Source organism: Primorskyibacter flagellatus, from assembly GCF_048268605.1.
Lineage (GTDB): Bacteria > Pseudomonadota > Alphaproteobacteria > Rhodobacterales > Rhodobacteraceae > Primorskyibacter > Primorskyibacter flagellatus.
Map to the genome: position 1 here is coordinate 1 of NZ_JBLWVF010000015.1, position 57,044 is coordinate 57,044.

Below are 57,044 nucleotides of genomic sequence, written 5' to 3' on the forward strand. Positions count from 1 at the left end.
GGATCGCCGGCGCGCCTTGGGTGCGCCGGCTTGAACCGCAGGCCGCCGATGCGATGTTGCAGGCGGTGCGCGATGCCGGGATCGAAGTGATGATCTTTGTCGGCAATCGCGGCTGCATCCAGATTCATACCGGTCCGATCCACAAGCTGCACCCGATGGGGCCGTGGCAGAACGTCATGGATCCAGGCTTCAACCTGCATCTCCGTCTGGACAAGGTGGCCGAGGTCTGGGCCGTCGAAAAGCCCACGCAACGCGGGCCTGCGGTTTCCGTCGAAGCCTTCGACGCCGAGGGCGGGCTGATCTTTCAGGCCTTTGGCGTTGGCAAGAAAGGCCGGGATTCGCGCGCCGAGTGGGGCAGGATCGTCGCGGCGCTGCCCGCGCTGGCAGAGGTGCCCGCATGACCCGCAAGCGCAATGGTTTTGCCGCCTTCACAGGCATATGGATCGCGATGTTCGGTGCGGTCGCGGCCTTGACAGTCAGCGCGCAGCAGGCCGAGCAGGGGGGCGATCCACATGCGGATGTCCTGTCGATCGGCGGCTCCGTGACAGAGATTGTCGTGGCGCTGGGGCAGCAACATCGGCTCAAGGCGCGCGACACCACGTCAAGCTACCCGCCTGACGTGACGAACCTGCCCGATGTCGGCTATATGCGCGCACTGTCGCCCGAAGGGGTGCTGTCGGTCGGCCCGTCATTGATCCTGTCAGAGGAAGGGGCCGGGCCGCCGGAAGCGCTCGATGTCATTCGCGCCGCGAATGTGGACTTTGTCGAAGTGCCGGACGCCTTGACCGCCGAGGGCATCATCCGCAAGATCGAGGTTATCGGAGCGGCCCTTGACGTGGAGGCTCGCGCCAAAGGTCTTGCGGCCGAGGTCGAAGGCGCGATGGCGTCGGCATTGGCGGATGCAGAACGCCCTGCGAACAGCAAGAAGCGCGTGCTTTTCGTGCTGTCCACCCAGGGCGGCAAGATCAATGTGTCCGGCACCGGAACGGCGGCGGACGCGATCATCCGCATGGCCGGCGGCGTGAATGCCGTGACCGCTTTCGAAGGCTACAAGCAGATCGGGGACGAAGCCATCGGACTGGCGGCACCGGATGTGATCCTGATGATGGATCGCGGCGGAGATCACGGCGCGCAAAAGGACGAACTGTTCGCAATGCCGGCGATCAAGCTGACACCGGCCGCGCAGACCCGTTCCGCCATCCGCATGGACGGTTTGCTGATGCTGGGCTTCGGCCCCCGTACAGCGCAGGCCATCGCCACGCTGAACGACGCGCTTTACGGCAAGGGAGCGTGAAATTTGGCAGCCCTGAGCGACATCGAAACCATCCCCCACCACCGTGAAACCCGCGCGAACACCCTGCATTGGGCGCTCGCAGGGGCGTTGGTCCTGTCCTGTTTCGCCAGCCTTCAGGTGGGGGCCACCGATGTGACGCTGTCTACAATGCTGGCGAAGCTGATCCATGGCGAAACGCTGAGCCAGATCGAGCGTGTTGTGCTGTTCGACATACGTTTGCCCCGGCTTGCCATGGGTGTGCTGGTCGGGGCCGCGCTGGCGGTTTCGGGGGCCGCGATGCAGGGGCTTTTCCGCAACCCGCTGGCCGATCCGGGGATCGTCGGCGTTGGTGCGGGGGCCGGGTTGGGGGCGATCTTGGCGATTGTGCTGGGAACGTTGCTACCTGCATGGCTCATTGACCTGACGGGCAACCAGTTGACGCCTTTTGCTGCGTTTCTGGGCGGCTGGGGATCGACGATCCTGCTCTATCGCGTCTCGACACGCCATGGGCGCACCTCTGTTGCCACCATGCTTCTTGCAGGGATCGCGCTTGGGGCGCTGGCAGGCGCGCTGTCGGGCATTCTTGTATATATCGCCGATGATACGCAGCTGCGCGACCTGACCTTCTGGGGGCTTGGATCGCTGGCGGGCGCAAGCTGGGCCAAAGTGTTTGCTGCCGGCCCGATGATCCTGCTTGCCATCGGGGTGTCCCTGACGCTGGGCCGGGGGTTGAATGGACTGGCTTTGGGCGAAGCGACCGCCGCCCATATCGGCATTGACGTTCAGCGGATGAAATCCACCGGCATTCTGGCCGTGGCCGGGGCGACCGGTGCCGCGGTCGCCGTTTCGGGGGGGATCGGTTTCATCGGCATTGTCGTGCCGCATCTGCTGCGGCTGGCCTCGGGGCCGGATCACCGGACGTTGCTGCTGAACGCGGCTTTGCTTGGCGCGACCTTGCTGATCCTTGCTGATATGATTGCCCGCGTGGTGATCGCCCCCGCCGAACTGCCCATCGGGATCGTCACGGCCGTTCTGGGGGCACCGGTTTTCCTTTGGATCCTGCTCAAGCGGCGGGGACTGGTCGAATTATGAGCCTGATCGCCGAGAATATACGCGTGTCATACGGCAAGCGAGAGGCGCTGAGGGGTGTCGGCCTGACCGCTTTGCCGGGTGAGGTCACGGCCATCGTTGGTCCGAACGGGTCGGGAAAATCCACCCTGCTGGGCGCGATCACCGCCTCTCTTGCCTATCAGGGCCGCGTCAGCCTGAACGGTCGGTGCGTCGAGCGGATGAAACCCTGGGAACTGGCGGCGATACGGGCTGTTTTGCCTCAGGCGTCGCGGCTGGCCTTTCCCTTCACCGTGATCGAGGTCGTGCGCATCGGTCTTCAATCCGGCACCGCGGGCGACAGGCCCGAAGTGCCAATGCAGGCGCTGGCGCGCGTCGGCCTTGCGCATTACGCCCATCGCACGTTTCAGGAACTGTCGGGTGGCGAAGCACAGCGCGCCATGCTTGCCCGCGTGCTGGCGCAGGTCTGGGCACCGGTTGAAGACGGACAGCCTCGTTGGCTGTTGTTGGATGAACCCGTGTCCAGCCTTGATATTGCGCACCAGTTGCAGGTCATGGAGATCGCCCGCGATTTTGCCCGCGCCGGTGGTGGCGTGCTTGCCGTCATGCACGATCTGAACCTGACTGCGCTTTATGCCGACCGTGTGGCGGTGCTGGCCGACGGCGAACGCCTCGCCTTCGGCACCCCTGCCGAGGTATTGACAGACGAGACCCTGTCGCGAGCCTATGGCTGTGCTCTGCGGGTCTCGGCGACACCGCCCTCGGGTGTGCCATTTATTCTGCCGCATGCGGCATCCGCCTGAAAGGAGCGCATATGCGCCTTGCCATCCTGTTGTTTTGTCTTGCCACGCCCGCGCTGGCGCAACCTGTCGCTGACATCGTCATTCTGGGCGAAGTCCATGACAACTCCGATGCGCATCTGGGACAGGCCGCTGTGCTGGAGGACCTGCGGCCCACGGCAATCGTGTTCGAGATGCTGACCGCCGAAGAGGCCGCCAGAGCCGATGCCGACCGGACCCTGATCGCCGAGGCATGGAACGCAAGCGGCTGGCGCGATTTTCCGATCTACGCACCGATCTTCGACGCTTTGGGCAATGCGCGCATCATCGGAGCCGCTGCACCGCGCGAGACGGTGCGCACCGTCTACAGCGACGGGCCAGAGGGCCTGTTCGGCCCTGATGCGGCGCGTTTCGGACTGAACGAGCCCCTGCCGGGCGACCAGCAGAAAGCCCGTGATGAAATGCAGTTTGTAGCGCATTGCGAGGCGATGCCGTTGGAGGCGATGGCAGGCATGGTTGCGGTTCAACGCTACCGCGATGCGGTTTTTGCGCGCGCGGCACTGGCGGCGCTTGAAACCTACGGGCCGCCAGTGGCGCTGATAGCGGGCAACGGCCATGCGCGAACGGACTGGGGCGTGCCCGCGCTGATCGATCTTGCAGCGCCCGACGTCACCACCCATTCCATCGGCTTTGTCGAAGGCGACACGGACACGCCCTTTGACGAAACCCGGATCGTCCCGCGCGCCGAGCGTGAAGATCCCTGCAATTCCCTGACATCGAACTAAGGAGACACCCCATGTATCTTGCCATGAACCGCTTTACCGTACCGCTTGAAAATGCCGCGGAATTCGAAGAGCTTTGGCTCACCCGCGAAAGCCGCTTGCAGGACATGGAGGGCTTCGTGTCGTTCCAGATGCTGAAAGGCGCTGAGACAGAGGGACGCATTCTGTATGCCTCGCACACGACATGGCAAAGCGAGGCGCATTTCCGCGCGTGGACAACCAGTGAAGAATTCCGCGCCGCCCATGCGAAAGCCGGTCAAAGCCGCAAGCTGCATGAGGGAGCGCCACGTTTTGAGGGGTTCAGCGCCATTCAGAAAATCGACGCAAAACAACCGGCATGATCCCGAAGGTCACACAGATCGCGCCGATTTTCCGCAGTTTCGACGAGTCAAAGGCGCGGGAGTTCTATGTCGGCTGGCTGGGCTTCACATGGGAGGGCGAGCATCGCTTTGATGCGACCGCGCCGCTTTACGCTTTTCTGCGGCTGGGAGAGTTTCATTTGCATCTGAGCGAGCATCATGGCGATGGCACGCCGGGGGCGGCCGCTATGGTCTACGTTTGCGGATTGCGGGACTGGCACAGCTCTCTGCTGCCCTATCCGAACAGCCGACCAGGGTTGGAAAAACTGCCCTGGGGTCTTCAGATGCAGGTTCTCGATCCGTTTGGAAATCGGCTGCGCTTTCTCGATCAAACGGATGTCTCGGGACGCGGACAAAGCGAGGAGTAATCTGTCTGTTTGCGCTTTCCGCACGCAAGGCACTTTGCGATTTCATGGTGTCATTCTGCCGCGCCTCTGGAGGGTCGGTGCGTGCGATCTGCGCAGCTGGTAACGATAATGGCCCCACTATTTTCTGAAGCGCCAATTTGCCCTAGCTGTAGTGAAACCCTGCCATTCTTGCAGCTTTGTGCAGGTGAGGTAGACCATTATCGATCACGTCATTTGGGTTTGCCGCCACCGGTCGCCAGATGGCAAGGGCGGACGCAATGGCCTCATGGACGTGATTCATGCTTTCCAGGGTAGTGATGCCATCGAATTCAACGTCGACGAGGGCCTGAAATGCTGCCTGCCAGTCGATCATGCCTGTTCCCGGTGCGCCGCGATTGCTTTCTGACAGATGGACGTAACCCAGATGTGGCCCGCAGTCGGCAAAACCTTGGGCGAATGATACCTCTTCGATGTTCATGTGGTAGGTATCAAGATGGATGAAAAGGTTGTCCGCCCCCACGGCCTCGCAATAGGCACGCCCGTCTGCGCCAGTGTTCATGATATGGGTCTCGTATCGGTTGCAAGGTTCGATGCCGAGACCCAAGCCGAACGCCTTTGCGCGCGCCGCCGCGCGCTTGATAAAGCTGGCCGTGCCGTCAAATTCAGCCTGCGTGCGCGGGCTACCAGAGATTTTGCCGATGGTTCCATAGGTCACGCCCGACAGCGACGGCGCCCCAATGCCAGAAGCTACGTCAAAGGCAGGTTCGAGAAACGCCATGCCTGCATCCGGATCGGTGATCACATCAATTTCTGGCGGAAGACCAAGCGAGCACACAGGTGTGATGCCGGTTTCCTCGCAGAACGCGCGTGTCTCCGCGACATCGATTTCCGATGGGTCGAGCAAAGGGATTTCCAGAACGCGCACCTTGTGGGTTTCAAATTTCATGCGCAGTGTGCGCATGGTCGCGACATCCCATTTCGGGGCGACGGCGAATGTGTGCAATCCAAGTTGTGCCATATCTAACCCTGTGCCTCATGTGCTGCGGCCTCTGCCATGTCACCACCACCGACTATCGCGGAGACGACATCGGTCATCGTTGTTTCCTTGGTGACCAGATTGGCCGCTGCACGCCCGTGATGCAGAACGACGATCCGATCCGTGACAGATAATACGTCGTTCAAGCGGTGTGAGATCAGGATCACGCCGATCCCCTGATCCCGCAACTGACGGATCAGGTCCAGCACGCCTTGCACTTCGCGGACCGCAAGGGCCGCGGTCGGTTCATCCATGATCACGACCTTGGGATTGAAAGTCAGTGCACGGGCGATAGCGACCGATTGTTGCTGACCGCCAGAGAAGGACCCAACAGGTCTGTTGATCGCGGGCAGGTTGGCACCCAGTCGCGTGATCATTGCTTGCGCATCTTGTTTCATCTTGGTGCGGTCGACAAAGTTCACGCCAAAGACCCGCCGTACAGGTTCACGACCCAGAAAGATGTTGGCGGCGACATCCTGTTGTTTGGCCAGCGCAAGGTCCTGATAGATCATCTCAATCCCCTTGGCGCGCCGCTCGCCCGGCGAAAGGTCCAGAACGGAAGTCCCGCCAAGAACCACGTCACCCGCGTCTGCCTTATACATGCCGGTCACAATTTTCATCAGGGTCGATTTTCCAGCACCGTTGTCACCGACAAGGCCTAGAACTTCGCCGGCACCGACACTGAAATCGACGCCATGCAGCACATCAACCGCGCCAAAGCTTTTTCGGATACCGCTGACGGTCAAAAGGGTCATATCCGGCTCTCCTTGCGGACCTGATATTGGTCGATGAAAACGGCCAGGATCAACACACCACCAATGGCCATCTGCTGATAGTAGCTTTGGACGGCCAGCAGGTTCAGGCCGTTCTGAAGAACACCCATGATCAACGCGCCAATCATCGTCCCGAGGATGGAACCCCGCCCGCCAAACAGGTTTGTGCCGCCGATGATCGCTGCCGTGATCGCGGTCAGTTCATAGGCAATTCCCGCCGTCGGATCGCCAGAGTTGATCCGGGTTGCAAAAAGCAAACCGGCAAGGCCAGCCAGACCGCCTGAAAGGACATAAAGCGTCAATCGATGAAAATCGACGTTGATCCCAGAGGTGCGCGCGGCGTTCTCGCTGTCGCCAATGGCCAGCGTGTGCCGCCCATACCGTGTGTAGGCCAGCACCATATGCGTGACGATGGCGGTCACGATAAAGATAATGACAGGCATTGGAATACCAAACGGTCGTCCTTGGCCCAAATAGACCATCGCATTGGGCAGACCGTAAATGACCCGTCCGTCCGAGATGACCAGAGCGAGGCCGCGCGCAATTCCCAGCATGCCCAGCGTTACAATGAATGCCGGAACAAAGGCCCGCGTAATAATCAGCCCATTTACCAACCCGGCCAACGCCCCGGCCCCGATCGTTGCAATCACTGCGATCGGCATGGGCGCACCCAGCTTGACCGCAACGGCCGCCCCGCAGACACCCGAGAAGCCCAGAACAGAGCCCAAGGAAAGATCAAGCCCGCCGGAACTGAGCACGAACGTCGCCGCAATCGCCAGCACGCCAATCGTCGACGTGGCGAGCAATATGTTCAGAAAGTTGCTGACCGAAAGGAAATACGGTGACAGGATCGCCATCAACGTCGACAACGCGATCAGGACGATCAGGCTTTCAAGTCGGACGTGAAGTTGTTCGATGGATCGGGCTTGAAGACGCGCCCATCGGCCCGGTCGCCGTGCGTCTGTCCGGGTTGGTGAAGTTGCCATATTGCCCTCGTGTTAAGAAATGTATCACCGGCACGGTGTACGCGCCGGTGATATGGTGCAGGCTAGGAATTGATCCTGCACCACCGGAAGGATTACTTGACGGACTCGAGCAATGGATCAGTGCCTGCATCCATGACCTCTTTGGTCAGGACAAGTGTCGGAACGGTGATCTGGGGCTCGACATCGCCGCCCTCGAGCACGGCCTTCACGTTTTCGACCGCTTGCTGACCAACCAGATACGGCAATTGCGCAACCGAAGCTGTCAAGCGTCCGGCCTGAATTGACGTCACAGCGTCCGAGTTGCCATCGACTCCGATGATGACGACATCACCGCCCTTACCTGCGGCAAACACGCTTTCAACCGCCCCTAGCGCCATACCGTCATTGGCCGCAAAAATGCCGACCAGATCAGGGTTGCGGGTCAGGATATCGTTGGTGATGTTCGCCGCTTTGCCGCGATCCCAGTCACCCGGCAGGGAGGCCACGATCTCAAGTCCGGGGGCCAGTTCCGCCAGTTTGTCAGCAAAGCCAGAGGTCCGGTTTTGACCCGTGATATTGCCCGACAGCCCTTCGATCACGAGGACCGGACCTGTGGCATCCGCGCCCAGCTGGCCGACCATGAATTCGGCACCCTGCGCCCCGGCAAGTACGTTGTCCGACCCGATGCGGAAGGTGATTTCAATCCCTTCTGCGTCCAGAATTGCGGGGTCAAGGTTCCCGTCAAGGTCAACGATCTTGATTCCGGCATCTTGCGCGGATTTCAGGCAAGGCAAAAGATTGGTCGAGTTGATCGCCGCTGTGATCATGGCGACGGGGCGGCGTTCCAACATCGTGTTGCACACGTTCAGCTGGCTTTCTGCCGCCTGATCACTTTCTACAGCTTGAATGAAGTATTCGACGTCAGCGGCCTTTGCGCCGTCTTCTACGCCTTGACCCATCGCACCCCAGAACGGGTTCGCGAGGGTTTTCATCAAAATGCCGTATTCCCCTTCGGCCTGTACGGGGCTTGCCGCTGCCGCAGCAGCCAATACGGCAGCACTCAGTTTTGTTTTGAACATCTTGTTGAACATGGTCTCTCCTCCACTTTGTTTTAATCGCGTTGGTATTGTCTTGAATTGCGCAGCATCATCGGGCGCTGCCCGCTGGATTGACGAGGCCGCAATTCACACGGCTCCAGATGTTGCACGCGAAACCCATCGATGTTGCCTTCGACCCGGCCCAAAAGCGTGGCAATCGACCGCCGCGCGATCTGTTCGACAGGTTGAGCGACAGCGGTTATCGAAGGCCAGGTGATCCGCATCCATTCGGCATCGTCGAAACCCACAAGCGCCACGTCATCGGGGATTCGCATTTCGCGGCGCCGGATCTCGCCCAGCACGATCAGGGTAGAGTGTTGCGATAGCGAAAAAACCGCAGTGATTGGATCATTGGGATCCATCTTGTCAAAATAAGAGCGGATCCCTGCGCGGTGTCCTTCGACGCCGCCGTCCGAAATCAGTGTGTCGATGCGCACAGTGGGATCAAGAGCCTGCACCCGTGAGATGAACCCTTCCTGCCGGGTGCGCGCCGCCTTTGAAATCCGCGTCGCACTATGGAGCAGAATGGATCTGTGCCCTTGCCCAACCAGGAGATCGGCAACGCTGGCGGATGCCGCAAAATTATCTGCGGCGATTGTATCGAACCGATCACTGGCAGAGACCCGATCAACAAGCACTGCGTGCATATCGAGCGCGTGCAACTGTTCGGCACCACGCCCGCGTTCGGACCGGACCGGCACCAGAACGGTCCCAGCCACACGCCAATCATCCATCCGGGTAATCAGATCCGCCTCGCGCCCCTCATCCTCGCAAGAGCTGGCGATGATCATCGTGTAACCGGCGTCCTCTGCGGCACTTTCAAGCCCGGTAACAAGTGCGCCAAAGAAAGGGCTTTCCAGATCAGGGACGACGGCCCCGATGATCCGGCGTTGTTCGTTGCGCAAGCCGGATGCAAGCGGGTCCATCCGGTAATCGAGTTGCGAAATGGCTTCTTTGACGCGCACGACATTGGCGGGTTTCACAGAGGTGACCCCACGCATGACCTTCGATACGGTCGCTGCCGACACGTCTGCCATACGGGCAACATCGTGGATGGTCGCGCGCCTGCTGTTTGTCATGCTCCCCCTGGGCCATCGAAATCAATGAAAACGAAAATATGGCTCGAATCGAAAGATAAATCGGTTTATATCAAAAGTAAATCGGTTCAACGGCCGAAGTTAACAGGAGTCTCTCGTGTCTGGAAACAAGCCAATCGTCATATCTGCACCCGAGCCGCGCAGCCTGGATCTGATTTTTACACCCGACAAACTGGCCCAGTTGCGCGCAAAGTATGAGATCGTGGAAACCAGCGCGGCAGACGTGGCGCAATTGGACGGTTCGGTGCTGGCGGGTGCGCGCTACATCCTTGGCCAGCCGCCCTTGTCGTCAGAGACACTGGCGCGACTTACGTCACTGCGCGCGGTTCTGAACGTCGAATCCAACTTGCAAGATAACATGCCTTACGATGAAGTGTTTGGCAGAGGCATCCATGTTCTGACAACGGGTGCCGCATTCGCGCTACCCGTCGCAGAGATTGGTCTAGGCTTTGCTTTGGACCTGTTGCGCGGCATTACCCCTGCGGATACCGGATTTGCCGATGGAACCGAACAATGGGGCGGGGATGGCAACGCGCAAGCACGGCTTTTGACAGGTGCCGATGTCGGGATCATTGGCTTTGGCGATCTGGGGCGTGCGCTGACCCGTGTTCTGGCCGGGTTTCGCTGCAACATTCAGGTTCATGATCCATGGATTGCACCCTCCATCCTGCGCGACCATCAAGTGATACCTGCGACCCTTGATACGGTGTTGGCGCAGTCTGATGTGGTTTTCGTCGTTGCTGCTGTGACGACGGACAATCGCGGTTTTCTGGGTGCCGATGCATTTGCGCAGATGCGCGAGGGTGCGGCGTTTATCTTGCTCAGCCGCGCGGATGTAGTCGATTTTGACGCCTTGCTTGATGCGGTGGCCGAAGGGCATATCATCGCCGCCACCGATGTCTTCCCGGAAGAACCACTACCAACCGGTCATCGGGCGCGGACGCTGCCTGGATTGCTGCGCTCTGCGCACCGGGCGGGCGCGCTGGATGTTGCCTTCAAGCAGATGGGGGACATGGTTCTCGAAGATATGGACTTGATGGACCGCGGTCTGCCACCGATGTGCTGTAAACGGGCGGAACGGGAGACCGCCGCGCGGATGCGATCCCGACCGGTTGATAAGAACTGACGCATCTCTGCCCTACGTTTTCTTTTCACGGTGACCCAACTCGACAATGCCGCCTTTCCTACGGCAGGCAGCTGGCTGATGCTCGCGTAGCGCAATATCGGTTCGGACTGCTCAATTCGCCTCGAAAGCGGCTCGTGCTAAAAATTCAGCCGCTGCTGTCCTTGTTGGACAAGTGGGTCAGGAGGTCGCTGAATGCGGGCACGATCAATCTGCATGTCACGAAGTTGGAACCGGCTTCTATATTGCCGTCAAGACGGCCTATGTTTCGTTCGGTTGGTTCTATGCAGGTATAACCGCATGGACCGGTCTTTTCATGCGGAACCATAGACCTGCTAACGGCCAGTCATCTTTCGAAATCCGGTCGGCGATATTCCGACCGTGCGGGAAAAGACCCGGCTGAAATGATATGGGTCCGGATATCCGCATTTCTGACCAACCTCGAATATCGAAAGATCGGTCGCGGACAGAAGATACTTGGCCGCATTGATCCGCTCAAGTTTGAGCCACTCCATTGGGGATACCCCTTGGATTTTCTGAAACTTCCGGTGAAAATGTGACGCGCTGCACGCTGCGAGTGAAGCCATTTTGCGCACGTCCCATCGCTCGTTCAATTCGTTCTTCACCGCCGTCATGAGGAGATGGAATGGCGAGGATGACGGCTCTTCCAGAACTTCGTCGGTATTGGCCAGGATCTCGACCAGATGTGCCGCCAATAGTGCCGATATCGGTGCCTTGACACCACTGGTGTCTTTCAGATGTTGCAATACGTCCTCGAACACTCCACGCATCTTCACATTCGCCCGATGTACGGGATTTCGGCCACCGGTTATCCTTTCGAACAGCATATCCAGCCCGTAGCCGGACATGCCGAGCCAGATATGTTCCCAATGGTCGCTATCGGGATGGCAGGAATGTGCATATTTCTGTGAAGTGTCCAACCAAGTGACCGTAGCGGCACATGCATCCGTTGATCGGCCAGCCCATGTGATCCTGCCCTTTCCGGAGAGCGTCAGGATAAACGTGTGATGTTGATAGACCGCAGTGTGGGCAGGGCGCTCAGGCCCGGTTCGGCTGCGCCCTGCCGCAAGGATCTGATAGGGGAAAGGCTGATCCAGCGTACCGGGTGTGTAGTAGTGAATCTCACGGTAGCGATGGAATGCTGGCGGCTTCAGGGGGTCTGACATGTGATAGTAATATCCATTTCTTTGAGAGTTGGGAACATCCTTCCTGTCGCTCGCAGGTGATAGAAGCAATCTGACGCCACAACATCAACATCAAGCAGGGGAGATCAGGACATGCTGGATGAACAAGGCGATACGATCGACTTCCGGCCGCTTTCGGCCGAATTCGCCCAAGACCCGTATCCTACCTATGCCGCGATGCGAAAGCTCGACCGGCCTTATTTCTACGAGGGCGAAAAGACCTGGATGCTCACGCGGTTTGCCGATGTTCAGGAAGTCGCCCTGGACAAGTCGATGCTGCGGGTCGTCGACGAGAATTTGAGCGAAACCGAAAAACTGGCGCGCAAGACCCGGATGAACATGCACGACATGCCGCATCATGAAAGGTTTGTGCAAAACAGCCTGCTGGACAGCGAAGGCGATACCCATGCCCGTCTTCGCAAAGTGGTTTTCCGTGAATTTACCCCGGCAATAGTGGAGCGCCAGCGGGCTGCGGTGCAGGATATCGTCAACGCGTTGCTCGACAAGGTGTCCAATCAGTCCGAAATTGATTTCATCGCGGATTTTGCAGCCCATGTGCCGGGTCACATCATTGGTCGTGTCCTCGGTGTGCCGGCTGATGACAGTGCGCGGTTGCGCAAATGGTCGGAAGACATCGTATCGTTTTGGAATATCGGGCGGACGCAGGCCGGCAAGGATCTGGCAGAGAATGCAACACGAGAGTTCTACGAGTATCTGTCGACACTTCTGGACCAACGGGCAGTCAAACCTCAGGATGACCTGCTGACCCGGATGTTCGAGGCCAAGCAGGCCGGTGAACTGACCGAAGATGAGTTGGTCGCGCTTGCCATGCAGGTTCTGCGCGCAGGTCACGGATCAACCATCGATACGATCGGGTCCGGCATGCATGCGCTGCTTCAGTTTCCGGATCAGATGGCACGGCTCAGGGCTCAGCCCGAGTTGATGAAGACCGCGATCCAGGAAATGTTTCGCTATAATTCGCCGCTGCCATACTTCCACCGCTTCGCGACGCGGGATGTCACGGTCGGGGGCTACGACTACCCCGCCGGCACACGGTTCGGTCTGCTTTACGGGGCCGCAAATCGCGATCCGGCACAGTTTGATGATCCCGATGTCTTCGATGTCGGGCGCTCACCCAACCGACATATCTCGTTTGGGGGCGGTACGCATTTCTGTCTTGGCAACCACCTCGCGCGTCTGGACATGGACGTGATCTTCAACACCTTGTTCAAGCGCTACAGCGAGATCGAGCTTGTCGATGAGAACCCGGAATACAAGCGCGGATTGTCGGTGCGGGGACCAAAAACCCTCATGATCAAACTGAAGGAGGCCTAGAGCCTGATATGCCGTTGATTAAATTTGTCGAAGCAGATGGTAAAGAAACAGAAGCAGAGGTTTCCGTAGGCGGAACCGTCATGCAGGCTGCGATTGATGTCGGGGTGGCCGGGATCATAGCAGAGTGCGGAGGATCCTGTGCCTGCGGCACCTGCCATTGCTACATCGACGCCCCCTGGCGCGAAAAGCTGACACCGGCCAGGGATAACGAAGTGGGCATGCTTGAGTTCGTGATCGATCCCGCCACGGAAAGTCGTCTGAGTTGTCAGTTGACGGTCGACGAAAGCATGGACGGCATGATTGTCAGAGTGCCCGACACGCAAACTTGAAAATAACAAAATACCCAACAGGAGAGTACAATGAAGAGCACTTCCAAAACCGGTTTCACCCGCCGGGGCCTTTTGAAATCTGCCGGTGCGACCGCCGGCATGGCTTGCGCCGGAAATTTGTTCCAGATCTCGCCGGCACACGCGCAGGACAGTTTTGCCGTAACCTTGCAGCTTGGCTGGCTGGCCAGCAACGGAATCATCGGCGAAGTCGCCGCCGACAAACTGGGTTATTACGCGGACGAAGGGTTGACGTTAAAGGTAATGCCAGGTGGCCCGCAGATTGATGGTGTGGCGTCGGTGGCCAGTGGGCGCGCGAACCTGGGGTCCATCTCGTCCAGTCCGTCGCTCATGCTGGCGCGTTCCGCCGGGATACCGGTCAAATGTATCGCCGTTGGATATCAGCAGCATCCGTTCACCTACTTTTCTCTCAAAAGCAACCCGGTCAACAAGCCGGAAGATCTCATTGGCAAGAAGGTTGCGACCAATGGCTTGGCTCGGGTGCTGCTTCAGGCATTGCTGGCTGAAAACGGAATGTCCGAAGACGATATTGAGCTCTCGGTGATGGGGGCGGACATGACACCGCTGATGACCGGCCAGGTCGATGTCGTGACTGGGTGGAATACAAATACCAGCGCGCTTGAAATTCTGGGCGATCAACGGGTGGACATGACGTTGTGGGATGCAGGCGTCAAACTCTACGCCAACCCGTACTATGTGACGGATGAGACGCTTGCGAATTACCGGCCTCAGGTGGACGCCATGATCCGAGCCGGCTCAAAGGGCTGGGGCTGGGTCTATGACAACCGCGAAGAGGCCGTTGATTTTCTCGTTGAACGTTATCCGAACCTCGACCGGGACAATGAAATGGCAGCCGTGGACCTTGCAATGGATTATTCCTTTGACGAAAAAACCGCAGCAAACGGATGGGGCACGATGGACCCAGCCACATGGCAAAAGCAGATCGATATCTATTCGTCACTTAACCAATTCGCACAAGATCCACCGAAAGTAGACGACATCATGACGATGTCAGTACTTGAAACCACTGCCGAGGCCCGTCCCAAACTCGGCGGGTAGGTGTTGCAGGACGCTCATGGCACAAACGGTTCCTTGCCAGGTCAATTGGCACCCAACCGTGACTTTCCATGAGCGTCCACAATGGCAACCGTCTTGTTCCGGCTGTAATTCAATAAGGTCGGCACCTCGGGGCATTTCAAACGAAAGAAGGAGATGATGGGCGCGCGCCCGGTCTCGCGCGCCCATCCATGTCGTTATTCCGACAGCGTGAATGCAGCCGTGTAATTGCCCACATTGTCGGCTGTGATCAGCAGGCAGTCGAACAGTTGCTTTTCTGTGTCGACCATCGGCTCACCGTTCTTGATGTAGTGGTCAGCCTGGATCACCGCCTCGCGCGAAAAGACCGCGACGGGCTGGAGGACAGTATAGGCCATTTCACCGGCCTTGACCGCGTCCACCGCGTCGGGCGAGCCATCGAACCCGCCGACGATCATGCCTTCCAGCTTGCCAGCTTCCTTCAGCGCGGCAATCGCACCAAGCGCCATTTCATCGTTGCCCGAAATAACGGCATCGATTTCCGGGTTTGCCTGAATGATCGACTGCATCTTGTTGTAGCCTTGCGTGCGGTCCCAGTTGGCGACTTCCTCGGCCACTTTTTCAAGGTCCGGATACTGGCTCAGCACCGTCTCGTAGCCATTTGATCGCGTGGCCGCATTGTTGTCGGCCGGGTTGCCGAAGAACTCGACATATTTGGCCTCGTCACCCACGAGCGATTGAAACTGAACCGCACCAAGCGCCGCACCCTGGGCGTTGTTCGACACCAGCTGTGCGATTGCAATGCCGCTTTCGTTGATCTCGGCATTCACCAGGAAGACCGGGATGCCGGCCTCGGTGGCCTTGCGTACGACACCGACAGAACCGTCCGCATTGGCCGGGTCGAGGATGATCGCCTTGGCACCGTTGGTGATGGCAGCGTCGATGAGATTGGATTCAACGTTGGTGTCGCCCTTGTGCGCGGCCACGGTGGCGTCATATCCCAGTTCTTCGGCGGTGGCCTTCGCGACTTCGCCTTCGGTGAACCAGTAGGGGTTCGCCGGATCAGTCACGATGATAGAGATCAGGCCTTCGGCCCAGGCGGACCCTGCCATCAGGGGCAGAGCGGTTGCCGCGGCCAGAAGGGCGCGTTTGGTGAACTTGATCATTTTGATGTCTCCCATGGTATTTTGGTTGTTGCCGGTTGCCCGGCGGATCTTCGCGTCGGGTCTTTCCGCCCGAAACAGCGCGAAACTGGGTCGGGGTCAGCCCTTGCGGGTCTTGCCCCCGTATTGGATGGAATTGAGCATCACGGCGAGCACGATCACGGCACCCGTGAAAACGGTCTGCCAGTAGGACGAGACGCCGATGATGACGAGGCCGTCAGACAGAAAGCCGATGACAAAGGCACCCAGCAGCGTGCCGCGTACCGAGCCGCGCCCGCCCATCAACGATGCGCCGCCCACCACGACCGCTGCGATGGCGGTCAGTTCATAGGTGGTGCCTGCGGTCGGCCCGGCAGAGGTCAGCTGCGAGCTGAGCACAAGGCCCGCGATTGCCGCGCACATGCCCGACAGCACGTAGACGGCGATCTGCACCTTCTTGACCGGAACGCCGGACAATTCCGCTGCACGTTCATTGCCGCCCGACGAATAAAGCCAGCGGCCGAAGGCAGTTCGCGACAGCAGCAGCCCGGCGGCAATCGCCACCACGGCCAGCACAACCACCCCGATCGGCACTCCGCCAATGCGGTTGAAGCCCAGCCAGTCAAAGCCTGTATTGCCGAAACTGGGATCACCGGAAAGGTTGTTGAAGGTCAGCCCGTTGGTCATCAACAGGGCCACACCCCGCGCAACGTAAAGCGACCCGAGCGTCGCGACGAAGGCCGGCACCCGGAAGAACGCCACCAGCACGCCATTGACCGCGCCGACGAAAGCACCAAGCGCGAGGGTCAGGACCACGACGGCCCAGACCGGCGGATAGAGGATCACACCGCTCGCTTCCACCTCGATCCCTTGCATCAGGTACCCGGCAAACACTCCGGTCAGACCCAGCACCGAACCCACCGACAGGTCGATGCCGCCGTTCAGGATGACCAGCAACATGCCGACCGACAGAAGACCAAAGATCGCCACATGGTTGGCCATGATCAAAAAGTTCGACACCGTCGCGTAATTCGGTGACAGGAAGGAGAATACCGCGATAATCAGGATCAGAGCAAAGAATGCCCGGCCTTCCAGCAGGATTTGCACAATGCTGGCATTTTTTCCGAAAACGCTGGCGAACAACCCGCCGGAGCCATGTTTCTTGTTGGTGGTGACATCGGTCATGTCGAGGATCTCCGTTTCAGTGCTGCGCCGCGTCGGGCTTGTCCATGTCGACAATGGCCCGAGCAGTGTGTTCGTCTGTGATCAGGCCGCTCAATAGCCCGCTTTCCAGAACCGCCTTGATCGCATGGATCTTGACGGCTCCCCCTGCGACAGCGACGATCCGACGGCCTTTCAATTTATCCAGCGGCTGCGTCAGGATGCGATCGCTGATGTCCTGCCCCACCGATTTACCGCGCTCGTCGAAGAAATGGCCCAGCATCTCGCCAACGCCCCCGGCGCGGTAGATTTCCACCATTTCTTCCTGCTCGATCATGCCGGTGGCAACCAGTTCGGCCTCCGGGGCCGTGGTGCCGATACCGACGATCATCAGATCCGCCCGACTTGTCAGATCTATCGCCTTCTGCGCCGCCTTCTGGCCCAGAAGAACATTCCGGTCGGCGGTGGAGTTTGCGATGAACGGCACCGGCATCGACGCCGGTTCCGCGCCGGTCAGTTCCGCCAGTTTCGCCACAATGGCATGGGGGTTCAGATCCGCGCCGGTGGTCAGCGCCCCCATCAGCGAAACGACCTTCAGGCCGGGGGCCGGTTTCCCATCCAGGTTTTCGACACAGGCTATGAGCGTCCGACCATGACCCGCGCCGATTATCTTGTCGCGCCCATCTAAAATTTCTGCCGACAGAAATTTGCCGCCGGCGATGCCAAGCGCCCGAAGCGCCAGATCGTCCTGGTGCAGATCTGTCACCACCTCGCAATGATCCAGTCCGAAAGACGCGATCAGGCTTTGTCGCAGATCGACCTCGCCCGAGGCCGCCATGATCTGTTCCTTGGTGGCGTCGGGGCCGAAAGTGGCCGAGATTTTGCCCTTGTGCATGACGATGATGCGGTGGGCGATGGACAGACATTCGCTGACTTCGGACGTCGAATAGACCACCGCGAGACCCTGCTGCGCACCCTTGGCCAAAAGACCGAACACCTCCGCCTTTGCGCCGATGTCGATGCCGCGCGACGGTTCGTCCAAAAGCACCACCGAAGGCTTGGTCGCCAGCATTTTTCCGATCACCACCTTCTGCTGGTTGCCCCCTGAAAGCGACCCGATGGCCGCCCCGCCGCCGTCGGTCTTGATCGTGACCTCGCGGATCGAACGGTCGATGATCGCCTGTTCATCGGCTTTCGAGGTGAACAGCCGCCGGGTAAAGGCCCCGATGGAGGCCAGAGACAGATTCTGACCGACGGTCATGGTCTGCACCAGCCCGTCGCGCTGACGGTCTTCGGGCGTAAGGACGAGCCCCGCGTCTATCCTCTGTGCGATGGTCATACCGGCGATGTCGCGGCCATGCAGGGCCACCTTGCCGTCGGAGGAGGACAGACGCCCTGCAATGCATTCCATCAATTCGGTACGGCCCGCCCCCATCAAACCGTAGATGCAGACGATTTCGCCCTGACGTACATCCAGCGACAGCCGATCAACGACCGAATAGCCCGAACCGCCCGGAGCGGGCACCGTGAGATCCTGAACCGATAGCGCCACGTCGCCAAAGGTCGTGTCGGGCGGCGACCCAAGGTCGAAATTCTCGCCGACCATGTTGCGCACGATCCATTCCAGGTCGATGTCGGCGCGCGGCGCATAGGCTGTCATCACCCCGTCACGCAGCACGACCGCGTGGTCGGTGATGGTCAGGGCCTCTTCCAGATGGTGCGAGATATAGACGATGGAGACCCCGCGTTCCGTCAGGTCGTGGATCACCTTGAACAGCACGTCGACTTCCGATGCGGACAGTGCCGATGTTGGCTCGTCCATGATCAGAATGCGGGAATTTACCGAAAGCGCGCGGGCGATCTCGACAATCTGCTGCTGGCCAAGGCGCAGCTCCTCGACCGGCGTCAGCGGGTCGATGTCTTCCTCCAGCTCTTCCATCAGCGCGCGGCACTGGCGTTCTTCTTCGGCGAAATTCACGCCGCGCGGTCCCATGATCTCGCGGCCCATGAAGATGTTGTCCCGCACGTTCATGTTGGGTGCCAGCGACAGTTCCTGGTGAATGATCGAAATGCCCAGTTCGCGCGCCTCGACGGTGGATTTGATCTCGACGGGATTGCCATCAAGAAGCAACTCACCGGATGTCGGTAATTGCACGCCCGAGAGAATTTTCATCAATGTCGACTTGCCCGCGCCATTCTCCCCGAACAGCGTGGTGACCTGTCCGTGCCGCACATCGAAATTCACGCCCTTCAAAGCGTGAACAGCCCCAAAGCTCTTGGTGACATCCCGCGCGGCCAGAACCACATCGGCTGTTTCCGGCGCGCGCGTCAAGGTTTCGTCATGGACCGAGGTTTTCATCACTGCACCTCGAAAGCCACCGGGGTGACCAGCCAGTTTTTCGGGTTGATCATGGTAAAGGCACCGGTGACGGTGATGGTCTTGCCACTTAACGACTCACGGTCAATATCTGCCAGAATTTCTGCGGCCATGGCGCGGTTGATGCCTGCGCCGGCATCTTGGTATTCAATCTGGTTCTTGAAAGCGCCAAATTCGATGTCCCCGGTGACGTCGCGCAATTCCGTGCCGTTGATTGCCGGACCGGTCTGAACCCGCAGGCCGAAACCTTCGGGCAAGCCTTCGACGTCAACCGTGAAGATGCCGGATTTGCCATCCGCGACGGTGCCGGTGAATGTCACCGGCATCACCGGGAAAGCCCCGGCCATCGTGCCATAGGCGGCGATGGCGGCGTTTTTGTCAGCCACCAGTTCTTCGGCCAGCCGTGCCGCATCGGGCGCTTTATCAGTCACATGGTCGCGGATGCGGGGAAACTCCCGCGTGCCGAAACTGTCGGGATTGAAGGCTTGCTGGCGCAGATCCTCGTCGCCGCCTATCGTGACCACCTTGGTGTCAAAGGCGATCGCGCCCAAAAGTACAGCCGCCGCGATAGCTGTGATTGCCTTGCGTCGCGTCGCCTTGGATGCGCTGGCAGATACGGTGCCGGTTTTTGCCATTGCGGACGTGCCCCCTTGCTGTCCGACCCAGAAAGCCGGGCCGCGTGATTCTGCGTCAGAAACCTCTGGCGCCGTCATTGAATGGAAATGCCCACCTTTCGATGTTGGGCTTCTCCTCCACCGTCACTGATCCAAAGGACTCCTCAATCCTGCGTATGGATTAGCGACTCGCCGCACCCTTTGTGCGACTAGTTAACCAGACCATAGTAGAAAAAAATTACTCTGTCTGTAAAAAATTTCACACGGCGCAATTTATTTGTGATACATCCAGTTTAACCAAGCGCAGTGAGGTTCGACTTTCAAGGACATTGAGACGTCTTCGAAAAACACCGCTGAAACGTGGGATAAACAAGGGCGTCGCGTAGGGAAGACCGCGGTGACAAACCCCTGCAAGGAGACAGCAAATGGCCGATTCGTCCGATCTGATCATCGGCGTGGATGCAGGAACATCCGTCATCAAGGCGGTGGCGTTCGACCTGAAGGGTCAGCAGTTGGCGTCTGCCTCGGTGCGCAATTGCTATGTCATGGGTGCCGACGGATCGGCCACCCAATCGCTGCCTCAGACCTGGGCCGATTGCGTCGCCGCCCTGCGCGGTTTGGGCGAAAAGGTCGGTCGGCTTTCCGAACGTACCGTTGCCGTGGCGCTGACGGGTCAAGGCGATGGGACATGGCTCGTCGACAAATCCAACGAGGCCGTCGGCGATGCTTGGCTCTGGCTTGATGCGCGGGCGGCCCCGACGGTACGGCGGCTGTCCTCGGGCGAAGCGAACCGTGCGCGGTTCGAGGCGACGGGCACCGGGTTGAACACATGCCAGCAAGGCAGTCAGATGGCGCATATGGCTGCCACTTGCCCTGAATTGCTGGATCGTGCGGATGTGGCGCTGCATTGCAAGGACTGGCTGTTTCTGAATCTGACCGGAGTTCGGGCAACCGACCCCTCCGAGGCGAGCTTCACCTTTGGTGACTTCCGGAGCCGGCGATACAGCGACACCGTGATCGCGGCGCTGGGGTTGGAAAATCACCGGCGCCTGCTGCCCGAGATTATCGACGGTGCGCAGGAGACACGGGCCTTGACCGCCCAAGCTGCGACGCAAACCGGCCTTCGTGCAGGCACGCCGGTTTCCTTGGGCTATGTCGACATGGTGATGACGGCGCTTGGCGCGGGCGTGCATACCGGCGACGCAGGCGCGGCCTGTTCCACGGTGGGGTCGACCGGCGTACATATGCGGGCGGTCAGATCCGACGAGGTACATCTCAATGCCGAGGGGACGGGATATGTCATCTGCCTGCCCATCCCTGACCTTGTCACGCAGGTGCAGACCAACATGGCAGCGACGCTTAATATCGACTGGGCGCTGGCGCTGGCCGAAGATTTGATGGCAGAGGTCGGCAGCGCGCCCACCCATGCCCAGATGGTTGCCAAAATCGACGGCTGGATGGCGCGGTCGCGCCCCGGCGCGCTGATTTACCATCCCTATATCTCGGAAGCGGGCGAACGCGGACCTTTCGTCAATGCCGATGCGCGGGCCAGTCTTGTCGGATTGAACGCAGCGCATCGCTTCCCCGACGTGATTCGTGCGGTGATCGAAGGGCTGGGGATGGCCGCGCGTGATTGCTACACCGCCATGGGCGATATGCCCCGCGAATTGCGCCTGACCGGCGGGGCGGCACGATCCGATGCCTTGCGGAAGGTTCTGGCGGCATCGCTCAATACGCCGGTTCGGGTGTCGTCGCGTGATGAGGCGGGGGCCGCGGGCTGCGCGATGATGGCCGCTGTCGCGATCGGTGCCTACGACACGATGGACGCCTGCATTGCAGACTGGACAACGCCGCTTTTGGGAGAACCGGAGGCACCCGACCCGGATCTGGTGCCAGTCTACGACGCCCTTTTTACCAATTATAGACATGCGCGCGAAAGCCTTGCCCCCGTCTGGGACGGGCTGGCGGCGGGGCGTGCCTCGCAAGGAGCCTGAGAGATGACAGATATTCAGAAAGTCGACCTGTTCGTGATTGGCGGCGGTATTAACGGTGCCGGGATCGCCCGCGATGCAGCCGGGCGGGGGCTGAGCGTTGTTCTTTGCGAAAAGGACGATCTGGCCGAGGGCACCTCTTCGCGCTCGGGCAAGCTGGTGCATGGGGGCCTGCGCTATCTGGAATATTACGAGTTCCGCTTGGTCCGCGAGGCGCTGATCGAACGCGAGGTGCTGATGAAGAACGCGCCGCATATCATCTGGCCGATGCGCTTTGTTCTGCCGCATTCGCCGCAGGACCGTCCGGCCTGGCTGGTGCGTCTTGGCCTGTTTCTTTACGACCACTTGGGCGGGCGCAGGAAATTGCCGGGCACCCGCATGTTGAACCTGCACCGCGATCCGGAAGGCGCGGCCATCAAGGACCAATACAAACGGGGTTTCGAATATTCCGACTGCTGGGTGGATGATGCGCGACTTGTCGTGCTGAACGCCGTGGATGCGGCCGAACGCGGCGCGACCGTGCTCACCCGCTCGCCATGCGTTTCGGCGCGGCGCGACGGCAATATCTGGCGGGTGACAACAGAAAGCACCGTGACCGGCGAGACCCGCGAATTCGAGGCCAGACTACTGGTCAACGCCGCCGGCCCCTGGGTAACGGACGTGGTCAACCGCGTGGCAGGCTCCAACAGCGCGCGCAACGTGCGACTGGTCAAAGGCAGCCACATCATCGTGCCGAAATTCTGGAAGGGCGAGAATGCCTATCTGGTACAGAACCACGACAAGCGCGTGATCTTCATCAATCCCTACGAACGCGACAAGGCGCTGATCGGCACCACCGACATCGCCTATGAAGGCCGCGCCGAAGACGTGACCGCCGACGAGATGGAGGTGCAATACCTGATTGACGCGGTGAACAAATACTTCAAGGAACAGTTGACCCGCGAAGACGTGCTGACCACCTTTTCGGGTGTGCGGCCACTCTTCGACGACGGGCAGGGCAACCCGTCGGCTGTGACTCGCGATTATGTCTTCGACATCGACGAAACGGGCGGCGTGCCGCTGTTGAACATCTTCGGTGGAAAGATCACTACCTTCCGCGAACTGGCTGAACGCGGCTTGCACAAGATCCAGAAGTTTTTTCCCCGGATGGGTGCCGACTGGACCGAAGATGCGCCTCTGCCCGGCGGCGATATGGACGCGGCCGATTATGGGGAATTCCGCAACCGGATGAAGCAGGACTACCCCTGGATGCCGCGCGATCTTCGGCGGCATTACGGGCGGCTTTACGGCACCCGGATTGCGCAGATCGTTGACGGTGCAAGCTCGCTTGACGGATTGGGGCGGTATTTCGGCGGCACCCTTTATGAAGCGGAAGTGGCCTATCTTGAAAGCCATGAATGGGCACAGACCGCTGAGGATATTCTTTGGCGCCGAACCAAGCATCGGTTGCATCTTACCGATGCCGAACAGGCCGCATTTACCAAATGGTTCGAAGACAAGCGGGAGGCCGCGTAATGGCGCTGACGCTGTCGCTCAACACCAATCCGCTGGTCAATCGATTTGCTGAACCCGATGACCTGATCGACGCCATCGCCCGCGATATCCGCATTCGCGACATCCAGTTGACCCATGAATTCATCAACCCGTCCTGGCCCGCCCCGGTGATCCGTCGTCTGACCCGAGATATGGGCGCGGCCCTGACGCGCACCGGCGCGCGGGTTACGTCGGGCATGACAGGGCCGTACGGACGGCTCAATCATTTCGGTCATCCTGACCGGGACGTGCGGCGCTATTACGTCGATTGGTTCAAGACCTTCGCGGATATCATCGGCGATCTCGGCGGCACGTCGATCGGCACGCAATTCGCGATCTTCACCTATCGGGACTTTGATGATCCCACCCGCCGCGAGGAATTGCTTCAAATTGCCATCGACTGCTGGTCCGAGGTGGCGGAGCACGCAAAACGCGCCGGGCTAACTAATGTCTTCTGGGAGCCGATGTCGGTGGGACGCGAATTTGGCCACACTATTGCGGAATGCATGAAGCTTCAGGACCGTCTGACTGCTGCGGACATGGCGGTGCCGATGTGGATGATGGCCGACATTGATCACGGCGACGTCACGTCGCCTGATCCCGACGATACCGATCCTTATGCTTGGGCCCGCGCCGTACCCAGGGTTTCGCCGATCATTCACATCAAGCAATCCATGATGGATAAATCGGGCCACCGCCCGTTCACGGCCCAGTTCAACGCAAAGGGGGCAATCCAGCCGGAGCCTTTGTTGAAGACCCTCACCGAGGGTGGGGCAGGGGACAATGAAATCTGCTTGGAATTGTCGTTCAAGGAACGCGAACCAAATGACCGGCAGGTGATCCCGCAAATCGTCGAAAGTGTGGCCTTTTGGGCACCGCATATCGACAGTGGGGTCGATGATCTGAATGTCTGAAACGGCGCGCATGACAGACACTTGCCTTTTCCGGAAATTGCCGTCATGTGAGGCGCGTTCTCAGGGCGGGGTGAAATTCCCCACCGGCGGTGACAGCCCGCGAGCGCTTTTCGATGAATGTCGAAAAGGACAAGCAGACACCGGTGGAATTCCGGGGCCGACGGTCAAAGTCCGGATGGAAGAGAACCAGCCGTCTGGCACCCTGTGCCCGGACGGTTGGAATCGCCTTGGGACCACTTTTGAACAGCAAAGGATGGTTCCATGACTGAAAAGACCAAAATCGCCTTCATCAAAGCCAGGTGGCACGCCGAGATCGTGGATCAGGCGCTGACGGGTTTCGAAAAACGCCTCGCCGAGACAGGCAAGGCGGTAGAGATTGTCGCCTTCGATGTGCCGGGTGCCTTCGAGATGCCCCTGCTCGCGCAGAAGCTGGGCCAAAGCGGCAAATACGACGCCATCGTCTGTGCGGCCCTGGTTGTCGATGGCGGCATCTATCGCCATGATTTCGTCGCGCAAGCGGTTGTGGACGGGCTGATGCGCGCGCAGTTGGACACCGGCGTGCCGACCTTTTCGGTCTCATTGACGCCGCATCATTTCCAACCGACGCCAGAACATATCGGATTTTTCCGTGAGCATTTCGTCAGCAAGGGCGAAGAGGCTGCGGATGCGGTATTGATGATCTCGGCGTTGGAGTTCTAAGCAATGAACCTGTCTGCCTTCCGCTTTGCCACTGCTGCCGAAATTCGCTTTGGCCGTGGCGAAGCGCGGCGGGCGGTGCCGGATCTGGCGCGCCTCGGGCGGGCTGTCTTGTTGGTGCATGGCGCTTCGGCAGCGCGTGCCGACTGGCTGCGCGATGCCTTGACCGGCGAAGGCTGCGCAGTGACGAATTTCGCGGTCTCGGCCGAACCGGATATTGCGCTGATCACGGCGGGCGTTCTCGCCGCGCGCGAGGCCAACGCACGGGCCGTCATCGCCATTGGCGGTGGTGCGGCGATCGACGCGGCCAAGGCCATATCCGCGCTTGTTCCTGCGACGAGGCCGATCCACGATCATCTGGAGGTGGTCGGCAAGGGTCTGCCGCTGGATCTGGACCCCCTGCCATTCGCCGCGCTGCCCAGCACCGCCGGGACCGGGGCGGAAGTCACGCGAAACGCCGTGATCGCGGTGCCCGAGGCCCGACGCAAGGTGTCCCTGCGGGATGCACGCATGTTGCCGCGTTTGGCGGTTGTGGACCCGTCCCTGACTGATGGCTGCCCGCGCGCCGTGACGCTGGCGTCAGGTCTTGATGCCGTCACGCAAGTGATCGAGCCGTATTTGTGTACGCAGGCCAATGCGGTGACAGATGCGCTGTGTCTTTCTGCGATAGAAAACGGATTGCCCGCGCTGATGACCTTGATGGAATGCGAGGATGGGCGCGCGCGCGACGCCATGGCTTGGACCAGCCTGTGCGGCGGCTTGGCGCTGGCCAATGCGGGCTTGGGTGTTGTGCACGGGCTGGCCGGACCGCTGGGCGGGCTGTCGGGCGCGTCTCATGGTGCGATTTGCGGTGCCTTGTTGCCGCACGGGCTGGCCGCGAACGCCGCCCGGGCCACGGGCGACACCGCTCGCCGTATCGACAGGGTAAAACACTGTTTGGCGAACGCGCTGTCGACGAGCCCGGACAACGCCTTTTCATCGCTGGCCGAGTGGTCGCGACACGCCGGGCTGCCGAGGTTGGATGCGCAAGGCGTCACCGCAGAACATCGCGCAACGGCGGCCCGGATGGCGGCCAGTTCGTCGTCGATGAAAGCCAACCCGGTGCCGCTGGATCCGGCGGCACTGGCGGAGATAATGGACAAAGCGCGCTAGGCGCTGACCAACGGAGGATGTGACATGGCCAAGGACCGCAACTCGGGGGACGCCGAGCATTCCTTGGCGATCCGTGCCGCATGGCTTTATTATGTCGGCGGCTTGCGCCAGGCCGAGGTTGCCAAACGGATTGGCGTTCCGTCGGTCAAGGCTCATCGGCTGATCGCTCGGGTTGTGGCAGAGGGTGCCGTCAAGGTTTCGATCGAGGGCGATATCATTGAGTGCATCGAGCTGGAACAGGCGCTCTGCATTCGCTACGGGCTGGAAAACTGCGAAGTCGCCCCGGACCTGGAAGAAGAGGGGATACCGTTCCGGGCGCTCGGTCTGGCCGGTGCGTCCCGGCTCAGGCGTTGGATGGAAAGCGGCGAGGAACTGACCATCGGCATCGGCCATGGCCGTACCCTGGCCGATGCCGTCCGCGTAATGCCCCATTTCGGTACTGCGGGTCTCAGCTTTGTTTCGCTGCTGGGCGGGCTGACCCGCAACTTTGCCGCCAACCCGCATGATGTGATGCACCTTCTGGCAGAGAAAACCGGCGCGCGCGCCTATGTCATGCCGGTTCCGTTCTTTGCGAATACGGCCGAGGATCGTGAGGTTCTGCTTTCGCAACGCGGCGTGGCGGAGGTGTTCCAGATGGCCGAGACGGCCCCGCTGAAGATCGTCGGCATCGGCACGGTTGGGGCGGAAACCCAGCTTGTGACCTCGGGCATGATCGAACCTGCCGAGATCGAGGAAATTGCCGGCGCTGGCGGGGTTGGCGAGTTGCTGGGGCATTTCTTTGACGCGGACGGCAATGCGCTGGAAACGCCGTTGACCCTGCGGACGCTCTCTGTCTCTCTCGATGGCACGCGCGACGACAGGATCATTGCGCTGGCAGGCGGGCCCGAGAAGATCGCACCAATCCGCGCCGTGCTGAAAAGCGGGCGCCTGTCGGGGTTGATTACGGACGAACGCACGGCGCGCGCGCTCCTGGACAAGGTTTCGACCAAGCCCCGCTGACGGGGCCTGGCCAAGCCACTGTCAAAGGATCGACTGCCCGGTTGCGGCCCAATCCTTGGCAAACTGGTCCAGCCCCTTGTCGGTCAGCGTATGATTGGCCAGCCCCTTGATCACCGAGGCCGGGATCGTGGCCACATCCGCGCCCGCGATCGCCGCATCCTTGACGTGATTGGCCGACCGGATCGACGCCGCAAGAATCTGCGTCTCGAACCCGTAATTGTCATAGATTTCGCGGATTTCGTGGATCAGGGTCATGCCGTCGATGTTCAGATCGTCAAGCCGCCCGACGAAGGGTGAAATATAGGTCGCACCCGCCTTTGCGGCCAGGAGCGCCTGATTGGCGGCAAAACACAGGGTCACATTTGTCTTGATGCCTTTGGCGGTGAAGTGGCGGCAGGCTTTCAGCCCGTCCAGTGTCAGCGGCAGTTTGATCACCACATTGTCGGCGATCTGTGCCAGATGCTCGCCCTCGGCGACCATGCCGTCGTAATCCATCGCGGCCACCTCGGCAGAGACCGGCCCGTCGACCACCTCGCAGATTTCGGCGATGACTTCCTTGAAATTCCGGCCCGACTTGGCGATCAGCGACGGATTCGTGGTGACACCGTCGAGCAGACCATAATCGTTCAGTTCCTTGATCTCCGCGATGATGGCGGTGTCGACAAAAAATTTCATTCCATTTCTCCTTGGTTCCGTTTCAGTAAATCGATGTCATTTCAGGCCATGTCCGGTGCTTTGGCGCGGCCGCACGATCGGGATGCGTGCAAGGGTGCCGTCCTCCTGTGTCGGATTTTCCGACCAGATAGTCTGTGTGAGGCGTGTTTCGTCATCACCGATCCAATGCGCCAGATGCAGCCCCTTTATGGCCTTGTCGGGGCGGCGGATCCTTGGACATGGTGTCCTTCTGCGTTGGCGGTTGGATAGCGCAATCCCAAAATTATCACAATACAAAATCACAAAATAACGTTATTGACGATATTTGTGTGGCGTGCAATGTTATGAAAAGGAGGGGTCAGCTTGAAACGTGACGACCGACAACAGGCAATTATGGATCTGCTGGTGACAGAAGGCGAAGTCGATCTGGACGCGCTTTCCGACCGCTTTGCCGTTTCCCGCATGACCATTCATCGCGATCTTGACGATCTTGAAGGCGCAGGTCTTCTGCGCAAGATCAGGGGCGGTGCCACGATCCGATCCGGCACTCAATTCGAAAGCGATTTCCGGTTTCGCGAACGTCAGGACGGTCCTGCCAAGATGGCGATGGCCGAGGCGGCACTTCGACTGATAGAGCCGGGAATGAGCGTGATGATCAACGATGGCTCCATGGCCGCGATTCTCGGACAGATGCTCGTGGTCAAGCGCCCATTGACGGTGATTACCAACAACGCCGCGGTGATCGACGCCCTGAAGACCGAGCCGGGGATCAGTCTGATCGCGCTCGGTGGCGTCTATTCGGCCAAGTTCAATGCGTATTTCGGCAAGGTTACCGAAGATGCGCTTGCCGGACTGCGTGCCGATATCGCTTTCATCTCGACCCCGGCAACCTCCGGGATGGAAGTGTTTCATATGGATGAGACGGTGGTGCGGGCCAAGCGCGCCATGATGGATCAGGGTGCATCATGTGCGCTGCTGGTCAATCACACGCGCTTTGGACGGGCCGCATTGCATCGTCTGGCAATGTTGTCAGAGTTCGATCACATTATTACCGATACAGCCCCCGCCACCGAAACCTGCGCCGCATTGCGTGACGCCGGTTTGACCCTGACACTGTCCGATACCCCGGACGAACAAGAGGCCCTCGGATGACCCAATCCCGATACTGGATCGGCACCAGCTGGAAAATGAACAAGACGCTTGCCGAAGCGCAGGAGTTTGCCAAGGCTCTGGCCGCGGCTGACGGCACGCGCGATCCCCGCATCCAGCGTTTCGTGATCCCGCCCTTCACCGCGGTCCGTGAGGTCGCACAGATCCTGGCCGGAAGCTCTGCGAAGGTCGGCGCCCAGAATATGCACTGGGCCGATCAGGGCGCGTGGACCGGCGAGGTGTCGCCGGTGATGCTGAAAGATTGCGGTCTGGATATTGTCGAACTGGGCCATTCCGAGCGCCGGGAACATTTCGGCGAAACCGATGACACTGTCGGGCTGAAGGTCGAAGCCGCCATACGTCATGGGTTGACCCCGCTGATCTGCATTGGCGAAACTCTGGAAGACCGCGAAGGCGACCGGGCGCAACAGGTTCTGGAGACCCAGGTGCGCGGGGCTTTGGCTCGGCTGAGCCACGACCAGAAGAACGCCGAGATTCTGCTGGCCTATGAACCGGTCTGGGCGATTGGTGAAAACGGCATCCCCGCGACCGCCGAGTATGCCGATGCGCGCCAGGCCGAAATCATTGCCGTGGCCAAGGACGTGCTGGGCCGCCAAGTGGCCTGTCTCTATGGCGGCTCGGTCAACCCCGAGAATTGCGAAGACCTTATCCAATGCCCACATATTGACGGGCTGTTCATCGGGCGGTCCGCCTGGAATGTCGAAGGTTACCTCGACATTCTGCGCCGATGCGCCGCCACATTCTGACCTGAAGGAGACACTCCATGAAAATCGCAGTTGCAGGCGACAGCGCGGGCGAAGGCCTTGCCAAAGCCCTTGCCGACCATCTGAAAGACAAGCACGAGGTCGCCGAAATCTCGCGCACCGATCAGGGCCCGGACGCTTTCTATGCCAACCTGTCGGATCGCGTGGCCTCGGCCGTTCTGGCGGGCGAGTACGACCGTGCGATCCTGTGCTGTGGCACCGGCATCGGCGTGTGTCTGGCCGCCAACAAGGTGCCGGGTATCCGTGCCGCACAATGTCACGACACCTACTCGGCGGGCAAGGCCGCGACGTCGAACAATGCCCAGATCATCACCATGGGTGCCCGTGTGATCGGGGCCGAACTGGCCAAGGACATCGCCGACGCTTTCCTGTCCGCCGCCTTCGATCCCGAGGGCCGTTCGGCCGGGAATGTGAAGGCCATCGACGACGTTGACGCCAAGTACAACAAGGTCTGAACGTCCGCCGACGGGCTGTCCTGCCGGAACCCGCAATCCCAGCGTTGCTCGGCGTTCCGGTTGCGCTGCCGGCTGATACGGAGCCATCACATGGACAGAATCCTGACAATCGACAGCGGGCTGACCGTTACCAAGGCGGTGCTGTTCGACCTTGACGGTAGCCAGATCGCGGTCAGCCGTCGCAACGTGCCCCAATCGAAACCCGCGCCGCGTCGGGTGGAGCGGGACATGGCGGAGTTGTGGCACCAGACGGCCTCTTCGATCCGCGAGGTGCTGGAGACAAGCGCGACCGATCCGGCGCGGATCATCGCTGTCGCCGCAACCGCCCATGGCGACGGGGTATACCTGCTGGACCGTGATGGCGCGCCGCTTGGACCGGGTATCCTCTCGTTGGACAGTCGGGCCGTGGGTGTCGTCGAGGCATGGCAGCGTGACGGCACACAAACAGCGGCATTGAACCTTACTGGCCAGATGCCGCACGCCTCTGCGCCCTCCGCACTTCTGGCATGGATCGCGCGTGAGACACCCGAGCGGTTTGCCCGGATCGGGCATGTGCTGTCCTGCAAAGACTGGTTGTGTTACTGCCTGAGCGGGCATATCGGAGCCGACCGGACCGAGGCCAGCACCTCTTTTACCGATGTCAAAAGTCAGAACTACTCCCCCGACGCGCTGACACTTTTCGGGCTGCGGGATCTGGAAAACGCGCTGCCCGAGGTGGCGCATTCCGCTGAAACCGTCGGGGCAATCACCGCAGAGGCGGCCCGGATCACCGGGCTGGCCAAGGGCACGCCGGTGGTTGCCGGATTGCATGACGTGACGGCCTCGGCGCTTGGGATCGGTGCCCACCGTCCCGACGTCATCGGCATCGTTGCAGGCACCTATTCGATCAATGAATGCGTCTCCACCGCGCCGCAGATTGACGCTGACTGGTTCTGCCGCAATGCGGTCGCACCGGGACACTGGAACAACATGGCGATCTCGCCGGCATCGGCCACAAACTACGACTGGTTTCTTGACACCCTCTGCACCGCAGAGAGGCAAAGCACGGACAGGTCCATCCATGCGCAGCTTGGCCCGGAAATAGACGCCGCGCTGGAGCGGCCCTCGTCGGTTCTCTATCATCCTTATCTCTTCGGCGCGCCGATGGGAGCGGCCCCAAGCGCCGGATTTCTGGGGCTGCGCGGCTGGCATACCCGTGGCGACATGCTTGCCGCGCTTCTGGAAGGCATCGTCTTCAATCACCGCCAGCACATAGATGCCCTGCGCGGCGGCTTTGGCGGCACCGAGGCGCGCCTGACCGGCGGCGCATCGCGCAATGCGACCGTCGCGCAGCTTTTTGCGGACATCCTCGACATGCGCGTCACCGTGACTGACACCGACGAGGCCGCAGCCTGGGGTGCCGCGCTCTGCGCCGGGGCTGCGGTCGGGGCGTTTGACAGGTTCGATGCCGATCCTCGGGACATCGAGGCAAATGCGACGATTTATCGACCGTCCGCCGACCGCGCCGCGCATTATGCCCAACGGTTCACACTTTACAAAGAGGTCGCGGAAACCCTGGGGCCAACCTGGGACAAACTGAATGAACTCGAAGCTATGGGCCGGGGCGCGCGCAATGACTGACGCAGAGATCGACCATTTCGACGTTCTCATTATCGGCGCAGGCGTCAATGGTGCGGGCGTGTTCCGCGATCTCTGTGCGCAGGGTGTGAAATGTCTGATCGTGGACAAGGGCGATTTCGGATCAGGCACCAGCGCCGCCCCGTCGCGGTTGATCCATGGCGGGTTGAAATACCTGGAAACCGGAGAATTGCGTCTGGTCGCCGAGTCGACCTATGAGCGCAATCTTCTCCTGAAAAACGCTGCACATTTGGTCAGGCCGCTTCCCACGGCGATCCCGATCCTGTCCTGGGGCAAGGGTGTCACCGCCGCCCTGCGCACGCTGTTGGGTTCGACGACGGCGCCGCGCAGCCGTGGCGCGCTGTTGGTGAAGGCCGGGCTGGCGATGTATGACTTTTACGGGGCGCGGGCGCGACAGATGCCGAAACACCGCATGGTCGGCGCGCGCCGGGCGCGGGCGGAAATCCCCGCTTTGACGCCCCGGATCAAAGCCCTCGGTACGTATTATGATGCCACCGTGACCGCCCCGGAACGACTGGTGCTTGAACTGATCCAGGACGGGCTGAAAGCGTCGCCCGGATCTGAGGCGATGAACTGGTGCACCGTGATGGGCCAGTCGCAGGGCGTGGTGAGCGTCGGGCCGGAGGGCGGCGAAAACCGCCGCATCAAGCCGCGGATCGTCATCAATGCGGCAGGCCCGTGGATCGACCGTGTGAATGCCGTGCTCGGGCTGGACAGCCGGTATATCGGCGGCACGAAAGGCTCACACGTTCTTTTGGATCATCCAGAGCTTCTGCGCCAGTTGAATGGCAGGATGCTGTATTTCGAGGCCGATGACGGGCGCATCCTTCTGGTCTTGCCGTTTCAAGGGAAAGCGCTTGTCGGGTCCACCGACATTCCTTCGGATGAACCCGACAGGGTTGCCTGCACAGACGATGAAACCACCTATTTCCTTCAAAGTCTGCGCGATCTGCTGCCGGGACTTGCGTTCAGCCGGGATCAGATCGTCTATGCCTATGCGGGCATCCGGCCGCTGCCGAACTCTGATGGCGTGGCACCGGGGCTGATCAGCCGCGATCATTCGGCACCGACAGACCCCGCCACCGGGGGCCGGCCCTTTCCGGTCACGTCGCTGATTGGCGGCAAATGGACGACGTTTCGCGCCTTCTCCGCCCAGGTGACTGACGCGGTGCTCGACGATCTGGGGGTACCGCGCTTGCGCCAAACCGACGACATGCCCATTGGCGGCGGGCGTGACATGCCGCGCAGCGAAGAGGCGCGAACCGCGTGGATCGACGCAGCTGTCCGGACGACGGGTGCCAGATCAGAACGTCTTGCGATATTGCTGGACCGTTATGGCACCACAGCGCATGACATTGCCCGCCATGAAGGGGTCGATCCGGTTGAGCTTGTGGATGCGCCAGACTTCACCGAATCCGAACTTGACTGGATTTTACGGAACGAGCGTGTGGTGCATCTGTCCGACATCCTGTTGCGCCGAACACCCCTCGGAATCAGCGGGCAGTTGACCCCGCGTCTGTGCCGCCGGGTCGCATCCATTTCCGCAGAAGTGCTGAACTGGACTTCCGCGCGCGAACTGTCGGAACTGGCCGACCTTTCGACACTTCTTGCGGAACGTCATGGCCTGCATCTCGATTTTGGGTGACGATCCCAAAGGCGCGCAGGCTATTTCGCAACCATTCCAATCTGATTGAGACGATCGGCGTTTGTCCATGTTGGGGCGCTGGCCGCCGGATGTGCATCGACACCCTGCGAAACCCATTCCGCGAGCGATTGCGACCAGTGAAGCCGACATGGTGGATCAGGCTGCCCCGGCGGTCCGGAGCCCGCTTGCGCGTGCGTCGGAAGTGCGGCGTGAACTATTGCATTATTAAATTTACGTTTGTATGCATGGTGCAGCTTCAACCAATGAAGCCGGAGGAGCACGGCGATCCAGACAGGCGCCGTGAAAGATATTCAGGAGGACATTCTATGTCGAAACTGTTCGTTTCGCTGGCAACCGTCGCGTGCCTAGCAACCGCTTCACAGGTCGCGGCACAAGACGCGCCCGGCACCGTATCCAAGGACAGCTACCGTTTTGTTATCGTGCCGAAAGTCGTGCACCCGTGGTTTGACAAGGTGAACGATGGCGCGCAGATGGCCGCCGCCGCCATCGAGGCCCAGACCGGCGCGACCGTCGAGATCAACTACTCTGCGCCGCAAGCTGCCGACGTCGTGCAACAGAACCAAATCATCGAAAGCTCCATTGCAACGCGCCCTGACGGCATCGCCGTCGACCTGCTCGATCCGGAGGGGAACCGCGCCTCGCTTGAGGATGCCGCCTATCAGGGCATCCCGCTGACGCTGTTTGACAGCGTGCCGCCGGAAGGCATGAATATCCCCTATATCGGGTCCGATTTCTGCGAGCAGGCCAAGATCGCATCGCGTCGCTTGGTGGAAATTCTGGGCGAAGAAGGTCAGGTTGCCATCATGATGGGCGTGCCCTCTGCCCCGAACCATGCGATCCGCGCAGAATGCCACCGCGAGGTTTTTGCCGAATATCCCAACATCGAAGTCGTGGCTGAAGGCATCGACAACGATGATATCCAGATTGCACAACAGCAAGCTGCGGCGATCATGCAGGCCAACCCCGAACTTGACGGCTGGGTCGCTTCCGACGCGGCCGGTCCGGTGGGCATCGGGCAGGCCATCGTCGAAGCGGGCAAGCAAGGCGAAGTGCAGCTTGTCGGTCTCGACAACCTCAACGAGATGCTGGATCTGATCCGCGACGGTGTGGCCGACAGCTCTTCTGCATCGCAGCCGGAGCTGCAAGGCTACTGGTCTGTCATGCTGCTGTGGCAGCAGGCGACTGGCGCGCCAGTGCCGAACTTCATCGACACGGGCAATGCCTTCCTGACGAAGGACAACGTTGACGGCTGATCGCGTCGTTATCCGACAGGTCGCACCCATTGGCGCGACCTGTCATTATTTTCGCTCAAGGAGGACCCGCTATGGCCTACCTGGAAGCCCGTGGTCTTGGCCGCGACTTTCCCGGCGTCACTGCGCTGAACGACGTGGACATCGATGTCGAATCCGGTCGCGCGCACGTCCTGGTCGGTGAAAATGGCGCGGGGAAGTCCACCTTCGTCAAGCTGGTCACCGGCACTGACCGTCCCAGCCGCGGCCAGATCCGGATTGATGGCAAGGACGCGGCAGAGCATCCGGACCTGTTTCGCTATATCGCCTATGTGCCGCAAGAACTGAGCCTGTTTCCCCACATGAGCGTAGCCGAAAACCTGCTCATGCCGTTTCACGCGTCGGGTCATCGCGGTCTTGTGCGGCGTCGCACACTGGAGGCCAAAACACAAAGCTACCTTGATCGCTTCGGAATCGCGGCGAAGCCCTCCGATCTGGTGCGTAACATTTCGGTGCCCGATCAGCAGCTGCTTCAGATCGCGCGGGCCTCGACCAATACCGACATGCGCGTGCTGATCCTGGACGAGCCGACCTCTGCGTTGACCCCTGTAGAGGTCGAGCGCGTATTTCGTGTGGTCCGCGATTTCCACGAACGCGGTATCGGCGTCGTCTTCATCAGTCACAAGATGGACGAGGTCTTTGACATCGGTGACGACTATACCGTTCTGCGCAACGGGAAAAAGGTCGATGCCGGGCAGTTGGCCGACGTGGATGAAGATCGGCTGATCCGCGCCATGTCGGGACAGAAGCTGGAGTTGGGAACGATGTTCCGGCCCAAGGTCCCACGCGGCAAACCATTGCTGACGGTCACGGGCTTGTCGGGCCGTAAATTTGACGACGTGAGCTTTACGCTCGACCGTGGCGAAATCCTGGGCTTTGCCGGGCTTGTAGGCTCTGGCCGGTCGGAGATCATGCAGACGATTTTCGGCTTTCTCAAGGCACGCGGCGGTCGGGTTTCCCTGGATGGTGCCGACTGGCCGCTTGGCGACACGACGAAAAGCGTAGCAGGCGGGATGCTCTATCTCTCGGAAGAGCGCAAGCATCACGGCATTTTCCCGCATCTTTCCCTGCGCGAGAATATCGGCCTGTCGATCACCGATCTCACGAATTCGCCGCTGGGGATTAGCGCGGCGCGGGAACGTGCTGCGGTTGACGACATCATAAAGGATTACGAGATCCGCACTGCAAGCCGCGAGAAGAAGATCTCCTTCCTGTCGGGCGGCAATCAGCAAAAGGCGATTATTGGCCGCGCCATGGCGATGACGCCGAAAATCCTGATTTTCGACGAACCCACCAAGGGCATCGACGTCCGGACAAAGGCGCAGATCTACAAGATCATGCAGGGTCTCGCCGAACAGGGCATCGGCATCATCCTCGTGTCCTCGGAGATGGACGAGCTGCGCAAGTGCGCCAGCCGCATCATCACCATGCATTCCGGCCGGATCACCGGCGATTTCGACAGTGCGACGGCTGACAGTGAACAGTTGGTCGGTGCCATTTTCGCAACGGAGACAGAACATGTCTGACTTACAGAAAACTGCGCCCGGACAGGGCCGCGAGGCCGGCGTCATGCGCGCGTTGTTGCAGCATCCGATCCTCGGGGTCTTGTCGGTGCTGGTGGTGATCTTTGTCGCCTCGGCGCTGCTCTCGCCCTATTTTCTGACCCCTTATAACCTAAGTGTCGTGGCGCGCGGGTTGGCGTTCGTGGCGCTGGTCACCATCGGGCAGGCATCGCTAATGATCCTTGGCGAACTGGATCTGTCCTTGGGAACAATCGGCGGGCTGAGCGGCATCCTGACCGGCATGTTGATGGTGAACGCCGGGATAAACCCGTGGCTTGCCATCGTGATTGCCATCAGCTTTGGCGCGGTACTAGGCTTTATCAACGGTATTCTGACCACCAAGCTCCGGCTGCATTCGCTGGTGTTGACCATTGGCACCGCCGGGATATACGGCGGCGCGATCCTTGTGCTGACACGCGGCGTCGCGATCACCGGCATCCCGCGCGAAATTCAGTTCCTTGGGCGCGGGACACTGCTGGGCGTTCCCATGCCTTTCATCATCATGCTGGTGATGCTGGTGCTTGCGGCTTTCCTTACGATCAAGACGCCCTTTGGGCGCTACATGTATGCGATCGGCAACAACAGGGACGCTGCGCGGATGCTGGGCATCCCCGTAGACCGTATCCGTGTGCTGGTTTTTGTGATGGCCGGGGCGCTGTCGGCCATGGCAGGTGTGCTGTTGGTCGCCCGACTGGGCACGGCACAGCCTTCCATCGGCGATGCCTGGGTACTTGGCCCCATCGCAGCCGCGGTGATCGGCGGCGTCGCCACCACCGGAGGTGTCGGCATGATCGCCGGCGCGATCTTCGGTGCCGGTATCATCGCGATCATTGAGAACATCATCGTGCTTTTTGGCGTGTCGCCCTACTGGCAAGGCATCGTCAGCGGTGCCATCGTGGTCATCGCCATATCCTTCGACGCAATATCGCGGCAATGGCTGCGCAAAGAATCCTGAGAGATGAACGTTATGACATCGAAAACCCGAGCCAAGAAGCTCATCAATGCCCCTGAAGACATCATCACGGAGGCGATCGAAGGCATGGTGTCCGCTCATCCGCACTTGTTGCGTGTTGAGGGGGCGACCGGTCGGGCGGTCGTCGCGCAGGACGGCCCGCGCGACGACAAGGTCGGCATTGTGATCGGCGGCGGATCCGGGCATGAACCGGCCTTTGCAGGCTATGTCGGGCGTGGCCTGGCGGATGCCGCGGCGGTTGGCAACGTCTTTGCGTCGCCGTCGCCCGAGCAGATATTGGACGCGACCCGCGCTGCGAATGGCGGGGTCGGTGTGGTGTATCTGTATGGAAATTACACCGGCGATGTGATGAACTTCGACATGGCGGCCGAAGAAGCCGCCGGCCTCGGCATCGAATGCAGATCAGTTGCGGTGGCGGATGATATCGCATCCGCCCCCGCGGCGCGCGCCCATGAACGGCGCGGGATCGCCGGTGATTTCTTCGTCTTCAAGATCGCCGGAGCCGCCGCAGAAGCCGGCCGGGATCTTGACGGCGTTGAGGCCGCCGCACGCGCCGCCTTGGCCAACACCCGCTCTATGGGTGTGGCCTTGACACCCTGCTCTTTGCCACAGACCGGCAAGCCCAACTTCGAGATCGGCGAGACCGAGATGGAGATCGGCATGGGCTTGCACGGCGAGCCGGGCATGCGACGCGGAGACATGGCGCAGGCTGACGCGGTGGTGGACGAACTGATGGCACCCATCATGGCCGAATTGGCCTTCAAGGCGGGGGACGAGGTCGCCGTGCTGGTCAACGGGTTAGGGGCCACGGGCCTGCTGGAGCAGTATATCCTGCACCGGCGCGTGGCAGCCATTCTGGCAGAAGCCGGGATTCGCATCCATTATTCCTGGGTCGGCGAGTATGCCACGTCGCTGGAGATGGCGGGTGCCTCGGTGACGCTGATGAAGCTCGACGCCGATCTCAAGACCTTGCTTGACATGCCGTGCCGGACGGCCGCGCTGACAGTCGGCGACGTGACAGAGCGCGCCCGCGCATCGCGCCCTGATCGGACCGTGGCGGCCGTGTTCGAAAAGAAGGTCGAGACACGCGAAACCCACTTGGCCAAGGATGGACCGATCACGCCGACGATCTTCCGGGCGATGGTCAGCCTCGCCGGAGAGCGCATCGGCGAAGAGGCAGAACGTCTGTCTGCTTTGGACGGCGTCATCGGCGATGGCGACCACGGCATCACCATGGACATCGGCTGGAAAGCCGTGCGGGCGGCGCTTGCACAGAGCCCGGCGGACGAGACCATCGAGACGTCCTGCAAACGGATGGCGAAGGCGTTCCTTGACGCTGTCGGTGCATCCTCCGGGCCGCTTTATGCCACGGCTTTCCTGCGGGCGGGGACGGCGGTCAAGGACCGACTGAACCTTGACGCCGGGGCCATGGCCGCCTGGATCGGGGCCGCCAGTGACGGCGTGCAGGAACGCGGTCGCGCCGCGCCGGGGGACAAAACCATGGTGGACGCCTGGGTTCCGGCTGCCGAGGCCGCGCGCGCCTGTGCAGAGGCGGGTGACGACGTGTTGGCCTGTCTCGATGCGGCCTGCGCCGGCGCCGAACGCGGGATGAATTTCACCCGCGACATCGAAAGCAAACGCGGACGGTCTGCCAAGCTGGGCGCACGGTCCGTGGGACATATTGATCCGGGCGCGGCGTCGACCGCTGTGATCCTCGCGGCCATGCGGGATGCTGCCCGCGACCTTCTGGCTTGAAGCTGTGACATCTGGATGATGTTGAGGGGCGGTCCTTTCCGGGGCCGCCCCTCAACATTCCAAAAGCGCCTGTGCGACCTCTTCGTTCGTCGCCAGACGGTTCACATAGCCCCCCCGCAGGATTGCCCGGATCACCTCTAGCTTGTGCAGACCTCCCGATACCAGCACGGCATGCGGTTTCATCCGTAATTTGTCCGGGGGCAGGGCGATGATCGTTTCATTTATGAAATGGTCGATGGGGCGGCCCTGTGCATCGATGAAACAGCCCAGTATCTCTCCCACCGCGCCGGCGGCAACGATCGTATCGAGGTGATCCTTTATCACGCGAACCTGCGTGAGCGAGCTGGCCTCATCCACCGCCCCGCAGCTGACCATCGCGATGTCGGCGATTTCAGTCCGCGCCAGTACGTCCGTCAACTCATCGATCAGCAGCAGGGCATCACGGGCATCGCGCGACGCGCAGTAAATGGGGGCCGTCAGATAGTGACATTCAACGCCAAGCTGCTGCGCTGCATTCGTTGCCACATCGAAAGAATTCGATCCGGTGGCGCGAGTGATACCACCAATCAGTCCCACGACCCAGCTTCCGTTGCTGGGAGGACCCGCCATCCGGCCCACCGCGTAACTGAGCGTGCGCCCCGAGCCGATGCCGATCCCCATGTCCTGGCCCTTGATCAGCGGGTTCACCATGGTGCCCGCGGCCTCGCCGATCATCCGCTTCTGCAACACGAGGTCTCCGACATCCGGCACGACGACGACATCCTCCAGCCCGTAGCGCTCTGCCACTTTTTCGGCAAGCGCGCGGCAGGCGATAAGCGGCATGTCCAGTTCGATCTTGACCTGGCCCGCGCTGCGCAACTGGCCGATGATCCGGTTGACCTTGAGACGGGTTATGTCAAGCCGATCCGCGATGTCCTTTTGCGTCATCCCCGCAACAAAGTAATACCATCCGACCCGCGCGCGTTCGTCCTGGGATTCAAAGTCGTGGTCGTGCATGGATTTTTGTCCAATCACTGGTATTTGACGGGTTAACTTGTCGAGTAGGCGTAACATCGGCATCTGGTCAACCGAAGATTCGTGTAACATCTGTTCGGAAAGCCGCGCGTCGCATCACCGGCCACTTCACTTGGGGGAAGAGGGTCGGGCCGAGCGTGGCCATCATCGCCATGTGGTTCAGCGGGTTCCGGGCGGTGACGGTCGCCCCATACCTTTGGCAGAGCAGTGTGTTGTTCTTTTGAGCTGTGCGCGAAGTCAGAAGCGATCCACCGCTTTTCGCATCAGCGCAAGATGCGCTCGACCCAACGGCACCGATCTGGCATTGCTGTGAAGGTTAATCCGACGTCATGCCACACGCCCTTGCGACTTGTCGCATTTCGGATGGCCCCAAGGGAAGGAACGACATGGTGCCGAAGCGGCCGGCGATCAAAAGAGTCACGATTCAACAGGTTGCGGAAGCCGCCGGGGTGAATCGTTCCACCGTGTCTCGGGTTTTCAACAATCCCGACATATTGCTTGAAGAAACAGTCCGGAACGTCCGGGAAGTCGCGCGGAAGCTGGGGTATTCGCCCAACGCAGCAGCGCGCGCCTTGCGAACCGGGCGCAACAGCAACATCGCCCTGGTCGTTCCCGATCTGACCAATCCCTTTATGCCTCCGATTGCGCTGGCGGTGCAGAAGGAAGCCGCTGCACGGGGGTATTCGGTGTTTATCGGCAATGCGGATGAAAACCCGAATCAAGAAATGGATCTGCTGAAAAGACTGTCCGATCAGGTGGGCGGAGCAGTTCTGGTGTCACCGCGATCAGACAGCGAACAGATCCACGCGCTCGCAAGTGACATGCCGCTGGTTCTGATCAATCGCGATATTAAAGAGGTGCCGCGCGTGCTGATCGATTCCGGGCAAGGTATGGCGCAGGCCGTGCGCCATCTTGCCCAGCTGGGTCATCGCCGGGTTACCTATGTCGGAGGCCCCGAAAATTCGTGGTCCAACAGCCAAAGATGCGCCGCCGTTACCCATGCAGCGCACGAACACGGCATTTCGATGAGCACGCTCCCCGCCGGGACAGCGTCCTTCGTCAGGGGCGTGGAAATCGTGCCAGCTCTTCTGTCCTGCGGGGCGACCGCCTGTATCGCCTTTGATGACGTTCTGGCACAGGGGATCTGCTACGGGTTGGTCGAGAACGAACTGGAAATTCCCGAAGATTACAGCGTCATAGGCTGCGATGACATCCTCGGTTACCCGATGTTGACCACGGTTTCGGGTCCCGCAGCCAAGGCCGGCCAAATTGCCGTTGATTTGCTGATGTCATCATTGAATACGCCCTCAGAGGAGGATGTGCGTATCGTGCTGGAGACGGAATTTGTTTCACGGGATACGGTCGGCCCCCCAAAATATCGTTGACCGAAACCAGCGGCCTTTTTGAAAATCCAGACGTTGACATGCAATCGATTGCATGGTGTGCTGTCGGGTAACGAGAGGACAAGATTCATGACGATGACAGACCATGTTGCAGATGTGCCGGCCGACCCGGACCGCAAGTTCACTGAAAAGTACTGCGTTGAGATCTATGAAACTCGGACTGACATGGGGCAGGCTGTTGCATCGGATGTCGCAAAACACATGCGCAAGGTTGCCCGGGAAAAAGGCAATGTCCGTATGGTATTCGCCGCGGCACCCAGCCAGTCAGAAATGCTTGCGACCCTGGTGGCGATGCCGGACCTCCCCTGGGACAAGGTCACCGCGTTTCATATGGATGACTATATCGGGCTGGCTGCGGACGCGCCCCAACGATTTGGCAACTGGCTTGAGACGCATTTATTCTCCATGATTCCTTCGGCCACGATTCATCGCATTCCTGCCGAAGGTGAGGCCGAGGAAATCTGCCAGTCATATTCCGGGCTTCTCGGTGCGGAGCCGATCGACATTGTTTGCCTTGGAATCGGTGTAAACGGGCATATTGCCTTCAACGATCCGCCGGTTGCGGATTTCGACGATCCGGCTCTGGTTCGAGTTGTCGATCTCGACGAGGTTTGCCGACAGCAGCAGGTTGACGATGACTGCTTTGATGATCTTGACGCCGTGCCGCAGCGTGCGATCACGCTGACGATCCCGGCGATCATGGCGGGTGAGGCGCTGTTTTGCACGGTGCCGGGCGCGCGCAAGCGAGCAGCGGTGAAAGCCGCTTTGGAAGGGCCGGTCAGCACCGATTGTCCGGCCAGTATCCTGCGCACGCATCCGAACTGCACCATCTATCTGGACCGCGAGGCAGCCCCCCATGGATGACACCGCGCCCATCTCCGCTGACGCCATCTGCGACGGCTATCTGGCCGATGTCATGTCGCTTATGCAGCGTATCCAGAGCGAGGAAAAAGAACCGCTGGACGCGGCTGCATGCCTTATTGCGGATCACATCGCCGAAGATCGGCTGGTGCATGTCTTCGGGCCGGGCGGGCATTCCAATCTGGCAACGCAGGAAGTATTTTTCCGCGCCGGTGGCCTGATGCATATCAACGCCATTCTGGATGAAGGCACGTTGCTTTCGAACGGCGCATTGCGGTCCATGGCGATCGAGCGCACGCCCGGATATGGCCGCGTCGTGATCGAGAACCAGGGGCTTGGCGAAGGCGATGTCCTGATCCTCGTCAACGCCTATGGCATCAATGCGGCGCTGATCGATGCGGCGCTCGTCGCGCGGGAACGCGGCGTCAGTACCATCGGGATAAGTTCGCGGCAGCACGCAGAAGAGACGGCGGCCGACCATCCGGCGCGCCATCCCACCAAACAGAACCTGCATGATCTGGTCGATATCGCGATTGACACCAAGGTTCAGATCGGGGACGCCATCGTCGATATTCCCGGCATGACCGAGCGGGTTTCGGCCGTTTCGACCTACGCAAATGCCACGGCTTTGAACCTGCTGGTGATCCGCACGGTGCTGCATATCCGCGAAAAAGGCATTGAACCCCCGGTCTGGCGCAGCGGCAACGCACCGGGTGGTGACGAGGCAAATCGGAAGTTTCTGGGGAATTTCCGTGGAAGGGTTCGCGCGCTTTGAGACAAGAGGCCACTTACTCCGGCCGCGATTTTCACAGCGGCGAAGGCAGGGCGCTGCATGTGCGTGGGGGCGTGATCGAAAAGATCACGGACTGCGCGGCCGAGGGCCTTCCGCTGCTGTCGCCGGGATTTGTCGATCTACAGGTCAACGGTTTTGCCGGCCATGATTTGAACGACGGTCAGTTGACGCCGGAAACGGTAGAAGCCCTGAGCGAGGCGCTCGCCGCGGTTGGGGTCGCGGCCTATTTGCCGACCCTGATCACGGCATCGGAAACCGAATTGTGCCAGCGTCTGTCGGCCATTCACACGGCACAACAGACCATGCCCTTTTCGCAAGGCATGATTGCGGGTGTTCACGTCGAAGGCCCGTCGATCTCGCCAAAAGACGGACCACGAGGCGCGCATCCGTTGGCGCATGTCCGGCCCCCGTCCATTGAGGAATTCAACCGTTGGCAGCAGGCGTCGGGCGGGCTGGTGCGCATGGTGACCCTCGCCCCGGAGGTCGTTGGCGCCTGTCAGTATATTCAGGCATTGTCGGCAAAGGGCATTTGCGTGGCGCTCGGCCATTGCGATGCGACTGAGACAGACATCGAACGCAGCGCCGCAGCGGGGGCGTGTCTGGCGACCCATCTGGGAAATGGCATTGCCGCAACGCTGCCCCGGCATCCGAATGCGATCTGGTCACAGTTATCAGATGATCGTCTTGCGGCCAGCCTGATCCTTGACGGGCATCATCTGCCCCGCTCCACCGCCCGTGCCATGGTGCGGGCCAAAGGTATCGAGCGGACCATACTCGTGTCCGACAGCGTGAAATTCGCTGGAATGCCCGCAGGTCGTTACACCTCGCCGATCGGCGGCGAGGTCGACGTTGGTGAGGACGGCCGGGTTTCCATAGCCGGCACCGCGTATCTTGCCGGCAGTGGGTCTTGCCTGCTGGACATCATTTGCCGCTACCAATCGTTCACCGGGTTTCCGACGGCAGAGGCCCTGACGATGGCCACGACCAATCCGGCCCGGATGATCGGGCGCAATGCGGCGCTGGCCCCCGGCGCGCCTGCCACTTTCCTGCTGCTGGATACGACTGAAGCCGATACAGCGGTGCGTCCCGTTGAGATCCTGCACAATGGCGCGAGTGTTCTGCCATGACGATGGTTGGTGCCTCCGTTGTCGAAATCACGCCGCCGGGTGGCGGTGCCATGGCCGGTTTCGCGGCCCGTCTGTCCGGTGCCCAAGGGCACCATGATGCGCTGACGGTGCGGGCGTTGGTGGTAGATGATACTGCGCTTGTAACGGTGGATGTGATCGGCATCGATGCGGGTTTGTCTGCCCGCGTTCGCGCGCGCAGCCCGCTTCCGGCAGCAAATATCACGATTGCGGCCACGCATACGCATGGCGGCCCGGTCTCCATGCCCGGCCGCCTGTCGATCCCGGCGGATCCTCTGTACCTCCAGCAGATGGAGACCGCCATTCTGAACGCGATCGAGCAGGCCGCCGATGCGCGCGCGCCAGCCCGCCTCTATGGCGGTTCCGGGGAGGAGCCGGGATTTGCAATCAACCGGCGGCACACGGGTGGCCCGGTGGATCGCGGTGTTCCGGTGATGCGGTTTGATCGGATGGATGGCCCCACTATTGCCCATTTCGTTTCCTACGCGTGCCACCCGGTCGTGTTGGGCGCGGACAATCTGCTCTGGACTGCGGATTACCCGCATTTTGTGCGGGCGACCCTGGAAGACGCCTGTCCGGGGTCTGTCGCGTTGTTTGCCACCGGCTGCGCGGGCGACGTGAATACCGGGCACAGTGCTGCGGCATCGCTTTCGGCTCAGCGCCAGGCTGATCGCACTTATGCGCAGGCCCAACGAATTGGCGAAGGCGTGGCGCGATCCGCCCTATCAGCGGATATGACAGAACTGTCCGGTCCGATAGGCAGCGCGGAAGCCTTTGATGACCTCCGGTTTGAAAGCCGCGAAAGCAGTGCCGGGGCTGACCTTGCCCGCACATGGAGGGCGGCGTCCCGCACCCCCGGCGATATCCACGACATCTGGGCAAATTGGGCCGAGAACAAGATGGGCCGCGATCTGGATCAGATCCCCGCCCGGTGCACCGCTTTGCACTGGTCCGGTGCCCGGATCATCGGCCTGCCTGGCGAGATCTTCGCACAGACGGCGCTGGATCTGCGTCATGCTCTGGGTGATGGTGGCCCGGTCCATATCCTTGCCTATGCCGACGACAACCCCGGCTATATCCCACCGCAAGAAGAATATGCCGCGGGCGGATACGAGGTGGACGAGGCCCACAGGTTTTACGGAATGGGCGCGTCAATCGCGCCCGGCGTGGCGGAGGCGTTGTCGAGTGCAGCACAACGTGCCGCCGAGACGGCGGCGGCGCTTGCGACCGCACAAGACTGCGCACCCAAAAAGAAGTCCAACATGAAGGGAAATCAAGATGCCATCACATAAGAGATACGGCCCCTTGGGGAAGACTGTCACACTTTCGGCAGGCCTGATGCTTGCCGGTTCCATTTCGGCACAGGCACAGGATATTGTTGTCTGGGGCGGCTTTCCGGAACTGACCGATTATTATGAACGCGTCGCCGAAGGGATGAGCGACGACTATCCCGATCTCAATGTTATCGTCGAACCCATCGGCCTGCGCGACCATGAGAAACGTGTCGCCCTTGCCCTGTCTTCGGGGCTGGACGATGCGACGGTGCTGGAGCTGATAGGTTCTACCGCAAATCGTTATATCGTGAACGACCTGCTGCCACCGGCGCCGTCCGGCGTTGCCGATTTCGTGAATGACGGCGAAAATTTCGAACCCTTCTTCCGCGACACCGCGACGGTCGATGGCTCGGTCTACGGCGTTCCGCTGTTCCGCGGTCAGGGTGCCTTGTTCTACAACACCGACATGCTGGCCGAGGCCGGTCTGGACGGGCCGCCGACCACCATGGAAGAATATGACGACTATGCGGCAAAGCTGACGCAGCGGGACGAGGGCGGAACGCCCACCGTGTCGGGCTGGTCGCTGCGCCTGTCGGGTGGCGGGGCAGGCATTGCCGAGAAATTCTGGATCAACATGCATCAGCACGGCGGCTCTGTCCTCGAACAGGTTGGCGACAAATACCGGGCCGGTTATGCCAACGAGGCAGGGCTCGCGGCACTTCGTCAGTATGTCAACGCGGTCAGCGGCGACAAGACCGTGTCCATTGACATGCCAGCTGACGCCGCCGCGTTCCAGCGTGGCCAAACGGCCATGTTCATCCGTGAAAGCTGGGTCATCGGGGATACAGAGAAAAAGGCCCCCGATCTCAACTACGACACAGCCCTTCTGCCGCGCGGGTCCATCGCGTTGCCGGTAAACCTGTATGTCTCGGGCGGTTCCGACAAGGCACAGGAAGCGGCCTGGGCTTTCGCCATCGAAGCCAACAAGCCGGAACACTTGATCTGGATGCTGGACAATGTCGGTTGGCTGCCCAACCGGGTGGGCGTCGATTACAGTGGCGTCATCGAGGCCAAGCCGCAGTTTTCGGCATTCGTTGACCTGCCGGAAGATTACGAGCTGTTCACCTTGCCCTCGATCGAGCCGATCAACGAGATCCTGACCCGCTTTGCCGCCAAGCTGACAGAGGCGTTCGCGGACCCGTCTCTGGCCGGTGATGATGAAGCGATAATGGCCATTCTGGAATCTTCAGCCGAAGAGACCAATGCGATCCTGGATCGTGCCGGCATTCTTGCCGAGTAAAAGACTGAAATGACTGCCCGGCACCTTGGCGTGTCGGGCGGTGCGAACGCAAAAGGCTGGCCATGTTGAGACGCAAAAAATTCCTGTTCGCGATACTGGCGATCATCCCGACCTTCGTGATCTTCGGGTGGGTGCGGATGTTTCCGATCATCGAAACACTTCGGCTCAGCATGTACGATTGGAACCTGTTGTCGAAGAACAAGACCTTCGTCGGGTTTTCCAACTTTTCGCAATTGTTCCGCGACGATCAGTTTCTTGACGCGCTGACCAATACCGCAATCATTGCATTCGGGGCCATGGCCGTCACGATCCCTGTGTCGATGGCGCTGGCCGGTGTCATCTATCACCGAACCCGCAGCCGGTTTGCCGGGTTTTACGAGACCGCGGTCTTTATTCCGCATGTCGTCTCTCTGGTGCCAGCAGCGATGGCCTGGAAGTGGATTTTCGACGCCAAGCTGGGTCCGTTGAACGCAATCATCATGTCGCTTGGCGGCGAGGCACAGGCCTGGCTGTTCGATCCTGTGCTGTCGGTAATCTGCATCATCCTTTTGGTGTCGTGGCAAACGCTGGGCTACGCTGTCCTGATCTATCTGGTGGGTTTCAGGAATCTTCCGAAATCCGTCTACGAGGCCGCACGGCTTGATGGTGCGAGCGGCATCCAGTCATTCCTTTTCATGTCGGTGCCACTGCTGAAGCCGATCACGCTTTATGTTTCGGTTGTGACGCTTATTTCCGGCTTCAACGTCTATGCGCAAGCTTATGTTCTGGCTTCAGATACCCAGGGCGCGCCGGGCAGGCTGGTCCGGGTTCTCGTGCTCGATATGCTTGAAAACAGCTTCCAGAATTTCCGTGTCGGCTATGCCGCGGCCGAGGCCGTGATCCTGCTGTCCATCGTACTGGTCCTGACGGCGGTTCAATTCAGTCTGCTACGACAGAAAGGGGGGAACTGACCATGTCTGCCAAAGCCCGCACACGCCGTTCGAACTTCCTGATCGATGTTGCGTTGTTTTTCATCTGCGTGGCGCTTCTTCTGCCGCTGATCATGCTGATTGCCAACGCGTTCAAGACACCGGCAGAGATGCTGCAATGGCCCCCGACATTGCTGCCCCGAAACCCCACGCTGGACAATTTCGTCACGGTCTTTACCGAGACGCCGCTTTTGCGCTGGATGTTCAACAGCTTTGCCTTTGCCTCCTTGTCCATGATTGCCATCGTCGCAACATCGGCACTGGCGGGCTATATCGTGGCAAAGTTCCCGTTCAGATCCATCAACGTGATCTTTATCCTGTTTCTCACGACGGCGATCATTCCCTTCGAGGTTTACATGATCCCGCTGTATTTTCAGGTAAAGGCGCTGGGGTTTCTGAACTCGATCACCGGATTGCTGATCGGTTATCTGGTGATGAGTTTCGGGATATTTCTGATCCGTCAGAATGTCATCGCGTCGATCCCGGACGAACTTCTCGAAGCCGCCCGGATCGACGGTGCGGGTGAATTCTGGATATTCACGCATATCGTTCTGCCGCTATTGCGCGGACCGCTGGCGGCACTGGCCGTGCTGGCGTTCTTTCAGGCCTGGACAGCGTTTGCCTGGCCCATCATCACCCTGACAAGAAAGACGGCCTTCACCATCGAAGTGGGGCTCGCGAATTTCCAAAGCGCCTACACGGTCGAGCTTTCGCTGCTAAGTGCAGCCTCTGCCGCCGTCATGGTGCCGTCGGTGCTCGCCTTTGTCCTGCTGCGCCGCAACTTTGTCGAAGGCATTGCCGCAAGCGGGATGAAAGAATGAAACCCGTTTTGAACCCTGTTCAGCGACTTTCGAAAGACTGATAATGACCCAAGTTGAAATCAAAGACCTCAGAAAAAGCTTTGGCGCTGTCGAGACGCTGCACGGGGTTTCCTTCGAAATTCCGGATGGTGCCTTCGTTGCGCTTGTCGGGCCGTCTGGCTGCGGAAAATCCACCATTCTGCGTCTCATCGCCGGGCTTGAGGAAATTACCAGCGGTGAGGTCCGGATCGGCGACAAGGTCATCAACGACGTGGAATCCAAGAACCGCGATATCGCGATGGTCTTTCAGAACTATGCGCTTTACCCGCATATGACCGTGGCTCAGAATATGGGGTTCTCGCTTCGGCTACTGAAGACACCGAAGAAGGAAATCGCCCGGTCGGTGAAGGACACCGCGACGATGCTGGGGATCGGCGAGCTGCTTGATCGCTACCCGAAGCAACTTTCCGGGGGGCAGCGCCAGCGCGTGGCCATGGGGCGGGCGATTGTGCGCCAGCCGCAGGTATTCTTGTTCGACGAACCGCTTTCTAACCTCGATGCAAAGTTGCGCGTGCAGATGCGGGCCGAACTGAAGGCCATGCATCAAAGGCTTCGGACCACGACAATCTATGTCACTCACGACCAAATCGAGGCTATGACGATGGCCGACATCGTGGTCGTCATGCGAGACGGTCATGTGGAGCAGGTCGGCAGGCCGCTTGACCTTTATGATCACCCGGTCAATCGCTTTGTGGCCGGTTTCATCGGCTCGCCCGCGATGAATTTCCTGCCGGTTTCAACGACCCGTGGTGACGCAGAAATCACGCTGAGTGACGGCCAGAGGCTGAGCCTGCCGCAGTTTCGCGATCTAGACGGAGATTTCGAACTGGGGCTTCGCCCTGAACATCTGCGTCACACCCCCGACGATGCGGGACTGCGCGCGACGATCGAGTCCAATGAACAGACCGGATCGGAAACCCTGCTTCAGGCAAATCTCGCCGGAGTCACGATCACCGCATTGTTGCGAGAGCGGTTCGATTGCCATGTCGGTGAAACCCATGGTTTCACGGTCGATCCGGCAGGTGCGCAGCTTTTTGACTGCGCGACCGGTGCGCGTATCGTACCTTAGCGATTGATCGTCCGGATCGCAGCCAAAAGACTAAGCCCGGTGTGATAACCGGGATCAAGGTCAGGTGTCGCGGGAACAAAATCCACAGGGCCGTCAAGGGTTCGTGTCTGAAAGGCAAAATTGCATTCTTCACGCCAGTAATGTGTGAAGAATGCGGTGTCGGCCTTCTGCCAGGGGGCGATCAACCGGCTGTCCCCAGTCAACTGATACCCCAGAGCGCAGGCGCGGATCGCTTCTGGCATGGGCCACCAGGGGAAGTAGGGCGAGGTGAGTTCACCGCTGGATGCCGAAAGATAAAGCGCGATACCAGGCCCCTGCTGTCCGACCTCAAGGCAGCGCAGCAGTATATCGACAAGCTGTCCGATCCGCGCATCATCCGGGCGCGTTGACAGGTGTTCGAAGGCGAAGCCGCAAAACTCGATTGCATGTCCTACATTGCAGATATCTTCACCACTCACGGTCAAAAGCAGACCGGATGCGGGATCATAATGCCGGTCGAGCACATGGTCGATGAACCGGTCAGCAAAGCCGGTTTCTGTGGAATACCCCAGCCGATGCAATAGCCCCGCCACGGCAAGAAGGATCATTCGAGGCCCAAAATCGTCCGGTGCCGCCGCGATGTTTTCGCGTGACAGCGGCTTTGTCTCGTCCATCTGAAACCGGCCATCCTCTATCGCCGCGATGACCTGTTTGAGGTAGGCCAGATGGGTTTCCGCTGCACCCGCGTCATAGTGATGCGACGCAGCAAACAAACCCTTTGCAGTGAAAGCATCCGAATAGGTAAAGATCGCGCCCGCGGGGGTCTGCGCATTGGCCGTGCCGTCCTGAAAAATAACCGGTTGTCCGTCGCGCTCATAAAGGAAATAGGCGTGCCCGTCCTTGGCCTGCTCGTCGGCCAAACGCCTGTAAAGCGCCGCTCCGAAATCATGGAGCCTGCCTGCAAATTTCGGATCCGTGGTCTGATAGTGAGACGCAAAAGTTGCCAAGGCTTCAAGCCCGCGCCCCTGAATCCAGCCATAGGTATAATCCGGGCCGCGCAAGCCCGAGGCCTCATCGTAATCGGTGCCGGTGATCGAATACACCTTGGTGTTCAGAAAACCGCCGCCCAGTGACCCCCGCGCCAGAATCCAGTTCAAGGTCGCACGATTGCAACGGTCATAGCGGCCCGCCGCTTCGCGCATCCAGTCTGTCGTCATCATGTCTTTACTCCCAACGGCCGGACCATGCGGGAGTATCTGTCAATGATCAAGAAACTCGCGGGAGATATTTGGCCAGAATGACGTTCTGCCGTGCCCGCCCGGATGAGAAACACAATCGGTGCGCGCAGATCTTTGGCGACGGTGCCTGGATCATCGTGGTATCCCGGCGATCCGGTCGCTGGTGCCAGAAATGTGGATGTTCATCGCTTCAGGCTTTTGTAACTTTCCTAAACCGTCCAGGGTGCCGCAGTCGCGGGGTCGATGCCGAAACGTTTCATGGCTTTGGCCAGGGTCTGCTGCTTGACCTCGCCGCTGCGCACCAAAGACTGAATCGCCGCAAGCGCGATGTTTTCGCGATCGACTTCGAAGAAGCGGCGCAGCGCAGCACGGCTGGCCGAACGTCCAAAGCCGTCGGTACCCAGTAGCATCATTCGGCCATTCAGATACGGCGCGATCTGGCCCGGCACGGCGCGCACATAGTCACTGGCTGCCACAACCGGCGCGTTGCCCTGCAACTGATTTTCCAGATGCGAGCGTTCTGGATTGCCGAAGCGGCCGCGTCTCTCGGCCTCGGCTGCATCGCGCGCCAATTCGCTGAAAGAGGTGACGGAGAAGATTTCGGAAGCAATGCCGAACTCTGTCAGCAGATCGGCCGCCGCGATGACTTCGCGCAGGATCGTACCCGAGCCAAGCAAGCGCACCTCGGGTCCGTCTCCGCCTTTACGATCCAGCCGGTACATGCCCTTCAGGATATCCGCCTCGACATTGTCAGGCATGGAAGGCTGGGCATAGTTTTCGTTCATCACGGTGATGTAGAAGAACTCATCGCGCTTTTCGTCCAGCATCCGCGTCATGCCATGCTCCATGATCACCGCCAATTCGTAGGCGAAGCAAGGATCAAAGGCGCGGCAGTTCGGCACCGTGGCCGCAACCAGATGGCTTGAACCGTCCTGATGTTGCAGACCTTCACCCGAAAGCGTGGTGCGTCCGGCGGTGGCACCCAGAAGAAACCCTCGGGCGCGCTGATCGGCGGCGGCCCAGATCAGATCCCCGACACGCTGAAAACCGAACATCGAATAATAGATGTAGATCGGCAGCAATTCCGTACCATGTGTCGAATAGGCGGTGGCCGCAGCGGTCCAGGAACTGATTGCCCCGGCCTCGGTGATGCCTTCCTCCAGAAGCTGCCCGTCGGGGGTTTCCTTGTAGAACAGCATTGAGCCTGCGTCTTCGGGTTCATAACGCTGCCCACCGGGCGCATAGATCCCCACCTGACGGAACAGGTTATCCATGCCAAAGGTCCGTGCCTCATCGGCGACGATGGGCACGATGCGCGGGCCAAAAGCCTTGTCGCGCAGCAGCCCGCCCATCATGCGCACGGCGGCCATGGTGGTCGACATCGTCTTGCCCTCGGCTTGCAGGGCGAAGCTACCGTATTTTGAAAGCGGCGGGCGGGCCGGCGCGGGGGAATTTGCGTGCAGTGCGCGGGTCGGAAGATAGCCGCCAAGCCGGCTGCGACGGTCCTGCAAATAGGTAACTTCGGGACTGTTCGGGCCGGGATTATAGAAGTCCAGCGCTTCCACTGCCGTATCCGACAGAGGCAGGCTGAAATTATCTCGGAACGCTTTGAGCGCATCGAAATCAAGCTTCTTGGCCTGATGCGCGATCATCCGGGATTCCCCGGCCCCGCCCATACCGTAGCCCTTCTTGGTCTTGGTCAGGATCACCGTCGGTTGTCCCTTATGAGCGCGGGCGGCGGCAAATGCGGCGTATAGCTTTCGCAGGTCATGGCCGCCGCGTTTCAGCCGGTGAATATCCTCGTCGGACAAATGCGCGACCAGCGCGGCCGAGGCCGGGTCGGCATCGAAAAAGCGCGCGCGATTGTAATCGCCGTCCTTGGAACCAAGCGTTTGATATTCGCCATCGACGGTTTCGGCAAAGCGGCGCAACAGCACGTTGTCGGTGTCACGGGCAAAGAGGTTGTCCCATTCAGACCCCCACAGCACCTTGATCACGTTCCAGCCTGCGCCGACAAAGAGCGATTCCAGCTCTTGTATGAGCTGTCCGTTGCCGCGCACCGGCCCGTCCAGCCGTTGCAGGTTGCAATTCACCACGAAGGTCAGATTGTCGAGTCCCTCGCGCGCGGCAAGGGTCAACGCGCCGATCGATTCCGGCTCGTCCATCTCGCCATCGCCGAAAACCCCCCAGACCCGGCGCTCGGTCGTGTCGGCCAGTCCGCGAGCGTGCAGATACCGCATGAAGCGCGCCTGATAGATTGCCGACATCGGCCCGATGCCCATCGAACCCGTTGGAAATTGCCAGAATTCGTCCATCAGCCACGGATGCGGATAGGAACACAGCCCCGTGCCTGGGACTTCTTGGCGATAATTGGATATGTCCTGCTCGGACAGACGCCCCTCAAGAAAGGCGCGGGCATAGACACCCGGTGCCGAATGCGGTTGGAAATAGACCAGATCGCCTGCGCAATCCTTGGTCTTGCCGCGAAAGAAATGGTTGAAACCGACCTCGAAGATTTCGGCGGCTGACGCGTAAGAGGCGATATGCCCGCCAAGTTCCCCATATGCCTTGTTTGCCCGGACCACCATCGCCAGCGCGTTCCAGCGATTGATCGACGTGATGCGCTCTTCCATCTCCAGATCGCCGGGATAGGCGGGTTGCCGGGTCAATGGGATCGTGTTGCGATAGGCAGAGTAGGGCAGCCCGGCTGTTGTCACACCCAGCAGTCGGGCATGATCTTGCACGCGACCTAGTACGAATTGCGCGCGCGCACGCCCGTCGACCTCTGTCAGAGATTCCAGCGCCTCGACCCAATCCTGAGTTTCCACAGGATCGGGATCTTGTTGGGTAATAGCATCGGCTCGTGACATGGCATCCTCCCTGATCAGGGCGAGCGTAGCGAAGCCGGCTTAGCAACATGGGTTAACTCAACCGCATGATTGAGATATATTAGCTTGAAGCAGCAACATTTTCTCTTTTGATAGCAAGAACAGCCAAGGTGCGTGATGAAATTTGATATTGATGCCATTGATTTGAGTATTTTGCGAGCGCTTCAGAAAGACGCCCGTCTGTCGCATCAAGAGCTAAGCGAACGGGTCGGCCTCTCGCCCTCGCCATGCTCGCGGCGCATCCGTATTCTGGAACGCAAGAACATCATCGACGGCTATAGCGCCCGTATCGACGAGCGGCTTCTGGGCTTTGCCATGAACATCTTCGTTTCGGTCAAGCTGGAAAGGCAGGTCGATGGCTGCCTGGCCATTTTCGAGCGCGAGATCAACCTTTGCCCCGAAGTGGTGGACTGTTGGCTGATGACCGGAACGCGCGATTATCTGATGCGCGTCTCGGTGCGGGATCTGGACGAATTCGAGCGTTTCCTGACTGCGCGGCTGACGGGCATCAAGGGTGTCGCTTCCATCGAGTCAGCGATACCGATACGCCGCGTCAAAGGCGGCATGGCGCGGCTGGTCTGACAGCGTATCCAGCACCGGTACAGGGCTGCACCCCACGCGTCGCAATGTTGTTGCAGGCAGTCTGGCCTTCCGGGCCAGTTCATCCTTCCGGATGCCCCCAATGCCTCGCCGCAGATCTGTACCTGTTTCGTCATGCCGCAAGACCACATCGCAACTGCTTTCCGCACGGTCCAGAACCAGAACAGGCAAGGGGCGTGTAATCAGCAATCCAGGCTGTTCGCGGGGCATTTTCATCGAGCCTTTCCGGGTCGGTTCCGTTGCGCGCGCTCGGGGTTATCAGTAAGGATTCTCTACAATAGTTGTGTGTTTTCAATGAGTTGATTTTCTATACTAAATAGTTTGACCAATTGATATGAAATTGTCTAATCTTTCGCCCACGGGAGGATCCAATGACAGAATTCAAAGGCGATAACAGGCCTGACGGAGCAACACCATGAAGCGCTTCTGGGCCGATCATTCGCGCCACGAATTTTCCAAGCTCGATCACGACCGGCTGATCGCGGTACAACCGATCGGAGCCATTGAGCAGCATGGTCCGCATCTGCCGATGTCGGTCGATGCGTGCACCGTCAGTGCCGTCGCCCGACGCCTGGCAGATGCCTTGCCTGACGACAGTCCGGCGTTGATCCTGCCCACACAGGCGGTCTGCAAAAGCGACGAGCATATCGACTTTCCCGGCTCGCTGACCCTGACGGGCGAGACGTTTCTACGCGTCCTGACCGAAATAGGTGCCAGCGTCGCACGGGCCGGTGTGCGCAAGATGGTATTTCTGAACGGACATGGTGGTAATATTCCGGCGATGGACCTGGCCGCCCGGCAATTGCGCGTGACCCAGGACATGATGACGTTTTCTGTCAATTGGTTCGGCTTCGGCATGCCCGAGGGGCTTTACTCCGAGACGGAGCGCGCCCACGGCATTCATGCCGGTGACATGGAAACATCCGTCATGCTGGCGCTGGACCCCGACAACGTGAATATGCAAAAGGCACAGGACTTCCGGTCGCGCGGGCAGGATCTGGCCGAGAACTTCACACATATCGGCCTGGGCCGTCCCGCCAAGCTCGGCTGGAAAACCCAGGATCTCAACGTCTTCGGTGCCTGCGGCGAAGCCCATCTTGCCAGCGCCGAAAAAGGTGTCGCGACGCTTGATCATGCCGTTGGCAAACTGGTCGAAGCCATGGCCGAAATCGACCGCATTCCGCTGAGCTGGCTGGATCAATCCCCGGAGACACAATAGATGACAAAGCTTCCCTTTCATGGAGATCAGGCAGAGCTGATCTCCATGCGCGATGTCGACAAGGTATTCGGAAATGGGACCGTCGCCGTGCGCGACATGTCCCTGTCGATCAATCAGGGCGAATTCGTCAGCTTCCTTGGCCCTTCGGGCTGCGGCAAGAGCACGGCATTGAAGATGATCTCGGGGCTTCTTTCGGTTTCGAAGGGCAGCATAACCGTCAATGGGCATCCGGCCGGGGCAGGCGGTGATGGCGATGACATAGGCTATGTTTTTCAGGAAGCCACGTTGATGCCCTGGGCCAATGTTTTCGAAAATGTCTATCTGCCGCTGAAGCTGCGCGGGTTGAAGAAAGCGCAGGCCCGCGAGCGCGTCGAGAACGTGCTTTCGATGGTCGGGTTGATGAATTTTGCCAAATCCTACCCCCGAGAGCTTTCGGGCGGCATGCGGATGCGGGTCTCGATCGCGCGGGCCATGGTTACAAAACCCAAGCTTCTGTTGATGGACGAACCTTTCGCGGCCTTGGACGAGATGACCCGCACCAAACTGAATGACGAGGTGCTATCGCTGTGGAAAACCCATGGTTTGAGCGTGATTTTCGTCACCCATTCGGTCTTTGAATCCGTCTACCTGTCCAGCCGCGTCGTTGTCATGGCCGCGCGGCCGGGCCGCGTTGTCCACGATATTCCGCTGACCAGCGGATATCCTCGCAACGCCGCCTATCGCATGTCACCTGAATATGCGGAATCCTGCAAGACCGTCAGCAGCGCACTGGAAGGGACACTAGACAATGTCGACCTCAACCATTGATCCCACCCCCGCGGCAGAGATTGCGACATCCCGGAACAATCCGGTAATCCGCCGCGAGCGGCGCGAAAAGCGCCTGCGCATCGTGCTGCCCATCGCCGCGATCGCAATTGCCCTGGCGCTGTGGGAGTTTCTCGTGTGGTATAACGAGGTGCCACATTATCTGATCCCGGCACCCAGCCTGATCGCCAAGACACTTGTCACCGACTGGGCCTCGCTGATGCAAAGCGCCGTTTTCACCGTCAAACTGACGCTGATGTCGCTGGGGCTGGCAATTGTCGGGGGGGTGCTTCTGGGGATGCTTTTCGCGCTTTCGCGGCCGATTGAAATGAGCCTCTTTCCTTTCGCGGTCATCATGCAGGTCACACCCATCGTCGCCATCGCGCCGTTGATCCTGATCTATGTTTCCAACACCTTTGTTGCGCTGCTGATCTGTGCCTGGATCGTGGCCTTCTTTCCGATCCTGTCGAACACCGCCATCGGGTTGCGCAGTGCCGATCATA

Annotated in this window: 53 protein-coding genes and 1 riboswitch (1 of these 54 running past the window's edge); of the genes, 39 read left to right on the top strand and 14 right to left on the bottom strand. The window is 60.1% G+C overall.

Going from position 1 to position 57,044, the window contains the following annotated elements; genetic code table 11:
- The 7 genes from ACN0WV_RS14675 to ACN0WV_RS14705 all read left to right on the top strand — a co-directional run.
- Positions 1-401: ChuX/HutX family heme-like substrate-binding protein (locus ACN0WV_RS14675; RefSeq protein ID WP_417606793.1), on the top strand; the 401-nt coding region annotated here is incomplete at its 5' end.
- A complete protein-coding gene (locus tag ACN0WV_RS14680; RefSeq protein ID WP_084353075.1) occupies positions 398-1,294 on the top strand; it encodes a heme/hemin ABC transporter substrate-binding protein in 897 nt (298 codons plus the stop codon). The genes ACN0WV_RS14675 and ACN0WV_RS14680, both read left to right, overlap by 4 nt.
- Positions 1,295-1,297: 3 nt before the next feature.
- Positions 1,298-2,365: a FecCD family ABC transporter permease gene (locus tag ACN0WV_RS14685; RefSeq protein ID WP_084353076.1), complete on the top strand. Its 1,068-nt coding sequence runs from the start codon at positions 1,298-1,300 to the stop codon at positions 2,363-2,365.
- Entirely contained in the window at positions 2,362-3,144 is a 783-nt protein-coding gene (locus ACN0WV_RS14690; protein ID WP_084353077.1) for a heme ABC transporter ATP-binding protein, read from the top strand. The genes ACN0WV_RS14685 and ACN0WV_RS14690 overlap by 4 nt, the downstream gene beginning before the upstream one ends.
- Positions 3,145-3,155: 11 nt before the next feature.
- Entirely contained in the window at positions 3,156-3,905 is a 750-nt protein-coding gene (locus ACN0WV_RS14695; RefSeq protein WP_084353078.1) for a ChaN family lipoprotein, read from the top strand.
- An 11-nt stretch (positions 3,906-3,916) separates the two neighbouring features.
- Positions 3,917-4,243 carry a heme-degrading protein HmuQ gene (gene hmuQ, locus ACN0WV_RS14700; protein WP_084353079.1) on the top strand — a complete coding sequence of 109 codons (327 nt, stop codon included), beginning with the start codon at positions 3,917-3,919 and terminating at the stop codon, positions 4,241-4,243.
- Positions 4,240-4,629, top strand: a complete 390-nt coding sequence (locus ACN0WV_RS14705) for a glyoxalase superfamily protein (RefSeq protein ID WP_084353080.1) — start codon at positions 4,240-4,242, stop codon at positions 4,627-4,629. Before hmuQ ends, ACN0WV_RS14705 begins: the two co-directional genes overlap by 4 nt.
- 142 nt (positions 4,630-4,771) lie before the next feature.
- Here ACN0WV_RS14705 and ACN0WV_RS14710 read toward each other — a convergent pair whose 3' ends face one another.
- The 5 genes from ACN0WV_RS14710 to ACN0WV_RS14730 all read right to left on the bottom strand — a co-directional run bounded on the left by ACN0WV_RS14710 (position 4,772) and on the right by ACN0WV_RS14730 (position 9,558).
- Positions 4,772-5,626: a sugar phosphate isomerase/epimerase family protein gene (locus ACN0WV_RS14710; RefSeq protein WP_084353081.1), complete on the bottom strand. Its 855-nt coding sequence runs from the start codon at positions 5,624-5,626 to the stop codon at positions 4,772-4,774.
- Between the two features lie 2 nt (positions 5,627-5,628).
- Positions 5,629-6,399 (bottom strand): ATP-binding cassette domain-containing protein, encoded by a 771-nt coding sequence (locus ACN0WV_RS14715; RefSeq protein ID WP_084353082.1) that lies wholly within the window; start codon positions 6,397-6,399, stop codon positions 5,629-5,631.
- A complete protein-coding gene (locus ACN0WV_RS14720; protein WP_084353083.1) occupies positions 6,396-7,403 on the bottom strand; it encodes an ABC transporter permease in 1,008 nt (335 codons plus the stop codon). Before ACN0WV_RS14720 ends, ACN0WV_RS14715 begins: the two co-directional genes overlap by 4 nt.
- 92 nt (positions 7,404-7,495) lie before the next feature.
- Positions 7,496-8,473, bottom strand: a complete 978-nt coding sequence (locus ACN0WV_RS14725; RefSeq protein WP_218673218.1) for a sugar ABC transporter substrate-binding protein — start codon at positions 8,471-8,473, stop codon at positions 7,496-7,498.
- 20 nt (positions 8,474-8,493) lie between these two features.
- The gene (locus ACN0WV_RS14730; RefSeq protein WP_084353084.1) at positions 8,494-9,558 is read right to left on the bottom strand and encodes a LacI family DNA-binding transcriptional regulator; all 1,065 of its coding nucleotides are present in this window, start codon (positions 9,556-9,558) and stop codon (positions 8,494-8,496) included.
- Positions 9,559-9,673: 115 nt separating this feature from the next.
- Here ACN0WV_RS14730 and ACN0WV_RS14735 point away from each other — a divergent pair, with 115 nt between their 5' ends.
- Positions 9,674-10,702: a hydroxyacid dehydrogenase gene (locus ACN0WV_RS14735; protein ID WP_084353085.1), complete on the top strand. Its 1,029-nt coding sequence runs from the start codon at positions 9,674-9,676 to the stop codon at positions 10,700-10,702.
- 332 nt (positions 10,703-11,034) lie between these two features.
- Here the strand turns inward: ACN0WV_RS14735 and ACN0WV_RS14740 are convergent, their stop codons facing one another.
- Positions 11,035-11,886, bottom strand: coding sequence for an AraC family transcriptional regulator (locus ACN0WV_RS14740; protein ID WP_084353087.1), 852 nt, complete (start codon positions 11,884-11,886; stop codon positions 11,035-11,037).
- Between the two features lie 111 nt (positions 11,887-11,997).
- Between ACN0WV_RS14740 and ACN0WV_RS14745 the strand changes: the two genes are divergently transcribed.
- From ACN0WV_RS14745 to ACN0WV_RS14755, 3 genes are read left to right on the top strand one after another with little or no spacing between them, the layout of a single operon-like run.
- Positions 11,998-13,239: a cytochrome P450 gene (locus ACN0WV_RS14745; protein WP_084353088.1), complete on the top strand. Its 1,242-nt coding sequence runs from the start codon at positions 11,998-12,000 to the stop codon at positions 13,237-13,239.
- 8 nt (positions 13,240-13,247) lie between these two features.
- Positions 13,248-13,568, top strand: coding sequence for a 2Fe-2S iron-sulfur cluster-binding protein (locus ACN0WV_RS14750; protein ID WP_084353089.1), 321 nt, complete (start codon positions 13,248-13,250; stop codon positions 13,566-13,568).
- A 30-nt stretch (positions 13,569-13,598) separates the two neighbouring features.
- Entirely contained in the window at positions 13,599-14,645 is a 1,047-nt protein-coding gene (locus ACN0WV_RS14755) for an ABC transporter substrate-binding protein (protein WP_084353090.1), read from the top strand.
- 194 nt (positions 14,646-14,839) lie between these two features.
- Here ACN0WV_RS14755 and ACN0WV_RS14760 read toward each other — a convergent pair whose 3' ends face one another.
- The 4 genes from ACN0WV_RS14760 to ACN0WV_RS14775 form a co-directional block, all read right to left on the bottom strand.
- On the bottom strand, positions 14,840-15,787 hold the full coding sequence (locus ACN0WV_RS14760; RefSeq protein WP_084353171.1) for a D-ribose ABC transporter substrate-binding protein: 948 nt from the start codon (positions 15,785-15,787) through the stop codon (positions 14,840-14,842).
- A 96-nt stretch (positions 15,788-15,883) separates the two neighbouring features.
- Positions 15,884-16,948 (bottom strand): ABC transporter permease, encoded by a 1,065-nt coding sequence (locus ACN0WV_RS14765; protein ID WP_084353091.1) that lies wholly within the window; start codon positions 16,946-16,948, stop codon positions 15,884-15,886.
- Positions 16,949-16,964: 16 nt separating this feature from the next.
- A complete protein-coding gene (locus ACN0WV_RS14770; RefSeq protein WP_084353172.1) occupies positions 16,965-19,283 on the bottom strand; it encodes a sugar-binding domain-containing protein in 2,319 nt (772 codons plus the stop codon).
- Positions 19,283-19,936 carry a DUF2291 family protein gene (locus ACN0WV_RS14775; protein WP_084353173.1) on the bottom strand — a complete coding sequence of 218 codons (654 nt, stop codon included), beginning with the start codon at positions 19,934-19,936 and terminating at the stop codon, positions 19,283-19,285. The genes ACN0WV_RS14770 and ACN0WV_RS14775 overlap by 1 nt, the downstream gene beginning before the upstream one ends.
- 404 nt (positions 19,937-20,340) lie before the next feature.
- Here ACN0WV_RS14775 and ACN0WV_RS14780 point away from each other — a divergent pair, with 404 nt between their 5' ends.
- From ACN0WV_RS14780 to ACN0WV_RS14805, 6 genes are all read left to right on the top strand, one after another.
- Complete coding sequence (locus ACN0WV_RS14780) at positions 20,341-21,909, top strand: FGGY-family carbohydrate kinase (protein ID WP_084353092.1); 1,569 nt, start codon at positions 20,341-20,343, stop codon at positions 21,907-21,909.
- A 3-nt stretch (positions 21,910-21,912) separates the two neighbouring features.
- Entirely contained in the window at positions 21,913-23,421 is a 1,509-nt protein-coding gene (locus ACN0WV_RS14785) for a glycerol-3-phosphate dehydrogenase (RefSeq protein ID WP_084353093.1), read from the top strand.
- Complete coding sequence (locus ACN0WV_RS14790) at positions 23,421-24,353, top strand: sugar phosphate isomerase/epimerase family protein (RefSeq protein WP_084353094.1); 933 nt, start codon at positions 23,421-23,423, stop codon at positions 24,351-24,353. Before ACN0WV_RS14785 ends, ACN0WV_RS14790 begins: the two co-directional genes overlap by 1 nt.
- 52 nt (positions 24,354-24,405) lie before the next feature.
- Positions 24,406-24,544: riboswitch (FMN riboswitch) on the top strand.
- A 70-nt stretch (positions 24,545-24,614) separates the two neighbouring features.
- On the top strand, positions 24,615-25,052 hold the full coding sequence (locus tag ACN0WV_RS14795) for a 6,7-dimethyl-8-ribityllumazine synthase (protein WP_084353095.1): 438 nt from the start codon (positions 24,615-24,617) through the stop codon (positions 25,050-25,052).
- Positions 25,053-25,061: 9 nt separating this feature from the next.
- Complete coding sequence (locus ACN0WV_RS14800) at positions 25,062-26,201, top strand: iron-containing alcohol dehydrogenase (RefSeq protein ID WP_417606870.1); 1,140 nt, start codon at positions 25,062-25,064, stop codon at positions 26,199-26,201.
- Between the two features lie 24 nt (positions 26,202-26,225).
- Positions 26,226-27,200, top strand: coding sequence for a sugar-binding transcriptional regulator (locus tag ACN0WV_RS14805; protein ID WP_417606801.1), 975 nt, complete (start codon positions 26,226-26,228; stop codon positions 27,198-27,200).
- A 21-nt stretch (positions 27,201-27,221) separates the two neighbouring features.
- Here ACN0WV_RS14805 and fsa read toward each other — a convergent pair whose 3' ends face one another.
- Positions 27,222-27,875 carry a fructose-6-phosphate aldolase gene (fsa, locus tag ACN0WV_RS14810; protein WP_084353098.1) on the bottom strand — a complete coding sequence of 218 codons (654 nt, stop codon included), beginning with the start codon at positions 27,873-27,875 and terminating at the stop codon, positions 27,222-27,224.
- Positions 27,876-28,217: 342 nt separating this feature from the next.
- On the opposite strand from fsa, the gene ACN0WV_RS14815 reads away from it, so the two are divergent.
- The 9 genes from ACN0WV_RS14815 to dhaL all read left to right on the top strand — a co-directional run bounded on the left by ACN0WV_RS14815 (position 28,218) and on the right by dhaL (position 39,126).
- Entirely contained in the window at positions 28,218-29,006 is a 789-nt protein-coding gene (locus ACN0WV_RS14815) for a DeoR/GlpR family DNA-binding transcription regulator (protein ID WP_084353100.1), read from the top strand.
- Positions 29,003-29,770, top strand: a complete 768-nt coding sequence (locus tag ACN0WV_RS14820; protein ID WP_084353101.1) for a triose-phosphate isomerase — start codon at positions 29,003-29,005, stop codon at positions 29,768-29,770. The genes ACN0WV_RS14815 and ACN0WV_RS14820 overlap by 4 nt, the downstream gene beginning before the upstream one ends.
- A 17-nt stretch (positions 29,771-29,787) precedes the next feature.
- A complete protein-coding gene (gene derI / locus ACN0WV_RS14825; RefSeq protein WP_084353102.1) occupies positions 29,788-30,243 on the top strand; it encodes a D-erythrulose-4-phosphate isomerase in 456 nt (151 codons plus the stop codon).
- Positions 30,244-30,333: 90 nt separating this feature from the next.
- Positions 30,334-31,863, top strand: coding sequence for an FGGY-family carbohydrate kinase (locus ACN0WV_RS14830; RefSeq protein WP_084353103.1), 1,530 nt, complete (start codon positions 30,334-30,336; stop codon positions 31,861-31,863).
- A complete protein-coding gene (locus ACN0WV_RS14835; RefSeq protein ID WP_179141470.1) occupies positions 31,856-33,526 on the top strand; it encodes a glycerol-3-phosphate dehydrogenase/oxidase in 1,671 nt (556 codons plus the stop codon). Before ACN0WV_RS14830 ends, ACN0WV_RS14835 begins: the two co-directional genes overlap by 8 nt.
- 326 nt (positions 33,527-33,852) lie before the next feature.
- Complete coding sequence (locus tag ACN0WV_RS14840; protein ID WP_084353105.1) at positions 33,853-34,800, top strand: substrate-binding domain-containing protein; 948 nt, start codon at positions 33,853-33,855, stop codon at positions 34,798-34,800.
- A gap of 71 nt (positions 34,801-34,871) precedes the next feature.
- Positions 34,872-36,362, top strand: coding sequence for a sugar ABC transporter ATP-binding protein (locus tag ACN0WV_RS14845; protein WP_084353106.1), 1,491 nt, complete (start codon positions 34,872-34,874; stop codon positions 36,360-36,362).
- Complete coding sequence (locus ACN0WV_RS14850) at positions 36,355-37,353, top strand: ABC transporter permease (RefSeq protein WP_417606803.1); 999 nt, start codon at positions 36,355-36,357, stop codon at positions 37,351-37,353. The genes ACN0WV_RS14845 and ACN0WV_RS14850 overlap by 8 nt, the downstream gene beginning before the upstream one ends.
- A gap of 3 nt (positions 37,354-37,356) precedes the next feature.
- Positions 37,357-39,126: a dihydroxyacetone kinase subunit DhaL gene (dhaL, locus tag ACN0WV_RS14855; protein WP_235866609.1), complete on the top strand. Its 1,770-nt coding sequence runs from the start codon at positions 37,357-37,359 to the stop codon at positions 39,124-39,126.
- Between the two features lie 51 nt (positions 39,127-39,177).
- Here dhaL and ACN0WV_RS14860 read toward each other — a convergent pair whose 3' ends face one another.
- Positions 39,178-40,122, bottom strand: a complete 945-nt coding sequence (locus ACN0WV_RS14860; protein WP_084353109.1) for a sugar-binding transcriptional regulator — start codon at positions 40,120-40,122, stop codon at positions 39,178-39,180.
- A gap of 404 nt (positions 40,123-40,526) precedes the next feature.
- On the opposite strand from ACN0WV_RS14860, the gene ACN0WV_RS14865 reads away from it, so the two are divergent.
- The 9 genes from ACN0WV_RS14865 (at position 40,527) to ACN0WV_RS14905 (ending at position 49,813) form a co-directional block, all read left to right on the top strand.
- Positions 40,527-41,525: a LacI family DNA-binding transcriptional regulator gene (locus ACN0WV_RS14865; protein WP_084353110.1), complete on the top strand. Its 999-nt coding sequence runs from the start codon at positions 40,527-40,529 to the stop codon at positions 41,523-41,525.
- Positions 41,526-41,612: 87 nt separating this feature from the next.
- Entirely contained in the window at positions 41,613-42,407 is a 795-nt protein-coding gene (locus ACN0WV_RS14870; RefSeq protein WP_417606804.1) for a 6-phosphogluconolactonase, read from the top strand.
- A complete protein-coding gene (locus tag ACN0WV_RS14875; protein WP_084353111.1) occupies positions 42,400-43,179 on the top strand; it encodes a sugar isomerase domain-containing protein in 780 nt (259 codons plus the stop codon). Before ACN0WV_RS14870 ends, ACN0WV_RS14875 begins: the two co-directional genes overlap by 8 nt.
- The gene (locus ACN0WV_RS14880; RefSeq protein ID WP_084353112.1) at positions 43,176-44,324 is read left to right on the top strand and encodes an N-acetylglucosamine-6-phosphate deacetylase; all 1,149 of its coding nucleotides are present in this window, start codon (positions 43,176-43,178) and stop codon (positions 44,322-44,324) included. Before ACN0WV_RS14875 ends, ACN0WV_RS14880 begins: the two co-directional genes overlap by 4 nt.
- Positions 44,321-45,634 (top strand): hypothetical protein, encoded by a 1,314-nt coding sequence (locus ACN0WV_RS14885; RefSeq protein WP_417606806.1) that lies wholly within the window; start codon positions 44,321-44,323, stop codon positions 45,632-45,634. Before ACN0WV_RS14880 ends, ACN0WV_RS14885 begins: the two co-directional genes overlap by 4 nt.
- 13 nt (positions 45,635-45,647) lie before the next feature.
- Entirely contained in the window at positions 45,648-46,916 is a 1,269-nt protein-coding gene (locus ACN0WV_RS14890) for an extracellular solute-binding protein (RefSeq protein WP_417606808.1), read from the top strand.
- A gap of 62 nt (positions 46,917-46,978) precedes the next feature.
- Positions 46,979-47,866 carry a carbohydrate ABC transporter permease gene (locus ACN0WV_RS14895; RefSeq protein ID WP_084353114.1) on the top strand — a complete coding sequence of 296 codons (888 nt, stop codon included), beginning with the start codon at positions 46,979-46,981 and terminating at the stop codon, positions 47,864-47,866.
- Between the two features lie 2 nt (positions 47,867-47,868).
- Positions 47,869-48,705: a carbohydrate ABC transporter permease gene (locus ACN0WV_RS14900; RefSeq protein ID WP_084353115.1), complete on the top strand. Its 837-nt coding sequence runs from the start codon at positions 47,869-47,871 to the stop codon at positions 48,703-48,705.
- Between the two features lie 43 nt (positions 48,706-48,748).
- Positions 48,749-49,813 carry an ABC transporter ATP-binding protein gene (locus ACN0WV_RS14905; RefSeq protein ID WP_084353116.1) on the top strand — a complete coding sequence of 355 codons (1,065 nt, stop codon included), beginning with the start codon at positions 48,749-48,751 and terminating at the stop codon, positions 49,811-49,813.
- Here the strand turns inward: ACN0WV_RS14905 and ACN0WV_RS14910 are convergent.
- Both ACN0WV_RS14910 and mdeB read right to left on the bottom strand, forming a co-directional pair.
- A complete protein-coding gene (locus tag ACN0WV_RS14910; protein WP_084353117.1) occupies positions 49,810-51,012 on the bottom strand; it encodes an AGE family epimerase/isomerase in 1,203 nt (400 codons plus the stop codon). The genes ACN0WV_RS14905 and ACN0WV_RS14910 overlap by 4 nt on opposite strands.
- 227 nt (positions 51,013-51,239) lie before the next feature.
- Positions 51,240-53,900 carry an alpha-ketoglutarate dehydrogenase gene (gene mdeB / locus ACN0WV_RS14915; protein WP_084353118.1) on the bottom strand — a complete coding sequence of 887 codons (2,661 nt, stop codon included), beginning with the start codon at positions 53,898-53,900 and terminating at the stop codon, positions 51,240-51,242.
- A gap of 135 nt (positions 53,901-54,035) precedes the next feature.
- Between mdeB and ACN0WV_RS14920 the strand changes: the two genes are divergently transcribed.
- The 4 genes from ACN0WV_RS14920 to ACN0WV_RS14935 form a co-directional block, all read left to right on the top strand.
- Positions 54,036-54,500: an Lrp/AsnC family transcriptional regulator gene (locus ACN0WV_RS14920; RefSeq protein ID WP_417606811.1), complete on the top strand. Its 465-nt coding sequence runs from the start codon at positions 54,036-54,038 to the stop codon at positions 54,498-54,500.
- Between the two features lie 433 nt (positions 54,501-54,933).
- Positions 54,934-55,737: a creatininase family protein gene (locus ACN0WV_RS14925; RefSeq protein ID WP_417606812.1), complete on the top strand. Its 804-nt coding sequence runs from the start codon at positions 54,934-54,936 to the stop codon at positions 55,735-55,737.
- Positions 55,738-56,544 carry an ABC transporter ATP-binding protein gene (locus ACN0WV_RS14930; protein ID WP_084353121.1) on the top strand — a complete coding sequence of 269 codons (807 nt, stop codon included), beginning with the start codon at positions 55,738-55,740 and terminating at the stop codon, positions 56,542-56,544.
- Positions 56,525-57,044, top strand: partial view of an ABC transporter permease gene (locus ACN0WV_RS14935; protein WP_084353122.1) — the 5' portion only. The gene runs 344 nt beyond the window's last position; 520 of the gene's 864 nt are visible here — the first part of the coding sequence; its start codon is at positions 56,525-56,527; its stop codon lies off the right edge, out of view. The genes ACN0WV_RS14930 and ACN0WV_RS14935 overlap by 20 nt, the downstream gene beginning before the upstream one ends.

Excerpts from the sequence above, each read along its gene's own strand:
- ACN0WV_RS14680 (WP_084353075.1), top strand. The coding sequence starts at position 398 with ATGACCCGCAAGCGCAATGGTTTTGCCGCCTTCACAGGCATATGGATC.
- ACN0WV_RS14690 (WP_084353077.1), top strand. The coding sequence starts at position 2,362 with ATGAGCCTGATCGCCGAGAATATACGCGTGTCATACGGCAAGCGAGAG.
- ACN0WV_RS14695 (WP_084353078.1), top strand. The coding sequence starts at position 3,156 with ATGCGCCTTGCCATCCTGTTGTTTTGTCTTGCCACGCCCGCGCTGGCG.
- hmuQ (WP_084353079.1), top strand. The coding sequence starts at position 3,917 with ATGTATCTTGCCATGAACCGCTTTACCGTACCGCTTGAAAATGCCGCG.
- ACN0WV_RS14705 (WP_084353080.1), top strand. The coding sequence starts at position 4,240 with ATGATCCCGAAGGTCACACAGATCGCGCCGATTTTCCGCAGTTTCGAC.
- ACN0WV_RS14710 (WP_084353081.1), bottom strand. The coding sequence starts at position 5,626 with ATGGCACAACTTGGATTGCACACATTCGCCGTCGCCCCGAAATGGGAT.
- ACN0WV_RS14715 (WP_084353082.1), bottom strand. The coding sequence starts at position 6,399 with ATGACCCTTTTGACCGTCAGCGGTATCCGAAAAAGCTTTGGCGCGGTT.
- ACN0WV_RS14720 (WP_084353083.1), bottom strand. The coding sequence starts at position 7,403 with ATGGCAACTTCACCAACCCGGACAGACGCACGGCGACCGGGCCGATGG.
- ACN0WV_RS14725 (WP_218673218.1), bottom strand. The coding sequence starts at position 8,473 with ATGTTCAACAAGATGTTCAAAACAAAACTGAGTGCTGCCGTATTGGCT.
- ACN0WV_RS14730 (WP_084353084.1), bottom strand. The coding sequence starts at position 9,558 with ATGACAAACAGCAGGCGCGCGACCATCCACGATGTTGCCCGTATGGCA.
- ACN0WV_RS14740 (WP_084353087.1), bottom strand. The coding sequence starts at position 11,886 with ATGTCAGACCCCCTGAAGCCGCCAGCATTCCATCGCTACCGTGAGATT.
- ACN0WV_RS14745 (WP_084353088.1), top strand. The coding sequence starts at position 11,998 with ATGCTGGATGAACAAGGCGATACGATCGACTTCCGGCCGCTTTCGGCC.
- ACN0WV_RS14750 (WP_084353089.1), top strand. The coding sequence starts at position 13,248 with ATGCCGTTGATTAAATTTGTCGAAGCAGATGGTAAAGAAACAGAAGCA.
- ACN0WV_RS14755 (WP_084353090.1), top strand. The coding sequence starts at position 13,599 with ATGAAGAGCACTTCCAAAACCGGTTTCACCCGCCGGGGCCTTTTGAAA.
- ACN0WV_RS14760 (WP_084353171.1), bottom strand. The coding sequence starts at position 15,787 with ATGATCAAGTTCACCAAACGCGCCCTTCTGGCCGCGGCAACCGCTCTG.
- ACN0WV_RS14765 (WP_084353091.1), bottom strand. The coding sequence starts at position 16,948 with ATGACCGATGTCACCACCAACAAGAAACATGGCTCCGGCGGGTTGTTC.
- ACN0WV_RS14770 (WP_084353172.1), bottom strand. The coding sequence starts at position 19,283 with ATGAAAACCTCGGTCCATGACGAAACCTTGACGCGCGCGCCGGAAACA.
- ACN0WV_RS14775 (WP_084353173.1), bottom strand. The coding sequence starts at position 19,936 with ATGGCAAAAACCGGCACCGTATCTGCCAGCGCATCCAAGGCGACGCGA.
- ACN0WV_RS14780 (WP_084353092.1), top strand. The coding sequence starts at position 20,341 with ATGGCCGATTCGTCCGATCTGATCATCGGCGTGGATGCAGGAACATCC.
- ACN0WV_RS14785 (WP_084353093.1), top strand. The coding sequence starts at position 21,913 with ATGACAGATATTCAGAAAGTCGACCTGTTCGTGATTGGCGGCGGTATT.
- ACN0WV_RS14790 (WP_084353094.1), top strand. The coding sequence starts at position 23,421 with ATGGCGCTGACGCTGTCGCTCAACACCAATCCGCTGGTCAATCGATTT.
- ACN0WV_RS14795 (WP_084353095.1), top strand. The coding sequence starts at position 24,615 with ATGACTGAAAAGACCAAAATCGCCTTCATCAAAGCCAGGTGGCACGCC.
- ACN0WV_RS14805 (WP_417606801.1), top strand. The coding sequence starts at position 26,226 with ATGGCCAAGGACCGCAACTCGGGGGACGCCGAGCATTCCTTGGCGATC.
- fsa (WP_084353098.1), bottom strand. The coding sequence starts at position 27,875 with ATGAAATTTTTTGTCGACACCGCCATCATCGCGGAGATCAAGGAACTG.
- ACN0WV_RS14820 (WP_084353101.1), top strand. The coding sequence starts at position 29,003 with ATGACCCAATCCCGATACTGGATCGGCACCAGCTGGAAAATGAACAAG.
- derI (WP_084353102.1), top strand. The coding sequence starts at position 29,788 with ATGAAAATCGCAGTTGCAGGCGACAGCGCGGGCGAAGGCCTTGCCAAA.
- ACN0WV_RS14830 (WP_084353103.1), top strand. The coding sequence starts at position 30,334 with ATGGACAGAATCCTGACAATCGACAGCGGGCTGACCGTTACCAAGGCG.
- ACN0WV_RS14835 (WP_179141470.1), top strand. The coding sequence starts at position 31,856 with ATGACTGACGCAGAGATCGACCATTTCGACGTTCTCATTATCGGCGCA.
- ACN0WV_RS14840 (WP_084353105.1), top strand. The coding sequence starts at position 33,853 with ATGTCGAAACTGTTCGTTTCGCTGGCAACCGTCGCGTGCCTAGCAACC.
- ACN0WV_RS14845 (WP_084353106.1), top strand. The coding sequence starts at position 34,872 with ATGGCCTACCTGGAAGCCCGTGGTCTTGGCCGCGACTTTCCCGGCGTC.
- ACN0WV_RS14850 (WP_417606803.1), top strand. The coding sequence starts at position 36,355 with ATGTCTGACTTACAGAAAACTGCGCCCGGACAGGGCCGCGAGGCCGGC.
- dhaL (WP_235866609.1), top strand. The coding sequence starts at position 37,357 with ATGAACGTTATGACATCGAAAACCCGAGCCAAGAAGCTCATCAATGCC.
- ACN0WV_RS14860 (WP_084353109.1), bottom strand. The coding sequence starts at position 40,122 with ATGCACGACCACGACTTTGAATCCCAGGACGAACGCGCGCGGGTCGGA.
- ACN0WV_RS14865 (WP_084353110.1), top strand. The coding sequence starts at position 40,527 with ATGGTGCCGAAGCGGCCGGCGATCAAAAGAGTCACGATTCAACAGGTT.
- ACN0WV_RS14870 (WP_417606804.1), top strand. The coding sequence starts at position 41,613 with ATGACGATGACAGACCATGTTGCAGATGTGCCGGCCGACCCGGACCGC.
- ACN0WV_RS14875 (WP_084353111.1), top strand. The coding sequence starts at position 42,400 with ATGGATGACACCGCGCCCATCTCCGCTGACGCCATCTGCGACGGCTAT.
- ACN0WV_RS14885 (WP_417606806.1), top strand. The coding sequence starts at position 44,321 with ATGACGATGGTTGGTGCCTCCGTTGTCGAAATCACGCCGCCGGGTGGC.
- ACN0WV_RS14895 (WP_084353114.1), top strand. The coding sequence starts at position 46,979 with ATGTTGAGACGCAAAAAATTCCTGTTCGCGATACTGGCGATCATCCCG.
- ACN0WV_RS14900 (WP_084353115.1), top strand. The coding sequence starts at position 47,869 with ATGTCTGCCAAAGCCCGCACACGCCGTTCGAACTTCCTGATCGATGTT.
- ACN0WV_RS14905 (WP_084353116.1), top strand. The coding sequence starts at position 48,749 with ATGACCCAAGTTGAAATCAAAGACCTCAGAAAAAGCTTTGGCGCTGTC.
- ACN0WV_RS14910 (WP_084353117.1), bottom strand. The coding sequence starts at position 51,012 with ATGATGACGACAGACTGGATGCGCGAAGCGGCGGGCCGCTATGACCGT.
- mdeB (WP_084353118.1), bottom strand. The coding sequence starts at position 53,900 with ATGTCACGAGCCGATGCTATTACCCAACAAGATCCCGATCCTGTGGAA.
- ACN0WV_RS14920 (WP_417606811.1), top strand. The coding sequence starts at position 54,036 with ATGAAATTTGATATTGATGCCATTGATTTGAGTATTTTGCGAGCGCTT.
- ACN0WV_RS14925 (WP_417606812.1), top strand. The coding sequence starts at position 54,934 with ATGAAGCGCTTCTGGGCCGATCATTCGCGCCACGAATTTTCCAAGCTC.
- ACN0WV_RS14930 (WP_084353121.1), top strand. The coding sequence starts at position 55,738 with ATGACAAAGCTTCCCTTTCATGGAGATCAGGCAGAGCTGATCTCCATG.